The following is a 57,671-nucleotide window of genomic DNA, read 5'->3' on the forward strand; positions in this document are numbered from 1 at the left end:
GGACGCCGCCTGTGTGGGGGCGGTGAGAGGTGAACGCGCGGGTTCACATATGTGTGAAGGGGATGCATGCGTGAAAGGTCTGTTGGCTGGTGAACCTAAAGGTCTACACCAAAGCCGTCAAGGGGTGTGACCGGAGAAGTCCGCCGAGGCTGTGCTGAGTTGAGAAGTTGTAGGCGAAGCGGGAGAAGCGGCGACAGCCGGATCGGTCCGCACGACCAAGGGGTCCGCCGCCCGCGACTTTGGTCGACGACGCCGCTACCTCAGGACGACTGCGCGCACCGCCGGGCTGTCCCAGGGTGGAACCTCTTCCAGCAAGGAGGCACCATGGCGATCTTCCCTACCCGGACCGGGCGGGGCACGGCGGCGCGGGCGACGGTGGCGATCGGACTCACGGTGGCGGCGCTGACTTCACCGGCGGCGGCCTCACCTCCCACGGCGGCGGCCCCCACACAGTTGTACGTGGCCCCCTGGGGCAAGGACTCCTGGCCCGGCACCCTGGAGCGCCCCTTCGTCACACCGGCACGTGCGCAACAGGCCGTACGCGCCCGAGTGCCGCGCATGACGTCGGACCTGGTGGTGAACCTGCGCGCGGGCACGTACCACCTCAAGGCGCCGCTGCGTCTGTCGGAGGCCGCGGGGGACTCCGGCCGGGGCGGACACCGGGTGATCTACCAGGCGTACGGGTACGGGACACCCCGGCAGGAACAGGTGACCGTCAGCGGGGGCCGCCGGATCTCCGACTGGCGGCCGGACCGACGGCACAAGGGCTTGTGGCGCGCGGACGTGGGCCGGCTCGAGACCCGCCAGCTCTACGTCGAGGGCCGGCGTGCCGCGCGCCTCAGCCGCGAGGGCTCGGGCTTTGCGGGCACTCTGAAGGCGACCAGGACCGGTTACGTCACCACCAGCACTGCCCCCCGGACCTGGCAGCGTCCCGGCGACATCGAGTTCGTCTACCGGTCCGGCTACCTCGAAGGCCGCTGCGGAGTGGCGGGCGTCTCCGCGAGCGGCCGCCGGACCTCCGTCACCATGGACCAGCCGTGCTGGAACCTGGCCCGGACGCTGTACGGGGGCACGGAGTTGCTGGAAGCGCCGAACAGTGTGGAGAACTCTCCAAGTTTCGTACGCAAGCCCGGCAGCTGGTACCTCGACCGCTCCCGGCCCGGACACCACACCTTGCTCTACCTCCCGCGACCCGGGGAGGACATGCGCCGCGCCAAGGTGGTCGCCCCGGTCCTGGAGACCCTGCTCACCGGCACCGGCCGACCGGGCCGTCCCCTCCACGACATCGGCCTGCGCGGCCTCACCTTCGCGTACGCCACCTGGCTGGCGCCCAGTCGGCCCGCCGGGTTTCCCTCCGCATGGAGCATGTACCTGCGGCCCGGCAAGGGGGAGGACGCGAAGCTGCTCACGGTGCCGGGCACGGTGGCGTTCCGCACCGCCGAGCGGATCACCCTGGAGGGCAACCGGTTCACCCACCTGGGCGCCCAGGCGCTGGAGTTGTCCCGGAACAGCTCGCACAACGTCGTCGACGGCAACGTCATCACCGATGTCTCCGACGGCGGCATCCTGATGGGGGTGGTCCCGCCCGACGAGAAGGGAACCAACCGCGGAAACCGGATCACCAACAACTGGATCCACCACATCGGCGCGGAGTACCACGCGGCCTCCGGCATCTGGGACACCGCCACCCAGCAGACCACCATCGCGCACAACCAGGTCGATGACGTGCCCTACACCGGCATCCTCTCCGGGCCCGGCGACGACCTGCGCGGCATCATGCGCCGCAACCGCATCCTGGACAACCGCGTCCTCGCGACCAACCAGCTCCTGGAGGACGGCGGCGGCATCTACCTGCGCGGCGAACAGGGCACCTCCTTCGACGACGGGGCCCTCATCAGGGGCAACGCGGTCACCGACAGCAAGCACGGCGACTGGAACGTCGGCATCTACACGGACGACAGCACCAACTGGGCCACCGTGGACGGCAACACGGTCTACGACTACGTCGCCTCCATCGGCGGTTGCAGCGAGGAATGGGGCAACCGCCCCGTCCAGAACGTGCGCTACCGCGGCAACTTCTGGGACGACACCGTACCGGCGTGGGTCGCGCGACGGGACTACCCCGGCGCGTGGCCCCCGGCCGACGAGGAGAACCCGGAGGAGGGGTGCGGCAACCCCCACCGCCTCACCTTCGCCGACAACACCCTGCTCCCTCCCCGCGACCCGGGCCCGGCCTGCACCACCCACACGGCCTGCGCCGCCGTCCTGACGAAGGCCGGCCCGCTTCCGTCCTACCGGGAGCGCCTGGGCATGCCGTGACGGAACGGCACGGCGCAAAAGGCTCTTGGCCGTGCCGTTCCGTCACCGGTTGCGGAGCCCGCGCCGCTACGGCGCGATCCCGACTCCGTCGATCCGGCTCCAGGCCCTCTCCTGCTGGGTTGTCATGGCCGGCCACGTCAGTCCTCCCGGCCGGGGCGCGACGCGGGAGGCGTACGGGAGGGGGCGGAAGTCCGGGTCGTAGAGGCATCCCGTGCCGTAGGCGCGGTCGTAGAGGGCGCAGGAGGCCGCGACGGACCGGGGTGTGGGCTTCTTGCCCGTGCGTACCCAAGTGGCCAGCGCGGCGATGGAGTTGGCGTACTCGGCGTTGCTCAGTTCGCTGTGCTCGTGTTCCGTGGTGAAGGTCTGGACGAGGTTCTTCGCCCGGTGGGCGCCTTCCAGGGTGGCCCGGTAGGCGGCCTCGTGCTCGATGAAGGCGGTGGGATCGTCGGTGGCGTGCAGGGTGAGTACGGGGATGGAGACCCGGCCGGTGAGGTCGCTGTCGTAGGACAGGTCACGCTGGGCTGCGGGGTCCGCGGAGAAGCGTTCGACACCTGCGTTCAGGGCCTTGTCGTCATGTGAACCGGAGTACCGGACGCCCGCGTTGCTGAAGGGGTTCCGGTCGCCGAGCCGGTTGTGCACGATGTCGCGGAAGGTGAACACGGAGAACCGCAGGTGTGATTCGAGGGTCCGCTCCGGGATACGTGTGACCGCGAGGATGTCGTCGAGGTTGCGCTGCTGAAGAGCGGTGCGTTCCTGGGGCGCCGACGCGTAGCCCGTGCACTCCTGCAGGCGGGCCCGCAGGCCCGCGGTGGTCAGGGTGGAGGTGGGCCGCAGTCCCTGCCACAGCGGGTACTGCGGCTCGGTGGGACGGGGCAGGTTCTGGCAGTAGTACTGGTAGACCACGCGGAGGTCGACGCGGTAGTCGTACCCGCGTGAGCCGCCGCCCAGCACCCCGTTCGTGAGCAGGGCACCGTCGTAGGAGCCGTGTCGGCCGTACACCTCCACCACCTTGGCGGCGACGTTCCCGCCCCAGGACTGGCCGTGCACATAGGTGCGGCCGGGACGGCCGAACTCGCGCACGAAGAGTCTGCGCACGTTCTCCGTGTCGGCCGCAGCCATGCGGGTTCCGTAGCCCCCGCGACGGTAGGACGAGCCGGCCCAGGCGTATCCCTGATCCACCATCACCGACCAGCGTTCCAGATCGCCGAGGCTCCGCTCGGGGTCGGAACTGTCGCCGAGGTCGGGACCGCCGTGGGCGTGCACGACGAGCGAACCGTTCCACCGCTTGGGAACAGCGATCGCGTAGAAGGCACCGTTGGTGTCCTGGCCGGTGTAGCAGGTGGCCTTCTGTGCCAGGTCCGCCGGGCAGGAGACCGGCGCGGGAGCCGGTTGGGTGGCCGCGTGCGCCGGGCCGATGCCGCTGAGGGTTCCGGCGACGAGACCTGCGATGCTCGCGGTCAGCGTCACGGAGCGTCGTGCGCGGGACCGGAGGAGACGGGGGAGGAGGCGGGTCCGACCTGAGCGATTCACAGCAGTGCTCCCGAACATCAGTGGCGCACCGTCGCGCCGAGCGGTGCGATGTTAGGAACGCGGGCGTCGCCGCACTACGAGTCGCGCGATTGTGTTCATACTGTCCGCGCCCTGAAGGCACGACATCTGACGGCAAGCACCCCACCAGGGACATCCTTAATAAGGTTAGGCTAACCTTCGTTTGTGAGTTCTGGTGAAGAGACAACCGAGCTGAGCGCGCGGGGCATGACCGTGGCCTACGACGGGACGGACGTCGTCCACGACGCGGCCGTCACGCTCCGCCCAGGCGACGTGACCGCACTCGTCGGCCCCAACGGCAGCGGCAAGTCCACCCTGTTGCGCACACTCGCGCGCCTCCAGCGCGCCCGCACCGGCACGCTCACCCTGAACACCGATGCCGACGGCCCGGCCGACGGACTCGCCCTCAGCGCACGGGAGTTCGCGCGCCGCGTGGCACTGCTGACCCAGGGCAGGCCCACGCCCAGCGGGCTGACCGTGCGGGACATCGTGGAGTTCGGCCGCTACCCCTACCGCGGCCGCTGGGGCCGTGCGGACCCCGACGGCCCGGCGGCCGTGCGGCACGCGCTGGCCCTGACCGACGTCGAGGATCTCGCCGACCGGGGAGCCGAACACCTCTCGGGCGGCCAGCTCCAGCGCGTGTGGCTCGCGAGCTGCCTCGCCCAGGACACCGGCGTCCTCCTCCTCGACGAACCCACCACCTACCTCGACCTGCGCTACCAGGTCGAACTCCTCGACCTGATCCGCGACCTCGCCGACGACCACGGCATCGCCGTCGGCGTCGTCCTGCACGACCTCGACCAGGCGGCCGCAGTCGCCGACCGCGTCGCCCTGCTGCACGCCGGACGGATCGTCGCCGACGGCACACCCGCCGAGGTCCTGACCGCCGACCGCCTCAGCGACGTCTACGGCATCCGCGTCGACGTGGACACCGACCCCCTGACGGGCCGGCTGCGCACCCGCGCGGTCGGCCGCCACCACGCCCGCACCGAAAGGCTCAGTGCCACCTCATGAGACGCCCCCTGATCGCCCTCGCCGCGGCGTGCGCCGCCCTCGCCCTGGCCGGCTGCGGAACGACCGAACCCGCCGCGACGGACACCGAGCCCAGCACCCGGAGCATCACCCTCACCGACGCCACGGGCGCCAAGGTGACGCTCGACGGGCCCGCCGAGAAGGTCGTGGCCACCGAGTGGGACGTCGTCGAGCACCTCGTATCGCTCGGTGTCGCCCCCGTGGGCGTCGCCGACGTCAAGGGCTACACCGCCTGGGACGCCTCCGCCCCGCTGACCGGCACGCCCAAGGACATCGGCACCCGCGGCGAGCCCAGCACGGACACCATCGCCTCGCTCTCCCCGGACCTCATCGTCGCCACCACCGACCTGACGCCCGCCGTCGTCACACAGCTGCGGAAGATCGCCCCCGTCCTGGAGATCCAGTCCGCCGACGCCTCCGACCAGATCGGCCGGATGAAGCAGAACCTCGACCTCATCGCCGAGGCCACCGGCACCACCGACAAGGCCACGAAGGTGAAGCAGGGCTTCGACGCCAAGATCACCGAGGGGAGGAAGGCCCTCGCCGACGCCCGTCTCGCCGGACACGGGATCGCCTTCGCCGACGCCTACGTCGCCTCCAACCAGGTCTCGATACGGCCGTACACCAGCGGCTCGTTGATCGGCGACGTCAACGAGGCGGTCGGCCTGAAGAACGCCTGGACCGTCAAGGGCGACGCGAAGTACGGGCTCGCCACCACCGACGTCGAGGGCCTCAGCGGACTCGGCGACGTGACCTTCGCCTACATCGGCAACGACAGCGAGAGCGACCCGTTCACGACCGACCTCGCCAAGAACGCCGTGTGGAAGGGCCTGCCCTTCGTGAAGAAGGGTGACGTGCACCGACTGCCCGACGGCATCTGGATGTTCGGCGGCCCCACCTCCATGGAGGCGTACGTGGACGCCCTGGTCGCCGCCCTCACGAAGTAGCGCCATGACCGTCACCGCACCCGCCGCCCCCGCCGGCTCACCGACCACCGCGGCCAGGACCGGCGCGAGCGCGGTGACGGCCGCGCTCGTCGCCCTGGTCGCCGTGCTCGCGATCCTCGACATCACCCAGGGCACGGCGGCCGTCGGCACCTCCGAGGTGTTCAAGGCGCTCACCGGGCGCGCCGAGCCCGGCGACGCCTCGGTCGTGATCGCCTCACGGCTCCCGAGGGCGGCCGCCGGCCTCCTGGTGGGCGCCGCGCTCGGGATGGCCGGTGCGGCCCTGCAGGCCGTCAGCCGCAACGCGCTCGCCGCGCCCGACACCCTGGCCGTGAACGCCGGTTCGTACCTGGCGCTGGGGCTGCTCTCCGTCACCGGCGTGTCCCTGCCGCTGCTCGCGTCCTCCGGTGTGGCGTTCGCCGGCGGCCTGGCCGCCGCGGCCGTGGTCCTGTCCCTGTCCGGTCTGGGCGCGGGCACCGTCCGCCTCGTCCTCGCGGGCAGCGCCCTCACCCTCGGACTGACCTCGCTCACCGAGGGCCTCCTGCTGCTGTTCCCGCAGGAGACCGACGGCCTCTACCAGTGGAGCCAGGGCAGCATCAGCCAGAACGGCTTCGACGGCGTCGTCCAGATGACCCCCGTCGCCGCGCTCGCCCTGCTCGGCCTGCTGCTGGTGGCCCGGCGGGTCGACGCCCTGGCCCTCGGCGACCAGGCGGCGCACGGTCTCGGCGTCCCCGTCCGGGCCACCCGGATCACGGTCGTGGCCCTCGCCGCTCTGCTCTCCGCCGCGGCCGTCACCCTCGCCGGCCCGGTCGGATTCGTCGGCCTGTGCGCCCCCGCCCTCCTACGACCGCTCGCGCGACGTGTCCGCCCACTGGTCCGTGTCCGGCTGGGGCTGCCCGTGGCCGGACTGCTCGGCGCCGCCCTGGTGCTCGGTGCGGACGTGCTGCTGCGCGCGACGGTCTCCGCCGACGCAGCGGTCGCCGTGCCCACCGGCGTCGTCACCAGCCTCCTGGGCGCGCTCTTCCTCGTCGGCATGGCCCGACGGGTCCGCGACACGGCCACCGCGAGCGCGCCGGAACAGTTGCGGATCGTGGGCCGGGCCGCCTATCTGGCCACTCTCGCGGCCCTGCTCGCCGCCCTCCTCGCCGTGACGGTCGCGGGAGTGCTCCTCGGCGACACCAAGCTGCTGCTGGGGGACGTCGTCAACTGGGCACGCGGTACGGCCGTCCCGTCCGTCTCGTTCGTGCTGGACACCCGTGTGCCACGGGTCCTGGCGGCGCTGCTCGCCGGTGCCGCCCTCGCCCTGTCCGGCACCCTGGTCCAGGCCGTCACCCGCAACCCGCTCGCCGAACCGGGCATCCTCGGCGTCTCCGGGGGCGCGGCGCTCGGCGCCGTCCTGCTCGTCACCACCGCGTCCTCGCCCGGCTCCTGGGCCGTGGCCTGCGCGGCGTTCGCGGGAGCCGCGGTCACCGCCTCGGTCGTCTTCGGCCTGGCCGCGCGCGGCGGGTTCGGGCACTACCGGCTGGTCCTCGTCGGCGTAGGGGTGTCCGCCGCCACCAGCGCCCTCATCAGCCTGCTGATCGTACTGACGGACCCCTTCAACGCCACCAAGGCCCTGACCTGGCTGTCCGGTTCGACCTACGGCCGTACCCTGCCCGACGGCCTGCCCGTCGCCGGCGCCCTCGTGCTGGGCGTCGCCGTGGCCGCGGTCCGTCGCACCGAACTGGACCTGGTCTCCCTCGACGACACCACGCCCGCGCTCCTGGGCCTGCGCCCGGGCCCGGCCCGCCTCGGCTTCCTCGCCACCGCCGTACTGCTCAGCGCCACCGCGGTGGCCGCGGCGGGCACCATCTCCTTCGTCGGTCTGATCGCCCCCCACGCGGCCCGCGCCCTCGTCGGCCGCCGCCACGCCCGCGTCCTGCCGACGGCGACCCTCCTCGGCGCGACCCTCGTGTGCACGGCCGACCTCCTCGGCCGCACTGTCATCGCGCCGGCCCAGCTCGGCGCCGGCCTGATGACAGCGCTCATCGGTACGCCGTACTTCCTGTACCTGCTGGTGCGGACGCGGCGCTGACGACAAGTGGGGTGCAACGAGTCGGACCGCGCTACGGCTCGTGTCCGCTCACACCCGCGAGGCCGCGAAGTCGGACAGCGAGGGCGGAGACGCGTGAGATGCGGTGAGGAGGGCGCCGTGCACGGCGGAGGACGCCGCCCGGGTGGCATAGCGGGCGGTGTCCGGGGGCCACACGTCACGCTCCTGGTGGATCAGGAGACCGACCGCGCCGTGCACGGCGGAGCACAGCAGTCTGGCGGTCTCGGTGGGACTCTCCACCGGTACTCCGGCGTCGACGCAGGCCGCGACCTTGTCCCGGAAGTAACGGAAACACGCGTCCGCGTTCTGGCGGCTGGCCTCGGTGGCCTCGCCGTCCATCACCAGCCGGTACTGGGAGGGATGGCGAAGCCCGAACGTGATGTAGGCGACGCAGGTCTCGTGGAGCGCCGTCACCGGGTCCTGAACCTCCCGGGACACGGCTTCCAGCTCGACGAACAGGGAACTCCACACCCGCAGGCACGTGGCGTGGACGAGTTCCCGCTTCGATGCGAAGTGGAGGTAGACGGCCGGCGGGGTGACGCGCGCGCTCGTCGCCACCGAGCGGATCGTCAGGGCGTCGACGCCACCGGCCTCGAGCAGTTGGCCGGCGATGTCGAGCAACTGCTCGCGCAGCAGGCCGCCCTGGCCCTTGGCGGCACGAACACGGGAACCGGTCACAGGAAGAGGCCTTCGGGGAGGAACGACATCAGGGTGTCTTCGTTCTGACGGAGGTGACCACCTGCGTCACCCGGGCGCACAGTTCGCCTTCGGCGTCGCGCACGTCGACCTCGATGACGGTGTTGCGGCCCACCCGCAGGGGCCGGGCTGTGGCGATGACGTCTGTGCGGGCCGGCCGAAGGAAGTGCGTGGTCGACTCCACGGTGGCCGGTGCGGCGCCCGCCGGACCGTTCAGGGCGGCGCACACGGCACCGCTCACATCGGCGAGTCCCATCAACGCGCCCCCATGGAGGCCACCGCCCACCGTGGAGAGCGACAGATCGTGCGCCAGCGAGGCGCGAACGCCCTCTGCCGTCATCTCGTCGAACACGACTCCGAGGGTCTTGGCGTACGGCGCGAGCGCATAGACGTCTTCCGCTGCGAGTGTGGGCACGGGCGGCTCCCATCTGAGTCAGGGACGATAAGTTATCGACGTTAACTCACTTCGTCAACCGGGGAGTTGCCTGGTCGGAGGGTGTGGAGCCGACGCGGCCCAACGACCGGTCGGCCGTGCACAGAACCAGGAACACGGCGGCCACCCCGATGAGTGGCCAGGCCATGGCGTGCAGGCCGGCACTGGTGGCGCCGTCCCGGAAGAACACGGCGCTCGCCGCCGCCGAGAACAGGGCGCCGACATACATGAACGTGCGCAGCAGCCCCGCGGACGAGCCCATGCGGGCCGGGTCGGCCTGGGCGTACAGGGCATTCTGGTTGGCCAGCCCGATCAGCCCGTGCGGGACGCCGACGACCGCGCTGAGCGCGACGAGCACCCACACCGGACTGTCGTCGCGCAGGAGCAACAGCGCCGCACAGCCGAGGCATTGCAGGAGTGCTCCGACGACGAGTTTGCCCCGCACCCGGCCACGGCGCCCGGTGAGCGCGGTGACACCGATGGCCGTCGCCGACAGGGGCAGCAGAAGCAGCCCGGCCTGCGGCGCGCTGAGTCCTCGGCCCGCCTGGAGCCACTGGCTGTACCCGTAGAAGAAGGCGTACGACGTGGTGTACGCGAGGCACTGCCGGGTGAACGTGGCGAGCAGCGGTGCGTTCCCGCCGAGGACTCGAAGGTCTATGAACGGCTGGGCGACGGCGAGTTCGCGGCGGACGAACACGGCGCCCGCGGTCAGGCCGAGCACCGGCAGATACCACTGCGCGACCACTGGGGCCATCAGGAAGAGCATCAACGCGGTCAGTGAACCGGCGAACCACAGCATGCCCGGCACATCCACACGTGTCGTCGCGCCCGAGGGTGTGGAGCGCGGCAACCACAGTGCACCCAGGACGACGCATATGAGGGACAGCGGCACGTTGATGCCGAAGATGAGATGCCAGCCACCCGCGCCGATCAGCAGGCCACCGAGGGCCGGACCGACGACCGCGATGACCTGGTTGGAGACCGACAGCGCGGCGAGGACGCCACTCGGGTTCCTCCGGCCGGTGCGCTCGGACTCGGAGCGCAGCAGCGACATGGACGCGGGGAAGGCCGCCGAGGTGCCGAATCCGAGGAGGACGCGGGAGGCGACCAGTACCCACAGGTTCGGAGCGAGAGTGCCGAGCAGTCCGGCCAGACCGGCCAGCGCGGTGCCCAGCAGGTAGAGCCGACGCGGACCGAAGACGTCGACGAGCCGGCCGATCACCGGCTGGCCGACGGCGGTCGCGAGGTAGAGGCCGGAGACGAGCCATGCCGTCTGGGAGGGCGGCACGCCGAAGGCGCGGCCGATGGGCACCAACGCGACCGCGAGCATGGAGGAGTTGACCGGGTTGAGGACCGAACCCAGGACCATTGGTGCGATCAGGCGACGGTCGAAGCCGCCCCTCTCCGCCCGGCGTTGTCGGCGTGCGGCTGTACGCGTCACGCCTGCGCCACCCTGTCGAGCAGCGCCATGGCGGTGATGACCGCCCGGACCTCCTCCTCGGTGCCGTGCTCTTGCAGCGCCCGGGCGAGCCACTCCTGACGGGCGAGGCGCTCGCCCTTGCGCCGTTCGTGCCCCCGGGTGGTGAGTGCGACCAGTTGCCGGCGTCCGTCCCCGGGGTCCGGGCTGCGCGACACGAGCCCGGCCTCTTCAAGGGCGATGACCGTCTTGGCCATCGACTGGGGCCGGACGCCTTCGGCGGCGGCGAGATCACTGGCGGAGGCGGGGCCGTTCCTGGCGAGACGGCGCAGGACGGAACTCTGCGGCGGGGACGGTTCCTTCTCGGTGCTCCGGTCTCGGCCCGACGGTTCCTCGGCCGCTTCCAGGGCGCGCAGTTTGCGGCGGAGTCGGCCCACCACCACCCAGATGTCGCCGGCCGCCTGAACGGCGGCCTCGGTCAAGACGTCTTCGTCCGCTGGCATCATGCCCTCAGAGTAAATAGACAGCCCAGGCTGTACAACCTTGGCTGTACAAATGTGTCGCGTTCACCGCACCGGTCCGTCGGCGGTGCTGTCGAGGACATCGCGGGTCCGATCTGCGGGCGCTGCCATCAGTCGCGCGACCTGTGGACCTGCGTTTCGAGGAACCGCTGGACCACGGGGAGGACCGCGAAGTGGTTGTGGTCGGTGCCGGGCACGATGTCGAGACGGGCGTCGATGCCGTGATCGCGCCAGTTGGCGCGCAGCGCGTTGATGCGTTCGACCCGGTCGGTCCCCGTGGCCGCGGACAAAGGCCCGTCGTCCGGGGCGAGTTCGGCCGAGTCGGTGTCGTCCTCGCCGACGACGAGTTGCACGGGAAGGCCGCGCAGGGCTGCCGGATCGGCGTCCGTCCCGAACTGCTCCTTCATGTCGGCCGTGCCGTGCCACCACGTCGTGCTGGGGTCGAGGAGGGTGACGCGCCCGGGCGCGCCCACCGACAGGCTCGCCAGCCGGTCCGGGTGGAGGTAGGCGAAGCGATGGGCGAACTGGCCGCCGCCGGAGAAGCCGTGGAGGTGGAAGCGGTCGGTGCGCACATGCCAGCGGGCCGCGACCTCGTCGACCATGGCGAGGAGGACCTCGTCGGGGCGGAATCCGGCAGGGGACAGGAGCTTGTAGCTGTCCACGTCGTTCGGGCCGGTGATCCCGGCGGGGAAGAGCGGGACGAGGACGACGCAGTTGTGGCGTTCGGCGAAGTCGGCGAAGGCGTCGCGGAGTGTCTCGGCGCGGCGCCGCGTTCCGTGGACGGTGACCACCAGCGGGACGGGCGGGCCGTCGGGGGCGTGCCCGGTGGGGACGTAGAGGCAGTAGGAGAAGCGGGGGTCGTCGGTGAGGGCGAAGAAAGCCGTGGGGCCGGTGAGGAAAGTGATCCCGGGGTGTCCGGCGGGCAGGTCCCAGGGAGCCAGGGGGCGTTCGGCGGTCATGCGTGCTGCTCCTTGTCCGCGTCGCTCACGGCGAGGTCCATCAACGGGGCGTACTGCTGGCCCGCGTAGCAGTCGCTGTCGCGCAGGTCGCCCTGGACCGTCGGGCGGGGGAGGGAGACCTTCACGGCGAGAGCCAGCGGGTGGTTGACGAGCAGGATGTCGGCGGGGTCGGCGCCGTAGAGGTCGGCGAAGAGTTGCCTGTTGAGGAAGCCGCCGGCGACGAGGGCGTCATAGGCGGCCTGGTCGTGGCACATGAAGTCGAAGGTGAGGGTGAAGGGGCCGGCGTTCTTGGAACGCACGAGGGAGCAGTAGTCGAGCAGAGTGGTCATGGGTCACAGCTCCTCGGTGGTGGTGCGGAACAATTCCGTGGGACTGACGCCGGTGACGACGTGGTTGAGGGTGAACCGGTAGAGGGGGCCCCGGTCCGTCTCGGGCGGGGAGTACGGGTAGGCGAGAGTAGAGACCAGCCCGTCGTATTCCGGGATGGGCAGGTGGCTGCTGGCATGCGCGACGAAGGTGGCGACCGCGTGGGCGGTTGCCTGGTCGGGCGCCGTCACCGTGATGAGGACACCGAGTTCGCGGGGATGCAGCGGTTCCGGTTCCGCGGCGGCCAGTACCGCCCCGTCGCCGTAGAGGCGGAAGTCGATGTCGACGTCGTCGGGGTCCACGGTGCCGCCGAACACGTCGAGGATCTTGTCCGCGAAGTACTTCTGGGCGAAGGGGAGCAGGTCGGGCAGGCGCCGGATGACCACCTGGTCGCGCACTCCTCCGACGATGACGGTCTGGTAGCCGACGAGTTGGGCTCCTTCGAGCTTGTTGGTGTAGCCGTCCGCGGGGACGAAGCGTGCTCCGCGCGCCCGGACGGTGCGTTCGTCGACCGCCTCGTAGGTGGCTTCGCTGGTGTCGAGGACGCCCGAGGGTTCCGCGACGTGATACGGGTCGGCGTTCTCGTACAGCGTGTGGGCGGCCACGGAGCGCGGGGTGAGGCGGCTGCCTTCGGCGAGCGTGGTGACGTCGAAGTGGTCGTCCCGCAGGTGTACGAGCAGGCCGTTGGCGGAGGGGGGTATGGCGCAGGCCGCGCCGCATTCGATGGTCTTGGCCATGTGCCAGGTCAGACCGGGATCGGCGCCGAGCATGCGGGGGAGCGCGGCGAAGAGCGCGGTGTCGCTGGCGCGTCCGGCCAGGACGACGTCGCAGCCGGCTGCCAGGGCCTCCTGGATGGGCTCGACACCCATCATGGCCACGGTGTGACTGCGGGTGAACAGCTCCCGGTCGATCTCGGGGGCGTGCGGCAGCGGGCGGAGCCGTCCGGCGTCGTAGAGCTGCTGGAGCCGCTCGCCCGGCTGGTCGGAGTAGATCAGCGCCAGTTTGAAGTGCAAGTCCTCCGCCGCCGCGATGTCGCGCACGAGGGCGGCCACGCGGTCGACTCCCGTGTCACGGCCGCTGGTGCCGCAGGACCCGATGATCAGTGGCACGCCCAGCTCGTCGCGGGCCTTGAGCAACAGGCGCAGGTCGCGGGCGACGGCCTGGTCGGAGAGTTTGGGGTGTCCCGAGCCGAGCGCGGCCGGACCCGAGTCGGTCGATCCGGCGTCACACGCGATGACGTGCGGGCGGGCCTCGACGCCGCGTCGGAAGGCGGCGGCGTCGAAGCCGGCGCCGAGTGCACCGGTCGGTGCGAGGATGCGCAGTTCCATGGGGGTCCATGTCCTTAGTGAGGGGTGGTTGTTCAGTGCGTGGAAGGCGCGATGCGGCGGGCCAGGCGGGTGAAGACGGCGAAGGTGACGGTGGCGAACACCGCGCCGTTCAGGAGCATGAAGCGCCAGCCGGTCGCGTCGACAGTGAGGCCGAGCAGGGCGGGGCCGAGCGCCGCGCCGGTGGACGAGGCGACGGTGTACAGGCCGGTGTAGGTGCCCAGGACATGTCTGCTGGGGGCGAGGTTCCACAGCGCGACGAGGGCGTTGACGGCGAAGGACGCGTAGCCCACGGAGGCGATCGCCATGGAGACGACCGTGCCGGGAACCGTGGGGACGCAGAATCCGATGAGCAGACCGATGATGAAGACGCCGACGCCGTAGCGCATGGCGCGCACCTGGCCCAGACGGGACGAGGTGTAGGCGAGCGGGACGACACAGAGCAGGAAGGCGACGGCGCCGGGGAGGGCGAGTCCGCCGGCCGAGCCGCGGGACAGGCCGAGGGACTCGGTGCCGTACGGCGTCAGCAGCGCGCGCAGGGCCGACCACATGCCGGCGAAGCAGAAGATGCCGAGCATGAGCAGGGCCCGGGCGCGGGACGGGTCGCGCGCCATGTCCCTGATGACGGCCCAGGGTGAGGCGAAGTCGTCGGAGGGCGGTGTGACGCGGGGGCGCGGTTCGGCGGCGGAAGCCGGCTCGGTGGGCGACGGCTTGGCGGTGCGGTGCCGGCGGCCCAGGAAGAACCAGGACGTGGCGAGAAGGAGCAGCATGAGGACGGGCGGGATGGCGAACGCCAGGGTGATGCTGCGGTCTACGACGAGAAGGCTGATCAGGGACGAGACGACGATCGTGAGACTGACGCCCGCCTTGACGAATCCCTGTGCCTTGCCTCGCTGGGAAGGGGCGACGTAGTCGGAGACCAGGGTCTCCGTGATGCCCTTGAACGCGTTGGCCATGGCCGCGAAGCCGATGACGCACAGCAGGAGCAAGGGCAGACTGTGCGTCCAGGGGATCAGGGCGAAGGGCACCGAGGCCAGGGCGGCTCCGGTCAGGATGATCGCCCACCGGCCCTTTCCGTCGCGTGCGCGACGGTCGGACAGGAACCCCGTCCAGGGCTGGATCAGGACCCCGAGCAGGTTGTCCATACCCATGATCAACCCGACCAGGCCGGCCGAGGCGATGTAGTGCCGCAACTCGGAGGGGACCTGCGCGTCGTAGAAGTTCCAGACCGATTCCTGGGCGAAGACGGCCAGGGTCACCCACAGGACCGTCGTGGCGCTCATCCGCCGTGGGGTGGCTGGCCCTTTCTCGACCGGGGTGCTTGCGGGGGTGTCCTCCAGAGGCTCGGGCTGAGGTGCGATGTGGGGCATGGCGGCTCCTTTGCCATATGCCATAGCATATTCATTCTAAGTCACCCCGCCTGCCGGTCGGTCGCCGAGGCGGAAGTGCGCAGGTTTGCGTCCCCCGCCTAGCTATTTGCTATAGCTCAAGCGGTAGTGGGTGACCAATGCGGTGGCGGCTTCCTTCTCTCAGTGCGAGAAACGCGCCGTGAGCAGGGAGGAACTCGACGACCGGCTGTGCGCGGTCATCAGCTCTTCCGCCCGCCTGCCGTCTCCGGCGGCGATGGCGTCGTAGATGGCGCGGTGCTGGTGGTAGCGCGCATCCACGGCGCTGCGCCGTTCGTCGCTGACCTCGGACAGGACGCTGTCGCGTCGTTCGTCCGCGCCGAAGGCGTCGACCATGTGCAGCATCTGCAGGAGTGTGGCGTTCCCGCTGGCCTCGTCCACCAGGCCGTGGAACCGCCGCATGCAGTGCAGGATCTCCTCGATCAGCTTCCGCTCCTCCTCGCTGCCGGGAGCCAGTCCGGCCGCCCGGCCGCGCAGGCGGTCCGCCTCGTCCAGGGCGGCACGCATCCGCGCCCGCTGCTCCGCGGTCGACTTCTCCGCGGCCAGCCGGGCGGCCAGAGCGCGAAGCGAGTCCCCGATCATGGAGAACTCCCGCAACTCCTCGTCCGCGTACTTCGCGATGCGCACGGACCGCGGGCCGGTCCTCTCCACCAGCCGGTCCTGCTCCAGCCGGCGCAACGCCTCACGTACCGGTGTCGCGCTGATGTCGAGGGATTCGGCCAGCCCCCGCTCGGTCACCTTCTGGCCCCGTTCGAGGACGCCCGAGACGATCGCCTCACGGATCGCCGTGTACGCCTGATCGCCCAGGGTCGCGGAGATCGTGAGCTGCGGAAGCTGTGCCATGGGCAGTACGGTATTTGCTACAGCAGAATTGTCAACCGGTTGCGGGCATGTGAGTTCCGACCGAGTCCTGGCGGCAGGCGAAGGCCACCACCGGACAACCGTCAAGGAACGCTCAGCTTCACGGCGGGCCGACCGTCAAGTGCCGTCTGAATGATGGGCCGGGACATCCCGGAATCCGGTCAGGGCCTCAGCGCCCGGCCGGACGGGCGGTGACGGCAGGGCTGTCGGACCGAGAAGAAGGCCCCGTGAACAAGGTGATCGTCGCAGGCGGGCCGTCCCTGGTACGGACGGCGCTGACCAGGGTGATCGATGCGAGCGACACCCTGAGGGCGGTCGGCACCGCCGCCCACAGCGAGGAACTCGCAGACCTGCTCGACGCCGACGTCGACGCGGACGTCGTCCTCCTCGACCGCTCCCTCCACACCGGGCGACAGGGCGGCTTCACGGCCCTGGTGACCGAGATCTGCGCCGTGACCCGGACCGTCGTCTTCGGCGCTCCCAGCGCTCAGGAGGTCGATGCCCAGGTGCGTGCCGGCGCCACAGGTGTCCTCGGCGCGGATGTCAGCGCCGCCCAGCTCGTCGCCGCGCTGGAGACCGTGTGCCGGGGTGGGCTCGTCGTCGCCCTGGGCACGGCACCGGCCGTCAACAGGGCACAGGCTCGGGTCACGCCCGAACTCACCCGGGACCTCTCCGTCCGGGAACGCGAGATCCTCATCTTGCTGTCGAGCGGTCAGGACACTGCCTCCATCGCCCGCGACCTCGGTCTCAGCCCCCTCACCGTGAAGACCCACATCACCAACATGCTGAGCAAGCTGGGAATCCGCCGACGCGGACACCTGATCGCCTTCGCCTACGAGAGCGGGCTGATCGTGCCGGGCATCACACCCACCAGTTTCATCCCGCCCCCGCTGTGCGCACCTTCGTAGCCCGGTGTGAGACCCCGTCGGGCTCTGTCCACCGGCGCGTGCTGCTCCTACCCCTCGCGTGTGCCCTGGTACATCTCGTCGATGAGGTGCCGGTAGGCGTGCTCGACCACCGGCCGCTTCACTTTCAGGCTCGGAGTGATCTCGCCCCGGTCCACCTCCAGGTCGCGGGGCAGCAGGCGGAACTTCCTGATCGTCTGCCACCGCTGAAGACCGGCGTTGAGTTGCCGCACGTACCCGTCGATCAGCTCGACCGTGCCGGGCGCCGCAACGACCTCCTCGTACGACGTCCCCTCCAGGCCGTTCTCCCGGGCCCACTGGAGGATCGACGGCCCGTCGAGCGCGATCAGGGCGGTGCAGAAGTTCCGGTCGGCGCCGTGGACGAGGATGTTCGACACGTACGGGCACACCGCCTTGAACTGCCCCTCGACCTCGGCCGGGGCGATGTACTTGCCGCCGGACGTCTTGATGAGGTCCTTCTTGCGGTCCGTGATCCGCAGATAGCCGTCGTTCGAGAGTTCGCCTATGTCGCCGGTGTGGAACCAGCCGTCCGCCTCCAGGACCTCGGCGGTCTTCTCCGGCAGCCCGTGGTAGCCCTCCATGATCCCGGGGCCCCGCAGCAGGATCTCCCCGTCGTCCGCGATCCGGACCTCCGTGCCGGGCAGCGGCCTGCCGACCGTGCCGGTGCGGTAGCCGTCGGCGGGGTTGACGAAAGCGGCGGCCGAGGACTCGGTGAGGCCGTAGCCCTCCAGGATGCGGATGCCGGCCCCGGAGAAGAAGTAGCCGATCTCCGGGGCGAGGGACGCCGACCCGGAGACGCAGACGCGCAGACGCCCTCCGAGGGCCTGGCGGAGCTTGGCGTGGACGAGCCTGTCGGCGACCGCGTGCTTGACGCTCAGGCCCGCCGAGACGGAAGCGGAGCCGGAGTTGCGGAAGTTGTCCTGACTGACCTCGGCGTACTCGCGGGCCACCCCGGCGGCCCACCGGAAGATCCTGAACTTGGCGCCACCGGCCGCACGGGCCTTTGCCGCGACCCCGTTGTAGACCTTCTCGAAGATGCGTGGCACGGCAGCCATGTACGTGGGCCGGACCACCGGAAGGTTCTCGGTGATCCTGTCGGCGCGGCCGTCGACGGCGATGACATGACCGACCTCGATGTGGGTGGAGGTCAGCGCCTTGCCGAAGACGTGCGAGAGCGGCAGCCACAGGTACTCCACGTCGGTGGCGCGGAGCAGTCTCGTGGCGGCGGTCGCCTTGGCCATGTACGCCCAGTTGTCGTGCGGCAGCCGCACGCCCTTGGGGCGGCCGGTGGTGCCGGAGGTGTAGATGAGGGTGGCGAGCTGGTCCCTGGTGATCGCGCCGACCCGCTCCTTGATCAGGTCGGGGTCCTTCTCCAGGCGGGCGGCGCCACGGGCCTCCAGATCGGCGAGGGTGAGCACGAAGTCGCTCGACTCCACGCCCGCCGGGTCGATCAGCACGACATGGGTGAGCGCGGGCAGCTCACCGCGCTTCTCGACGGCCTTGGCGAGCTGGGCCGCGTCCTCCGCGATCAGCACCCGGCTGCCTGAGTCGGAGAGGATGTACGCCGATTCGTCGGCGTTGGTCTGCGGATAGACGGTGGTGGTCGCCGCGCCGGCGCACATGATGCCGAGGTCCGCGAGGATCCAGTCGATCCGGGTCGAGGAGGCCAACGCCACCCGTTCCTCGGGGCGCACCCCCAGCTCGATCAGACCGGCCGCGATGTCGTGGACCCGCTCGGCGGCCTGCGCCCACGTGAGCGACTTCCAGGCGTCCGGGCCCTCGCCGCCGGACGGCGGGGCCGGGTAACGATAGGCCTCGGCGTCCGGGGTGAGCGCGACGCGCTCCAGGAAGAGGCCCGCGACGGACGGTGGACGGTCCCCTGTGGGCGTCTGTGTGTTGTGCACTACTTCCTCCGGATATCGGTGGGGCTGCGGTCGGGGTGATCAGACCTGAGCGGTTGGGGAGCGGCGGCCCATGGGGCATGCGCCGGCCGTGAAAGGGCAGCGGGCCTGAGTGCCACGGACGTCGCAGGACGGCTGCGGGTCCGTCGTGGCCGGTCGCGCAGTTCCCCGCGTCCTTGGGTGCGCCATGTGGATGTGCTCGTGCAGCCGCGTACGGCGGGAAGGGGACGGCAGGTCGGGGTGCCCGGCGGCTGGTGAGGGTCAGCCGGCCGGGTGCCGTGGGCGGACCGTCAAGGGCGACGGCCGCGCGGGAGCCGGATGGTGACGGTGGTTCCGACCCCCACCTGCGAGTCCACGTCCACCTGTCCGTGGTGGGCGTGGACGATGGCTTCCACGATGGCCAGGCCGAGACCGGAACCGCCGTACGCGCGGCTGCGGCTGGCCTCCGCGCGCCAGAAACGCTCGAAGACGCGGGGCAGGTCCTCGGCCGCGATTCCCGGGCCGTCGTCGACGACACTCAGTTCCACGGTCTCCCGGCTCAGGGCGACCTCGACGCGCACGGCGGTCTGAGCCGGAGTGTGCTGGACCGCGTTGCCGACGAGGTTGCGCAGGACCTGTTGCAGACGGGCGGCGTCGCCGACGACGGCGGCAGGCGGTGCGGGTGCCATGGCGATGTCGCGCTGGGGGTAGATGATCTGGGCGTCCTCGACGACGCCGGCGGCCAGGACGGTGATGTCCACGTCGTCCTGCTCGACCGGGCGGCCGGCGTCCAGGCGGGCGAGCAGTGCGAGATCCTCCACGAGCAGGCGCATCCGCCCCACTTCGTTCTCGATGTGCTCGAGCGCGGTCTCCAGGCCCGGTCCGGAAAGGCCGCCCTGGCGGTGCAGGTCGAGCCAGCCGGAGATGGTGGACAGGGGAGTGCGCAGTTCATGGGAGGTGTCGGCGGCCAGCGAGCGGACGGTCGCCTCCGCTCGGGCCTGCGCGTCGAACGCCCGGTTGACCGCCTTGGCCAGCAGGTCGGCCTCGCTGCCGTTGCGATGGGTGGGCAGCCGTTCGGTCAGGGAGCCCGCGGCGATGGCGTCGGCGCTGCGGGCCATACGGGCGAGCGGGCGCATGCCCAGCCGCAGAACCACGACGGACAGCCCGAGCAGCACCAGTAACGCGCCGCCGATCAATGCCAGTTGGCGTCCGATGAGCGCGTCGGTGGTGGCGTCGTCGACGGATGTGTCGATGGTGAGGATGACGGCCGCCGGTGCCACGGTGCCTTCAGCGGGCCCGCGGTCGATGACCAGTCCGGGGCTCGGGATGCGTACGGCGCTGAGATCACCGCCCTCCACGGTGACCACACTTCCCGTCGGCGCCGTCGCGCTGAAGGCGGCCACCTCGGTGGCGGCCCGGGACGCTGAGCCGGTGCTCAGCAGGACCCTGTTGTCCTCGTCGACGGCCACCGTGCCCAGGGGCGAGCCGAGAAGTGCGCCGAGCTGGTCGGCGTCGGCGGTCTGCGGTCCCTGACGGATGACCCGCGCCAGGCGCGCCGCGTTGGCCTTGAGGGTGTCCTCGTTGCGTCGGTCCAGGAAGTCCTCCAGGAGAAAGGCGCTGATGACGGCGCTGGCGACAAGGCCGACGACGAGGAGGACCGCCAGGCCGGCGAGCAGGCGCAGACGGACGCTGGAGGAGGCCCAGGGAAGACGGCCGCTCAGTCTCATGTGTCGTCCTGCTCTCGGAGGGTGTAGCCGACGCCGCGCACGGTACGCAGCAGCGGCGTCCGGCCCTGGTCGATCTTGCGCCGCAGGTTGGAGACGAAACGCTCGACGACCACGGAGTCCCCGCCGAAGTCGTACTGCCACACGGCCTCCAGGATCTGGGCGCGGGAGAGGACCTGCCCCTGGTGACTGAGCAGGTAGTGCAACAGCCGGTACTCGGTGGGAGACAGTTCGACGAGCTGTCCGCCCCGGCGGACCTCGTGACGCAGGTCGTCGAGCGTGAGGTCGTCACAGGACAGGCGTGTCTCCTCGGCGGCGGCGGGCGCTCCGCCCCGGGCGCGGCGCAGCAGGGCCTGCAGGCGGGCGCCGACCTCGACGACGCTGAAGGGTTTGGTGACGTAGTCGTCGCCTCCCAGGCGCAGCCCTCGTACGCGGTCCTCGACGGCGTCGCGCGCGGTGAGGAAGAGGACGGGGACGTCGATGGCACGGGAGCGCAGGAGTTGGAGGATCTCGAAGCCGTCGGCGCCGGGGAGCATCACGTCGAGGACGATGACGTCCGGAGGGCGGCGGGCGACCTGGTCGAGGGCCTCGCTCAGGTCGCCGGCCGTTTCGACGTCGAATCCGGCGAACTCCAGTGCCGAGATCAGCAGGCGCCTGATACCGGGATCGTCGTCGACGACGAGGACGCGGTCGGCGGTGGCCGGCGTGTTGTCGGCGTTCATGTGTGCTCCTGGTGGCGGCAGCGGAAGACCGGGGTCTGCCGCTGCCGCCGGTGGGGCCGATCCGGGTGTCCCGGTAGCGGCGCTGCTGGTCATGGTGTGGTCACAGGTGTGCGGGGGTTGATTCCTTGGCGGGGGCGTGCGGGGCCGCCGGCCGGGGGGCGTGGAAGTTCTCGCCCTCGACGTCGAGACGGGGCAGCACCCGGTCGAGGCGTCGTGGCAGCCACCAGGCCCGGTCCCCGAGGAGCGCCAGCACCGCCGGCACCAGGGTCATGCGGACCAGGAAGGCGTCCACCATGACTCCGAAGGCCAGGGCGAAGGCGATCGGCATGATGTCGGCGTCGTGGGAGAACAGGAAGCTGACGAACACCGAGATCATGATGAGTGCCGCAGAAGCTACCACACGGGCGGAGTTGCGGGCCCCGTTGAGGATGGCCGCGCGGGCGTCACGGTGGCGGTTGTAGTCCTCCCGTACGGCGGAGACGAGGAACACCTCGTAGTCCATGGCCAGCCCGAAGAGCACGGACATCACGATGATGGGCACAAAGCTGGCCACCGGGCCCTCGCTGGGTACGCCCAGCACTCCGGCCAGCCAGCCCCACTGGAAGACCGCGACGGTGGCACCGAAGGCGGCGCCCACGGACAGCAGGAACCCGAGGGTCGCCTTGACCGGGATGGCGATCGACCGGAAGGCGATCATCAGCAGGAGCAGGGAGAGGCCGACGACGACGATCACGAACGGCACGAGCGCGCCGCTGAGCTTGTCGGAGACGTCGATGCTGACCGCGGTCATACCGGTGACGGCCACGTAGGAGCCGCTGGACTGTGCCAGTGGCTGCATCTGGGTGCGCAGCCGGGCCACGAGGCCGCTGGTCTCCTCGGACCGCGGTCCGCTCTCGGGGATGACCTGGATCCTGGCCGCCGTGGCGTCCTCGGCCAGGTCGACACCGCTGACGTCCGCGATGCCGTCGACCTTCCCGAGCTCGTCCTCGACGGCGGCGGCCGTGGAGTTGGCGGTGGCGGGGTCGTCGTTCTCGACGAGTACGACGAGGGGGCCGTTGGCGCCGGGACCGAAGGCGTCACCGATCACGTCGTAGGCCTGGCGGCTGGAACTGCTCGTGTCGCTGGAACCCTCGTCGGTGAGCGCCAGCTTCAGCTCCATGCCGGGAACGGCCAGGGCGATCAGCACGGCGGTTCCCAGGATGAGGTTGCGCACAGGGTGGCGCAGCACGCCCTCGGTCCAGCGCACGCCCATCGTGGCCGTCCGGCCGTCGTGTGCCGCCGACCTCATGGCGCGCCTACGGCCGATCAGGGGCAGGAACCGGCGGCGCCGGACCGCTGCCCGGGGTGCCCGGAGTGCTCGGGGGGTGAGCCGGTGGCCGGCCATCGCCATCAGGGCGGGCAGCAGGGTCAGGGCGGTGATCACGGCGACGGCGACCGCTCCCGCCGAGGCCAGTCCCATCGAGGTAAGCATCGGTACGCCGGCCACCGACAGACCGGCGAGCGCGATCAGGACGGTGGCTCCGGCGAACACGACGGCGCTGCCCGCGGTGGCGGTGGCCCTGGCGATGGACTCCTTGACCGGCATACCCGCACCCAGTTGGGCGCGATGGCGGGAGACGATGAACAGGGCGTAGTCGATACCGACGGCGAGCCCCAGCATGATCGCCAGGGTGGGCGCGTTGTCGGAGACGTCGAACACCGTGGCCAGGCCCATCATCGCGGCCACCGTTCCGACGATGCCGAGAATCGCGGTGAGCAGGGGCAGACCGGCGGCGAGGAGCGACCCGAACGTGATCACCAGGATGATCAGCGCCACGCCCAGACCGAGCAGTTCACCGGGCCCCACGGGCGGGTGCGAGGTCTCGTACGGCTCACCGCCGTAGATGGTCCGCAGGCCTGCCCGCTCCGCCGACGCCCCGGCGGCCCTCACCGCGTCCAGCGTGCCCTCCGGCACGTCGTCGGCCTCCTTGGTGGTGAACGTGACCTCGGCCACCGCGGTGCGCCCGTCCCCGGAGACGGTGTCGTCCCGCGCCGGGTCGCTGACCTCGCTCACCCCCGGCACGCGGCCCGTGGCGTCCAGGGTGGCCTTCAGGGAGTCCCGCAGATCCGGCTCGGTCACCTTGTGCCCAGCCGGCGCCTGGAACACGATCCGCGCCGACTGCGCATCGGGCTCGGGGAAGTGCCGTTCCATCTTCGTCAGCGCCGTCTGGGCCGGGGAGCCGGGAATGGAGCTGCTGTCGGCGAAGGAGCCGGCGAAGGAAACCCCGAGACCGACCACCGCGAGGAGGCCCAGGAGCCACCCGGTCAACATCGTGCGCCAACGGCGAGCGCCGAACGCGCCCAGCCGGTACAAGAGCGTAGCCATCAAAGATTCCCTCACTGTGCGGAAGACGACCCGTCACATCCTTCTGAGGGGACTTGACGACCGCCGCACGCGGAACTTGAGGGTTTTCTGACGGTTAGGCTCCGGTGCCGTCAGGCAGGCCGGGCACCGGACAGGGGCCGGCCGGTGCCCGGGGTGACCGCCGACTGATCCCCGGCGTGGTCCAGTCGCAGCGGGAGCCGCGCGGCGAGGTGGTCGATGAGGGCGCTGACGCGTCGCGGGACATGCCCGTCCTCCTCCAGGAGGGCGTAGATGTCGGCGGCCGGTGTCGACAGGTGCGGCAGGACCCGCACGAGCTCGCCGCGCTCCAGATGCGGCCTGACATGCCACTCCGAGCGCATGATCACACCACGGCCCTCCAGGGCCCAGCCGGTCACCACGTCACCGTCGTTGCTGGACAGGCTGCCGTGCACCCGCACATGCCGGGGGCGGTCCGCGTCCCCGAAGCGCCAGAGCGCGAAGTCGCTCTCGTTCTCCCGCAGCACGATGCAGTTGTGCCGGGCCAGGTCCTCGATGCTGTCCGGGGTGCCGTGCTCGGCGAGGTAGGACGGCGCCGCGCACGGCACGCGCCGGTTCCTGGCCAGCCGCCGCATGCGCAGCGAGGAGTCGGGCGGCATGCCCACATGCACGGCCACGTCGAACTCACGCCGGTGGGGCCGCAGCGGCAGCGCGGACGTCTGCAACCGGACGTGCAGTTCCGGGTGGGCCGCGGCGAACTCGCCGAGCAGTGGCGCGATGTGCGCGCGACCGAGACCGAGCGTGGCCTCGACGACCACGGACCCGCGCAAGCCCCCGGCCGTGTCGGTGATCGTGTCCTCCAGCTCGCGCACCTGGTCCAGGATCGCCTCGACGCGCGCCGCGTAGAGCTCGCCCTCCGACGTGAGCACGAGTCGGCGGGCACCGCGCTGCACGAGCCGGACGTCCAGGCGGCGCTCCAGCGCGCTGAGGCGCTTGCTGACGACGGGCAGCGAGCAGCCGAGTTCTCGCGACGCGGCGGTCAGCGTCTCGCTCGACGCGACCACGTGGAAGAACTGCAGGTCGTCCACGGCTGAACGGCTCTTGGAGGAGGGGCGACCAGAACGCCGGGGGCTTTCCATGGGGGAAAACGTACCTTGCCATTAACGCCCTTGTAACGACTGTCACCGCTGGCCAAGGTAGGACCCAGCCGCGCCGTGACCGGAATGCCTCTGGACGGAGTGCCCGTCACCGGCCTTGCGCATCAATCCGTGGACTGGGAGTGAACTCGTGCCGCACAGCTATCGCATCGCAGCGATTCCGGGCGACGGGATCGGACGCGAGGTCGTCCCGGAGGGGCTGCGGTGCCTGCGGGCCGCAGCCGAGACGCACGGGTTCGCACTCGACGTCACCGAGTTCGACTTCGCCAGCGCCGACTACTGGTTGAAACACGGCACGATGCTGCCGGAGAACTGGCGAGACGTACTCGGAGAGTTCGACGCGATCTTCTTCGGCGCGGTCGGATGGCCGGAGGTGGTCCCGGACCATGTCTCGTTGTGGGGCAGCCTGCTCCAGTTGCGCCGGGGCTTCGACCAGTACGTCAATCTGCGTCCCGTCCGGCTGCTGCGCGGTGTGCGCAGTCCGCTGCGTGACCACCAGCCGGGCGACATCGACTTCTACGTGGTGCGGGAGAACACCGAGGGGGAGTACTCCAGCATCGGCGGCCGGATCTTCGAGGGCACCGACCGCGAGACGGTGGTGCAGGAGACGGTCATGACGCGCACCGGCGTCGACCGTGTCCTGCGCTACGCCTTCGAACTCGCCTCGTCCCGGCCGGGCAAGCACCTGACGTGGGCGACGAAGAGCAACGGGATCTCGATCTCCATGCCCTACTGGGACGAGCGCGCGACCGAGATGGCCGCCCGGTACCCCGAGGTGACCGCGGACAAGGACCACATCGACATCCTGACCGCGAAGTTCGTCCTCCAGCCCGACCGGTACGACGTGGTGGTCGCCAGCAACCTGTTCGGCGACATCCTCTCCGACCTCGGCCCGGCCTGCACCGGGACGATCGGCATCGCGCCCAGCGCGAACATCAACCCCGACCGCTCCTTCCCCAGTCTCTTCGAGCCGGTGCACGGTTCGGCTCCGGACATCGCCGGTCTCGGTGTCGCCAACCCTGTCGGGCAGATCTGGAGCGGCGCCATGATGCTCAGCCACCTCGGCGAGCACGAGGCGGCCGCGCACGTCGTGGCCGCGATCGAGAGCGTTCTGGACGAGCGGCCCGAGGTGGTCACCCCCGACCTCGGGGGCACGGGGACCACCGTCGGGCTCGGCAAGGCCATCGCGGCGCGGATCACCGCGGGCTCCCCCGCCGGCCCCGGCGGGGGAGCGACGACCGGTGACGCCGCCGGCCACGCGGTCGAAGAGGGGGTCGCGGCGTCATGACCAGACCTGTCTCCGATCCGGTCGGCCTCGAAGTGCGCTGGGACCGGCTCGCCGCCGCCACCGACGAGGCGGCCTCCACGATGCTGCGCACGGCGTTCTCCACGATCATCCGTGAGTCCAACGACTACACCGTCGTCCTGATGGACCGCACGGGCCGCACCATGGCCGAGTCACGGGCCGGCATCCCCGCCTTCGCCGCCCTGATGAGCTCGCTGACCGCACTGGTCCTCGAACGGTTCCCCGCGGACCAGTGGCAGGACGGCGACAGCGTCATCACGAACGACCCGTGGATCGCCACCGGGCACCTGCCCGACATCGCCATGATCTCGCCGGTCTTCCACCGGGGCCGGCTCGTCGCGTTCGCGGGCACCGTGGCGCACTCACCGGACATCGGCGGCACCCCCTCGATGAGCGCGACCGAGCTCCTGTCCGAGGGGATCCTGATTCCGCCGCTGCGGCTGTTCCGGGCCGGACGCGTCGAGCAGGGTGTCAAGGACCTGCTGTTGGCGAACGTACGGCTGGCGGACCAGGTGTGGGGCGACCTGGAGGCGCAGGCCGCGGCCCACGCCGTGTGCCGCCGGCGTGCCCAGGAGTTCCTCGACGACTTCCGCGAGCCGCACTTCGAGGCGTTCGCGGCCCAGGTCCACGCGGTGACCGACGAGGCGATGCGGGCGGGCGTCCGCGACCTGCCCGACGGTGTCTACCGCGCCGCCCTGGACGCGGACGGCGTCGAGGGCCACCCCACGCACATCGAGTGCGCGGTGACCGTGCGCGGCGAGGAGGTGGAGATCGACTACACCGGCAGCTCCCCCCAGGTGCCCTTCGCGACGAACTCGACGCTGAACTACACCCGCGCCTACTCCATGTATCCGCTGAAGATCCTGCTGGACCCGTCCACGCGCACCAACTGGGGCTCCTACCGGTCCATCCAGGTCACCGCTCCGGAGGGCACGATCGTCAACCCGAGATTTCCCGCGCCCGTCGTGGCACGGCACCTCACCGGGCACCTCCTGTCCTGTGCGGTGTACCAGGCACTGGCCCCGGTGCTGCCCGACCGTGTCATCGCGGACAGCGGCGGTGCCCCCGCCCTGCGGGTGCGCTTCGCCGGGGTCGACGACTCCGGGCGGCCGTTCAGCCTGATGCTGTTCGCCAACGCGGGCATGGGCGCGTCCAAGGAGTCGGACGGGCTGTCCGCCACCGCCTTCCCGACCAACTCGGGAGGCGGCAGCATCGAGGCCCTGGAGGCCGCGTCGCCGCTGCACTTCCTCCGCAAGGAGCTGCGTACCGGATCGGGCGGGCGGGGCCGGCGCCGTGGAGGCCTGGGCCAGACCGTCGAGGTCCGCAACCCCACGAGCCGACCGGTGCAGATGGTGCTGCTCGGAGACCGCGAACGGCACCCGGCGCTCGGACTGGCCGGCGGGGAACCCGGCGCCACCGCCCAGGTCGTGCTGGACTCCGGCGAGCGTGTCCCCCTGAAGTCGATCTCACGGCTGGCCCCCGGCTCGTCGGTGGTCATCTCCTTCGCCGGCGGCGGCGGCTTCGGCCGGCCCGAGGAGCGCGAGCCCGAACTCCTGGTCGCCGACGAGATCGCCGGCTACACCCTCCCGGCCGGCCGGCAGAACCCGTACACGGCGCCGACGGCGGTCGGCAGCGCACATGAGGAGGCGGGCCGATGAGCCGCACGGTCAGGATCGGCGTCGACGTCGGCGGAACGTTCACCGATCTGCTGCTGCACGACCCGCACCGGCAATTGATCAGGCCGGGAAAGCTGCCCACCACACCCCATGCCCCCAACGAAGCCATCACCGCGGGGATCGCCCGCCTGCTGGAGGAGACGTCCACGGCCCCCGCAGCCGTCGCCGGCATCGTGCACGGCACCACGCTGGTGACGAACACCCTGCTGGAACGCACGGGAGCGGTCGTCGGCCTGCTCACCACCAGCGGGTTCAGCGACTCCCTCGAAATGGGACGGGAGACGAGGTTCGACACCACCGACCTGCACGCCCGGCCCGCCCAGCCGCTGGTGCCGCGCCATCTGCGCCGCGGGGTGCCCGGAAGGCTCGCCGCCAACGGTGAGGAACTCGAACCGCTCGACGAGCATGCCGTCCTCGCGGCGGTGCGGGAACTGGTGGACCAGGGCATCGAGGCACTGGCCGTGGCCTTCATGCACTCCTACCGCGACGCCGGGCACGAACACCGGGTGCGGGACCTGGTCGCGCGTGCCCACCCCGACCTGCCCGTCACGCTCTCCAGCGCCGTCGCCCCGGTCATCGGCGAGTACGAGCGGGCCGGCACCGCCTGCCTGAACGCGTATGTGCAGCCCTTGATGTCGCGCTACCTCGACGATCTGCGCGACGACCTGACCGCTTTGGGGATCGACGCGCCCCTGCGCATCATGCTCTCCGGCGGTGGTGTCACGACTCTTGAGGACGCCAAGCGGTTCCCCGTACGGCTGCTGGAGTCGGGCCCCGCGGCCGGTGCCATCGCCGCCGCCGCGGTCGCCCGGACGCTGGGGGAGCAGGACGTCGTCTCCTTCGACATGGGCGGGACCACCGCGAAGATCGCGGTGGTCCAGGGGGGCAGGCCTAGGCTCAAGCACGACTTCGAGGCGGGGCGCGTCGACAAGTTCAAGCCCGGCTCGGGGCTTCCGGTGCGGCTGACCGTCGTCGACATGATCGAGATCGGTTCGGGAGGCGGCTCGATCGCGGCACCCGACCCGCTCGGACTGCTCAAGGTGGGACCGCGCAGCGCCGGTTCGGTGCCCGGCCCCGTCGCCTACGGGCGGGGAGGCGAGCGGCCCACCGTGACGGACGCCGACCTGATCCTCGGCTGTCTCGACGCGGACAACTTCCTCGGCGGTGAGATGAGGCTGCGTACCCGCGAGGCCCACAAGGCGCTGACGCGTGAGGTGGCGGGTCCGCTGGGACTCGACACGGTCGACGCCGCCGCCGGGATCGTCGAGGTGGTCACCGAAAGCATGGCCGCCGCCGCCCGCATGCACCTGTCCGAACAGGGCAAGGACCCCGCCGACTTCGCCCTGCTGGCCTTCGGCGGAGCGGGACCCGCCCATGCCTACGGGCTGGCGAAGTCGCTGAAGATCCCCAAGGTGATCGTGCCGATGCGGGCCGGAGTGATGTCCGCCTGCGGACTCCTGGCCGCGGCTCCCACGGTCGACGAGGTCCGCAGCCTGCCCTCGCCCCTCGCCGACGTCGACTGGGACCGGGTGGCCGCGCTGTACGACGAGATGGCGACCAGGGCCACCGAAACGCTCCAGCCGGGCGACCCGGAACTGGTCCGGGTCCACCGCTCGGCCGACATGCGCTACCTCGGCCAGGGCTTCGAGATCGAGGTCGACGTGGCCGAACAGGACTTCGGTCCGCACGGTCTCGGACGCATCCGGAGCGCCTTCGAGTCGACGTACCGGGCCGTGTTCGGTCGCTCCCTCGAAGGTGCCTTGGAGGTCGTGAACTGGCGGCTCTCCATGCGGCTGCCCGGTCATGAACTGTCGACGGAGGGCGGCCCCGCGGGAGGGGGTGAGGCGCGCCGCGGTGTCCGTTCGGTCTGGTTTCCGGGACACGGGCCGCTCGAGACCACTGTGTGGAACCGCTACGAGCTCACGCCGGGCACCGAGCTGGCAGGTCCGGCGATCTTCGAGGAGCGTGAATCGTCCTGCTCCTTCGGGCCGGACTGCCGCATCCGGGTCACCGACGACCTGACCCTCGTGGTCGAGCTCGACCGGGCCTGAACCGTCCGGCGACCGGTCCGGGGAACGGCCTCCCCCCACGCCAACACCGACAAACCATCCAGTAGCTGCCCGATATGGTGGCGGCGTGAAGGGACGACCCTTATGACGACGGTGTCAGTAGGGCAGCGCACACGAACCCGGCGCATCACGTTCCTGGTCGCTCTCGCGGTCTTCGCACAGGAGTCGACCTGGAACTTCTACGAATCCCAGGTTCCGCCGCTCCTGCGGGAGCATCTCACCAGCACGGCCGTGGTGGGTCTGCTGATGGGCATGGACAACCTGCTCGGCATCTTCATCCAGCCGTGGATCGGCAACCGGTCCGATCGGACGCGGACCTCCTGGGGCCGGCGGATGCCCTACCTGGTGGTGGGGATGCCGATCGCCGCCACGCTCTTCATCCTCATCCCGCACAGTGCGGGATCGTTGCCGCTGCTGATCGTGGTGCTGTTCTCGTACGCGCTCGTCGCCAACACCTTCAAGCCGATCGCCGAGGCGCTCGTACCGGACTTCATCGCACCCGAGCGGCGAAGCCGGGCCAACGCGGTGGTCAAGATCGCCTCCAGCATCACGGCCATCGTTGCCGCGCTCATCAGCATCTTCCTGGTCGACAACCATCTGAGCCTGGCGTTCGCGATCCCCGCGATCATCATGCTGATCTCGATCGGGGTGCTCGCGGCCACCGTGCGCGACAACCGGTCTCCGGCCTACCAGGCCGCGGTGGCGGAGAGCGATGAGGAGCACGGTGCCGAGCGCACCGAGCCACGGGTCCGGGACACCTTCGTCGAGATCCTCAAGGACACCGATCGCAGCCGGCTGCTGCTGCTCCTCGCGATCCTCCTCTTCGGCAGCGCGTGGGCCGCGTCCCGGTCGCTGATCACGCCGTACGGGATGGAAGCCCTGGACATGTCACGGGGAGCCGCCGGCGGTCTCACCCTGCCCAGCGGCATCGCCTTCATCCTGGCGGCGTATCCGGCAGCCGTGCTCGCAGAGCGGTACGGACGGCTCCGGGTCATGGCTGTGGGCATGTCGGTCTTCGCCGGCTCCATGGTGCTGGGGACGATCGTCCAGACCTCCATGGGAACCACCGTGGCCCTGTGTCTCGCGGCGGCCGGCGCGACCTGCTTCCTGGTCAACGCGGTGGTCGTCCTGTGGAACCTCGCACCCTCGGCACGGGTCTTCGGGACGTACGCCGGCATGTACACCGTCGGCTGGGCCGGCGGCGGCTTCCTGGGCCCGGCGGTGGTCGGCGGCATGGTCGACATCACCGGCTGGCCCCTGATGCTCATCGACATCGCCCTCGTCGCCGCGCTGTCGATCGTCGTCGTAGCCAGGATCGGTGTGCTCCAGCGGCGCACCGGCCTGACCCTCGCCAAGTAACCGCCCATCCCCGCAGCGCGGCGCGCGCCCAGCGCCAGACGCGGCCAGAGACGAGGAACCGTGCCCCGCATCCTGATCACCACCGACTACCTGTGGCCCGACGACGAAGTCGATCACTATCTCCGGGCACACGGCCACACGACGGTGCACGCCCCGCTGGTCGGCCGAGAAGGTCCCGAGCGGCTCATCGCCGCCCTCGACGGGATCGACGCGGCGCTCGTCGGCCACGATCCGCTGACCGCCCAGGTCCTCTCCGCAGCTCCCCGCCTGCGCGTCGTCGTGCGCACCGGCGTCGGCTACGACTCGATCGACGTCGCCGCCGCGGGCAGGCTCGGCATCACGGTGAGCAACCTGCCGGGCATCAACGCCAACGCCGTGGCCGAGTACACCCTCGGTCTGCTGCTGGCGGCCGCGCGGCGCCTGGTGCAGAGCGCGGCGGGCGTCGCAGCCGGCCGGTGGCCGAGGGAGGACGGTCACGAGCTGCGCGGGTCGACGCTCGGCCTGATCGGATACGGGGCGGCAGCGCGCGCCGTGGTGCCGCTGGCGCGGGCCTTCGGCATGGACGTGCTTTGCACCACCGGTGTGCCCGAGGACCAACGCTCGGACCCGTCGGTGCGGTTCGTCGCGCTCCCCGAGCTGCTGGCGGCATCCGACTACGTATCGGTGCACACCGCGCTGACGAACCGCACACGCGGTCTCCTGGACGCCTCCGCCTTCCGGCGGATGAAACCGACGGCGGTGCTGGTGAACACCGCGCGGGGGGCCGTCGTCGACGAACAGGCCCTCGCCGATGCCGTGCGCACCGGCGAGATCGCCGCGGCGGCGCTCGACGTGGTGAGCGAGGAGCCGCTCCCGGCCGACAGCCCGCTGCGGGACGTCGACGGAATCGTCGTCTTCTCCCACCTCGCGGGCCAGACCGCCGAAGCCCGTGCCGCAGCCGGCCTCGAAGGCGCGGCCGAGGTCGTGGCCGCCCTCGCGGGCCGCCCCCGGTTCGCGGTGAACGCCCACCTGCTGCCGCACGCCCCCACCGTCCGGGCCGACGGGTGACACCCGCCCGCCACGTGCCCGGTACCGACAAGAAAGAGGAACATGGACAACGAACGGGTCGACCAGGTCAAGGTCCTGGCACCGACCGGCATGCTTGGAGCCGGCTTTCCCGAGGCCACGATCGAACGCGGTCTGGCGCTCGGAGCCGACGTCATCTCCGTCGACGCGGGCAGCACCGACTCCGGCCCCTACTACCTCGGCGCGTCGCAGCCCAAGACCACCCGCGCGGCGGTCGCCCGGGACCTGCGGGTCCTGCTCAAGGCGGCGGCGGGCGCCGGTATCCCACTGATCGTCGGCTCGTGCGGCACCAGCGGCACCGACTCCGGTGTCGACTGGGTCGCCGGCATCGTCGCCGACATCCTGGCGGCAGAGGGACTCCGGCTGCGGGTCGCGCGCATCTACAGCGAGCAGTCGGCCGGCGAGCTCCTCGAGCGGCTGGACGAGGGCCGGATCCATGCGCTGCCCCCGCTCGGCGAACTGGAGCCGGAGACGTTGCAGAGCTGCGCTCACATCGTGGGCGCGATGGGACACGAGCCGATCGTCGCCGCGCTGGAGGCCGGTGCGCAGGTCGTGCTCGCCGGCCGGGCCACGGACACCGCCATCGCCGCCGCCTATCCGCTGATGAAGGGAATGCCGGCCGGACCGGCCTGGCACGCCGCCAAGATCATCGAGTGTGGCGGTCAGTGCACCAGCAATCCCCGCTCTGGTGGGGTCCTGGCCACCGTCGACGCCGACGGCTTCACCATCGAGCCGCTCGACCCGACGGCGGCCTGCACACCGATCCTGGTCGCCGCCCACATGCTCTACGAGACCGTGGACCCGTTCCAGATGCGCGAGCCGGACGGCACCCTGGACGTGCGTGAGGCCGTCTACACCGCCCTGGACGACCGCACGGTACGGGTCGAGGGCTCGCGGTTCCATGTCGCCGACCAGCACACCATCAAGCTCGAAGGCGCCCGGATCACCGGCTACGAGACCATGTCGTTCAGCGCGATCCGCGACCCGCACATCCTCGCGAACATCGACGACTGGGCCGATCTCATGCGGACGATGATCCGGCAGCGGGTGGAGCAGACGATCGGCCTCGGCGAGGACAAGTACGCCTTCGACCTGCGCCTCTACGGGCACAACGCCATCCTCGGCGATCTCGAACCGGCAGCGGGCCCACCTCGCGAGGTGGGAGTCATGCTCCTCGTCAACGCGCCGGACCAGAGCACCGCCACCGCCGTCGCGAAGATCGCCAACCCGTTGATGCTCCATCTGCCGACGGCCGACATGGACTACCTGCCGAGCCTGGCGTTCGCCACCTCACCGGCCGAGGTCGAGCGCGGTCCGGCGTACGAGTTCGTGCTCAACCACGTCGTCGACACCCTCGCCCCCACCGACATGTTCCGCACCGAGATCGAGGAGCCCGCCCACCATGGCTGAGACCGCCCCCACCACCCTGGGCGACCTGGCGCACGAGGTCCGGTCCAAGAACGCCGGGCCGTTCTGGGTCACCATGGAGCTGTTCTTGCGGGACGCGGACGGCTATCGCATCGCCGCCGACGAGACTTACCTCAACGAGGGCACGGTCGCCCGGCTCTACGGACTCGACGAGGCCGACGTACTGATGTTCCGCATCCCGTCGCTCAACGTCGTCAAGATCTCCTTCCCGCGTCCCGTCAGCCAGGCGTCGCTGCGCGACCGTGACGTCCACTCCGGTCAGCACCACGTGCCGCTGGCGGTTCTCCCCTTGCCCACCACCTGACACCCGGGCGCCATGACGGTCACGGCCGGTGCCGGCTCACACCCGGCCCCGCGGCGACCCTCGAACTCACCTGCGGGACACGGTCCTTCACATGTCCCCCAAGCACCTGAAGGAGCAGTTCCTTGACCACACCTGCCGTGCCCGAACCCGGTCCGCGTCCTCGGCACCGCGGCCGCCGTCCGGCCGTGCTGGCGGCACTGCTCGCCGCCGCTGTCGTGGGCACGCTCGGCAGCGCGCCCGCCGCCCCGGCCGACACCGCGCGCCCCACTCCCGCCGCCTGCCCGGGGCGCCTGGCGCACAAGGCGGACTGCTACACCGGCCGGGACGCCAACGGCGCCTACTACACGATGGCCGTGCCCAAGCACTGGAACGGCTCCCTCGTCGTCCACGCCCACGGCGGCCCCGACTTCTCCTACGACGAGTCCACCACCACCGAGGACCTGGAACGCTGGGCGGTGATGGTCGACGAGGGCTACGCCTGGGCGGGCTCCTCGTACCGGCGCGGCGGTTACGGGGTCCGGATGGCCGCCGCCGACACGGACAACGTACGCCGTCTGTTCGTCGGCCGGTTCGGCCGCCCCGACCACACGTATCTGCACGGCCAGTCCTGGGGCGGCAACGTGGCCGCCAAGGTCACCGAGACCTACGGCGGACAGCGTGGCGCCTACGACGGAGTCCTGCTGACCAACGGTTTCCTGGCTGGCGGCTCGCGCGGCTACGACACACGTGTGGACCTGCGCACGGTGTACCAGTACTACTGCCGCAACCTGCCCCGCCCCACCGAGCCGCAGTACCCGCTCTGGCAAGGACTGCCCGCGGACTCCCCGATGACTCCCGAGGAGGTCCACGGCCGACTCCAGGAGTGCACCGGCATCGACTCCCACCCGGCCGATCGGACCGCGAAGCAGCAGCGCAACCTCGACGACATCCTGGCCGTCACCCGCATCCCGGAACGGTCCCTGGCCACGAACATGCAGTATGCGGCCTTCCTCGTCCGGGACATCGTGTCCAGCCGGCTCGACGGCCGCAACCCGTTCGGCAACCGCGGGGTGCGCTACGACGGTTCGCACGACGACAAGGCGCTCAACGCCGGTGTGGAGCGCTTCTCGTCCGACCCCGGCGCGCGCCGCGACCTCTCCTACGACAGCGACCTCACCGGACGGATCACACTCCCGGTCCTCACGCTGCACGCGATCGACGACCCACAGGTCTTCGTCGAGCACGAGGCCGCCTACCGCGCCACGGTCCAGGCCGCCGGCCGCGGTGAGAACCTCGTCCAGACCTTCACCAGGGAGAGCGACCACAGCGAGCTCAGCGACGCCGAGTACGCCAACTCCCTTGCGGCCCTCGCCACATGGGCCCGCACCGGCCGGAAACCCACGCCCAGTTCGATCGCGCGTTCCTGCGCCGCGTTCGACACCACCTACGGCGGCGGCTGCTTCTACGATCCGGCATTCCGCCCCGCCCCGTTCGCCACCCAGGTCCGCCCCCGGCCCGGTGGTCTCCACTGGCCCGCCATGTCCGCCGCACAGGAAAAGGCGTGGAGCCGGATCGAGGGTGTCGGCATCGCACCCTGAAGCCGCTCGGCGGCCACGGGCCGGGTCCGTCCCCGGCCCGTGGTCGAACGCGGAGAAGTCCCGTCACGGTCCGGTCGGGATGGCCGGGGAAGCCGGGTCGGGTGCCTCCCCGCTGGTGGTCCCCGGAGGAGGCGGAACCGACTTGGCGGGGGAAGCCGGTGCCGGGGACGTGGAAGGGCTCACTGAATGCGGGGGCGTGACGCCCGGTCGGACCGGGCGGTCCGAAGAACCGTTCGTGACGGCGAACAAGGCGCACGCGGCAGCCGCGGCCACGCCCAGCAACACGATGGCGGTCCGTCGCAGGGGAAGACGCCACCGCGGGGGAGTGGCCGGAAGGCGGGCGGGCCGCAGGTGTCCCAGTTCGACGGTGTCGGCCCGGGCGGCCAGAGCCTCGCGCAGCCGGTCCTCGATCGAGTCGTGGTCGATCTGGTTGCCGCTCATCGCCGGTTCTCGGCAAGGTGCCGGCGGTGGGAAGGACGCGAGCGCGGCTGACAGGGACGGTCGTTCATCGCGGTATCTCCTCCAGGTGTCTGCCGAGGGCGTCCAGGGCCCGGCTGGCGGTCGACTTGACCGTCCCGCGCGAGACGCCGAGGGTATCGGCGATCTGCGCTTCGGTGAGGTCGGCCCAGTAGCGCAGCACCAGCACCTCGCGTTGCCGACGGGTCAGGCGCTGCAACGCGTCGATCACTTCCTGATGTGTCTCGGCGAGGAGCACGCTGTGGTCGGCTGACGGGAGTTGGCGTTCACGCTCGGGTATGTAGGCGCGTGCCGTACGGCGTCGACGCAGCACGGAGCGGGCCCCATTGACCACGCTGGTGCGCAGGTACGCCTCAGGGTCCTCCAAGGTCGCGAGCCGACGGCCGTGGCGGCGCAGGAGCGCGGTGAAGGCGTCCTGCACCACGTCCTCCGCCGTGGGCAGATCGTCCACCAGGAGCAGTGCCAGTCGCACCAGCGGCAGCCGACGGTGGTGGTAGAGCTCGCTGAAGCCGTGCTCGTCCCCGGCTGCGGCCGTGCGGGAGGACAGGGCCGCGAACACCCTGTTCCCGCCGTCCTTCTGATGAGTCACCGACCGCGGGACGAGTCCGCCCCGCATCAGTCCGCGGATGTTCTGCCACCAGGTGACCGACGGTGCGGCGGTGGGGATCGTCGCTGTTCTCACGTGTCTCCTGGACGTCGCGGTACCGGTCTGTCCACCCGCACGGCGGGTGGACAGACCGTGCTGCCGACCTGAGCCGGGCAGCGTGCCTTCACGTGGTGCCGCCGACCGGACGAGGGCCGGTCAGCGAGCAGAAGCGCCGGAGGACCTCAGTGGGCCGGAGTCGCGGGCCGCTGCGCCGGCTGGGCGGGCTTGGCGTCCTTCGGGACGTCCGTCTCCGACCCGGGCACGTAAGGCTGGGCCGGCTTGGCGTCCTTCGGGACGTCCGTCTCGGACCCGGGCACGTAAGGCTGGGCGGGCTTGGCGTCCTTCGGGACGTCCGTCTCCGACCCGGGCACGTAAGGCTGGGCCGGCTTGGCGTCCTTCGGGACGTCCGTCTCGGACCCGGGCACGTAAGGCTGGGCCGGCTTGGCGCTCTTCGGGACGTCCGTCTCCGAGGTGAGGGCGGGCGTCTCCGAACCGGACACGTAAGGCTTGGCGTGCTTCCCGGCGGAGGTGGACGCCGCGGGCGAGCCGGAGTGCGCCTTCTCGGCCTCGGGGGCATCCGGCGCGTTGGTGTCGGCGTGGGCCGTGAAGGCTCCACCGAGGGCCAGCGCGGCGCCCACGACGGAGACGCCCAGCGCGGCGCGAAGCCGACCCGGACGCAGACTGCGGACAGCGGCGTGACGTACAGACATTCTCGGTCCTCGAATCATCGGTCTCAATGGGACTGACCGTCCGTCATGGATGGCTTGCCATGCGGCGGCCCTCTGCTGGAGGCGCATCCACTCCGACAGACGTCCGAAGGACTTGGGGGTTGCGGGTCGGACGGGACCTATACAGGGGAACTTCAGTGATCTGGGTCACTGGCTCAGGGTCCGGTTGTCCAGCCCGCAGAGGTCACCGCTCGCAGTCGGGGCCGTCACGCCACAGCTCGTCGGCCGTGCCGGCCGCGAGGTGGCGGGCGTAGGTCTCGACCTTCACGTGGATGATGTCGAGGGCTTCCTGCAGTTCCGCCACCTGCTGCTGCACCTTCGCCTCGTGCCGCCGCAGGATCTCGAAACGCTGTGACACGGTTCCGTCCCCTTCCTGCGCGAGCTGGGCGTAGCGGCGGATCTCCGGCAGGGGCATGCCGGAGGCGCGCAGCTTCATGCACACCTTGAGCCAGGCCACGTCCTCATCGGTGAAGACACGTTGCCCGGCCGCGTTGCGCCGTACGGCGGTGAGCAGTTCTTCCTGCTCGTAGAAGCGCAGGGTGTGTGCGGGCAGGCCGGTGAGTGCGCTGACCTCGCCGATAGTCAGGAGGGATTTCTCGGCATTCGTCATGCTCCCCACCTTACGAGCTTGCCCTCAAGTCGACTTGAACTCCTAGCGTGGAGGTCATCGATGAAAGGAGCGTCATGTCCACCACATGGTTCATCACTGGTACTTCTTCTGGTTTCGGGCGTCTTCTCACCGAGGAGCTGCTGGCCCGCGGTGACAGGGTCGCCGCGACCGTGCGCCGCCCGGAGACACTGGACGACCTGCGTGCCCGGTACGGTGACCGGCTCTGGCCGGCCCGGCTCGACGTCACCGACGGCGAACAGGTGCGCCGGGTCGTGGCCGACGCCTTCAAGGAGCTCGGCACGATCGACGTGGTCGTCAACAACGCGGGATACGGCGTCTTCGCCGCGGTGGAAGAGGCCACCGACGAACAGATCCGACGCGTGATCGACACCAACCTCCTCGGGTCGATCCACGTCATCCGCGCAGCGCTGCCGCATCTGCGCGCCCAGGGGCACGGACGCATCGTGCAGGTGTCCACCGCCGGCGGCCAGACCACCTACCCGAACTTCAGCTACTACCACGCCTCGAAGTGGGGCATCGAAGGCTTCTGCGAGACGGTGGCTCGCGAGATCGCGCCGTTCGGCATCGGCCTGACCATCGTCGAACCCGGCGCGACACCCACCGGATTCGCCGGGGCCCTCGACACCGCGCCCGTGATGCCGGAGTACGAGAACACCCCGGCGGGTGAGGTGCGGCGGGCCATCGCATCGGGCGACTTCCCGCTGCCGAACGACCCGCACAAGATCACGCGGGCCATGATCGACCTCGTCGACTCGGGCGCCACGCCGCTGCGCCTTCCCCTAGGGTCCGACACCTACGAAGACGTACGGGCATCGCTCGTCGCCCGCCTCGCCGAACACGACGCCCATCGCGACACCGCACTCGGCGTGGTGAACGGGGATCCCCGGTGACGGTCGGGCACGACATGAGTGCCGTGGAAGGCAGCGGTCCTGCGGTGCTGTTCACCCACCCCTGACGCCGGCCCGGCTCCCACTGTCAGGGGAACGCCAGCCGGACCGCGAGTCCCCCGGTGGGCCGGGGTTCGGCGGTCAGGGTCGCGTGATGGGACGACGCGATGGAAGCGGCGATGGACAGGCCGAGACCGTGGCCGGTTCCGGCGGTGCGGTCGGGGGCGAGGCGGCGGAAGGGCTCGAAGAGGTCCGGCACCCGGCGGGCGGGGACGTGCGGGCCGGTGTTGGCCACGGTCACGGCGCGCTCCTCGACGTGTACGAGTACGTGGCCACCCGGATGGTTGTACTGCACGGCGTTGCGGATGACGTTGGCGAGCAGGTGGCGCAGGAGGACGGGGTCACCGCGGACGGTCCGGGGGGTGTCGGCCGTGACGCGGATGTCCACCTGCCGGCGTTCGGCCTGTGGAGCGAGTTGAGCGGTGACCAGCCGGGCGGCGAGGGCCAGGTCGACGCTCTCGGTCACGGCCGGTCCGCGGTCGCTGCGGGCCAGGAGCAGCAGCGCGTCGATGAGTTGCTCGGCTTCACGGTTGGTGGACAGCAGGTCGTCGCGGACTTCGACGAGGTGGTCGGGGAGCGGGTCGGCGAGACCGACCTGCAGGGTGGTCCGCTGGGCGGCGAGGGGCGTCTTGAGTTCATGGGAGGCGTTGGCGACGAAACGGCGTTGACTGTCGAACGACTTCTCCAGCCGGTCGAGCACGGCGTCGAAGGTGTCGGCGAGGCGGTGCAGCTCGTCGTCGGGGCCGGTGAGGGCCAGGCGCTGGTGCAGGTTCTCCTCGCTGATGCGGCGCGCGGTCTCGGTCATCGAGGCGACCGGGCGCAGAGCCCTCCCGGCCAGCCACCAGCCGGCCAGCGCGGCGAGGAGGGCCAGGAAGAGGAGGCCGACGGCGGACCAGAGGACCATCTGGCGCAGGGCGGTGTCCTGCACGGCCTGGATGGTCTGGTCGATCTTCTGGATCTGAGCCGTGGCCCACGGTGCTCCGGGCCGTGTAGGTCCGGGCCCCACGGGACGGGCGGACGGATGGAGGGCGACGTCACCGGCGGGCGTGTCCGCGTATGTGACGGCGAGGCCCTGCACCTGCTGGGCCGTCCCGTGGCGCGCGAGCAGGACGACGAACGCGAGCAGGGCCACGCCGGTGAGCAGGAACAGGGTGAAGATGGCTGCGGCGAGGCGGGCACGGAAGGGGAGTCGGCCCAGGAACGCGCGCGGGTTCAGTCGCACAGCCGGTACCCCTGCCCCGTGTCGACGGTGATGAGGCCGGGGTCCCCGAGTTTGCCGCGCAGCCGGCTGACGGTGGCACGGACCGCGCTGGTCTGCGGGGTGAGGTGCTCGTCCCAGAGGGTGCGGACGATCTCGTGGTGCGCGACGGGGGCTCCTTGGGCCTCGACCAACAGGTGGAGGACCGCGAACTCCTTGGGTGTCAGGGCCAGCGGGCGGCCCTCGATGGACGCCTCGCGCCTCGACGGGTCCGTCGTGACGCCGCCGTGCCGCATCACGGACGACCGCGGAGTGGGCGCCCGACGGCTCAACGCCCGTACACGAGCGACGAGTTCGCTGAAGTCGAAGGGCTTGGTCAGGTAGTCGTCGGCGCCGAGAGTGGTCAGTCCGTAGACGCGGTCGGTGATGTCGCCCGCCGCGGTGAGCATGAGGATCCGCGGGGGATCGTCGAGTTCCCGCAGGCGTCGGCACACCTCGTCCCCGCTCATGACCGGCAGGTCGCGGTCGAGGATCAGGACGTCGTACGCCGTCAGCAGACACATCCGCTCGGCGGCGTCGCCGGTGTGGGTGACGTCGACCGCCATCGCCTCGCGGCGCAGACCGACCGCGACGGCACGGGCGAGCACGCGGTGGTCCTCGGCTACCAGAACTCTCATGGCCCCATGAAACCAAGGCGGCGTTTGCGGTCGTGTAAGGACGACGGCGTCCCACCCGGCGCAGTCACAGCCTGCCCTTATGCCGCTGTAACGCGTTTATCCCCCTGCAAAGGACCGGCTGCTCCACTGGCCGCATGAATTTCGTCAAGCGGGCCGGGATGAGCCTGCGTGCCAGGAAATCCCGCACCGCCGCCCTGCTCGGCATCTTCGTCGTGATCTGTTGCCTGCTCCTGGGCGGGTTCCTGCTTGAGGCGGCCGCCGCACGCCTGGAGGCCGAGGCGCAGCGCACGATCGGTGTCGATGTGACGATCGCAGGCAAGCGGCTGACCCCGGCTTTGGCGGACCGTCTCGGCTCCGAGCCACCCGTGACGCGCTACAACCCGCTGCTCCCGCTGACCGCGGGTGCGCACGGTTTCGACCCGCTCGTCTCGCCACAGCCGAAACCGCGCCCAGACCGCGGCGGTGACGGTGAAGGGGGGCCGCTGGCGCTGCGAGGTGTGCGGGACCTGGGCATGCTGCTGCCCTTCTCGTTCGGATCGACGAAGATCACCTCCGGGCGTGGCATCGTCCTGCAGGACGCCGACCGCGCGGTCGCGGTGATCGAGGAACGCCTCGCCGCGAAGAACGGTCTCAAGGTCGGCGACACGATCCAGGTGGGGTCGGCAGACGGCAAGCGCAACGTCTCCATGCAAGTTCTCGGCGTGTTCCGGGACCCCAGGCAGGACCCGTCGCAGTGGACACCCTCGGACGAGCTGCCCGGCAACACCCTCTACGTGCCGACGGCCGTCGTGGAGAGGCTCGGCGGCGGTGCGGCCGGTCTCGACGAAGTGGTCTTCAGGATCGGTTCACCGGAGCAGGCCGAGCGTCTGCACGCCGAGACGAAGAGGCTGCTCGGCACCGGAGACTTCGACTTCCGCGTCAACGACAAGGCGTACCGGGACCAGGTCCGTCCCGTGCAACGGGTGGGTGCCTTCGCCGGTCTGATCGTCTGGGTCATCGCCCTTGCCGGTGCCCTGACCCTCGGCCTGGTGGTGATGCTCCAGATCCGGGAGCGGCGCCACGAGCTCGGAGTGCTGCTGTCGATGGGCGAGAAGAAGTGGAAGCTCGTCTTTCAGCACGTCGTCGAGGCCGCGGTGGTGTGCCTGCCCGCCATCGCTGTCGCCGCACTGGCCGGGCATGCCGCCGGACCGTCCCTCGGCGGCGCCCTGCTCGACCGCCCGCCACGGAACACCGTGGCGGCGGGGGTGCCGGACGCGGAAGTCGCCCCTCCCACGGTCCGCGTCGATCCCGCCGACGTAGGAAAAGTCGCCGGCCTCGGCCTCGGCATCTGTCTGGTCTCCACTGCCGTCCCGGGCCTCGGGATCCTCCGCCTGCACCCCCGCTCGATCCTGGCCGACAGCGAATAGGCCGCCGGCCCGAACCCAGAAAGCCGTACTCATGAACTTCGTCAAACGCGCAGGTCTCAGCCTGTGGGCCCGCAAAGGCCGAACGCTGATCACCTTCGCCACCTTCCTGGTCATCTCCCTCATGGTGCTGGCCGGCGTACTGATCAACGCGGCGACCGCCCGGGCCGAGCTGGACGCCGAAAGATCGGTGGGCGCAGAAGTCACGCTCGCCATGGACCCGCAGGCTCAGGGAAACATGGGCCAAGCGCCGACGATCGACTCCGCGGTGGTCGAAAGGATCGGCGAGCTGCCCCAAGTCGAGAAGTACACCTACTCCATGTGGGACCGGGTGCTCCTCGAAGGAGACGTCGGACTCGTCACCGACGGCGTGGAGGGTTTCATGGGCCCCGGCGGCACCGCGGGCATCGGCCTCCTCGACTCCTCACTGCTCAGCGACTTCCGCAGCGGCACGTTCAAGCTTGTCTCCGGAAAACACCTGACCGCCGCCGACCAGGACAAGAAGCAGATCCTGATCGAGGAGCGCCTGGCCCGGAAGAACCGCCTCAGGACCGGCGACAAGGTGACCCTGACGGGCAACGACGAGAAGACGACGGGGCGGTTCACCGTGGCCGGCATCTTCCGCGACCCGCGCCCTGCCACCGAACCGGAGCCCGAGTACGGCGTCAACCCGGCCAACATGATCTACGGCACCGTCGGTGGCTTCGCCACCCTCAACCCCTCCGGTGGCGGCGCCCGGCAGATCACCAGGGCCGGCTTCCTCCTCAGGGACCCCGACGACCAGGAGGCGTTCAGGGACGAGGCCGAAAGGCTGGCCGGCGCCGCGCTGGAGGGCTTCGAGCTCGACGTCAACGACAAGGCCGTGCAGCAGATGACCGGACCGCTCAAGAGCATCAGCTCCACCGCCACCCTCGCCATGTGGCTGATCGGCCTCGCGGGCGCCGCCGTCCTCGCCCTCCTCGTCAACCTCGCCGTCAAGCAGCGCCGCAGAGAGTACGGCGTGCTGTTGTCCATGGGGGAGAGGAAGTGGAAGCTCATCACCCAGCAGGCCTTGGAGATCACCGCGGTGGCCGCTCTGGCCATCGCGCTCGGTTCCGCGTTCGCTCCCCGCCTGACGCAAAGCGCGGGACAGTCACTGCTCGGCAGGGAAGCCGCCTCGGCCCGGCAGAAGATCGACGCCTGGCAGCCGCCCCCGCCGGGCAGCACCGGCCTCGACGAGGGCATCGACCCCGACGACCAGCCGGTCGAGAACGCCGATCCCGTCGACAGGATCACCGTGGTGCTCAAGCCCGCGAACCTCGCCACCGTCGGCGGCGTCGGACTCGGGATCGGCCTGCTCGCCGCCGCGATCCCGGCAGCCTCCGTGCTGCGCCTCAGCCCCCGCTCCATCCTCACGAACGGCAAGTGATCCGCCATGACCAATGCCACCGAGACCCCGCCCGTCCTCCGTCTCGACCGGGTCGGTTACACGTACTCGGATCAGCGTCGCCGCACCACGGTGCTCCGGGACATCGACCACTCCTTCGAACGCGGCACGTTCTACACGATCCTGGGCCCCTCAGGCAGCGGCAAGACCACCCTGCTCAGCCTCGCCAGCGGCCTCGACACCCCGACGAGCGGCACCATCAGCTTCGAAGGCCGGGACCTCAAGGAGCTGGGCCTGGGGCGCTACCGCAACAAGCACGCCGCCACGGTCTTCCAGCAGTACAACCTCCTCACCTACATGACGGCCCTGCAGAACGTCGTCTGCGCCATGGAGATCACCGACGTCAGGCCCGCCCAGGGCAGCCGCAGGGCCCGCGCCCTTCGCCTGCTGGACGACCTCGGACTGGACAGGTCGATGGCCACCCGCAGCGTCATGAGGTTGTCCGGCGGGCAGCAGCAGCGCGTCGCCATCGCCCGCGCACTGGCCTGCGACGTCGACATCCTCTTCGCCGACGAACCCACCGGGAATCTCGACGAGGACACCGCCCAGGGCATCATCGACACCTTCCGAGACCTCGCACACGAACAGAACAAGTGCGTGGTCGTCGTCACCCACTCCCAGCACCTGGCCGCCCAGTCCGACCGCGTACTCACCCTCCGCAAGGGCAGGTTGACCGAGCAGGTGAACAGGCGATGACCGGCGGGCGGCACCCGCGGATCTCGCGGGTGCCGCCGGCCATCAGGAGCGTGCTGTGAACCGGTCGGCTACGCCGGGATGTTCCACTTCTGGGTGTTGAGGCCGTTGCAGTCGTAGATCTGCAGTTGGGTGCCGTTGGCCGTGGCGCCTGCCGGGATGTCCAGGCAGCGGCCGGACTGCGGATTGCGCAGGGACCCGTCCGTCTGGCGCTGCCACTGCTGACCGCCGACGCCGTTGCAGTCCCACAGGTGCACCTTGGTGGCGTTGGCCGTGCCGTTGCCGATGATGTCCAGGCACTTGCCGAAGGCCCGCAGAGTGCCGTCGGGCGCGACCGACCAGCGCTGACCGGTCGCGGTACCGCAGTCCCAGAGCTGCACCGCGTTGCCGTTGGCGCTGGTGTTGGTGTTCACGTCGAGGCACTTGCCGGCGACGTGCGAAGTGGTGACCTGCCCGACCGGGCCGCCGAGGCTGCCGGTGTTGAAGCGGACCTGGCACTGGTTGCCGGTACCCAGCCAGGTCGCGGTCAGGTACAGGAAGGTGGTGCCGTCCGCTCGGGGTGTGATCGGTGAGCTGTATCCCGGGCAGGAGGGCTCACCGGGGTTGTAGCCGCCGGTCGGGTCGGTCCTGACGGGGGCCTCGATCTCGGTCCAGTTGCCCGAGCCGAGGTTGGTGTTGGCCAGGATGACGTTCCCGGACTCACCCATGACGGCCTTGTTGCCGGTGGGGCCGGTGACGACGCGCTGTCCGGACATCAGCAGGGTGCCGTTGGGGCCGCCTCCCGACTGCCAGGCCAGGTACGGCGTGTGCAGCAACTGCCGGCCGTCGCTGGTCTGCACCAGTGTGCCCGGTGAGTTGGTAGGCGCCCAGTTCAGGCCGTCCGCGCTGGTCTTGGTGTACACCTCGCAGGCGTGGTCGGCGTCGGTGGCGTCCCGGCACAGCTCGTAGGCCATCATGAACGTGCCGTTGGGCAGCGGGACGACGATCGACATGCCGGGACGGGCCAGGTTGTCCGCGGGGAAGGCGACGTCCTGGGTGAGGGTGGAGCTCCAGGTCTGTCCACCGTTGGTCGAGGTGTAGTGGCCGATGACCTGGTTGTTGGTCGCGGTGTTGGCGGGCCGTTCGTCGGAGATGAAGCAGGCCAGCGTGTTGTTCGGGGCGAGCAGGAACCACGGTTCCCAGATGCCGTGGCCGATGGTGTTGGGCTGGCCGCTGCTCTGGGTGCAGTTGGACAGGTACTGCCAGCTCTGGCCGTGGTTCGTGCTCTTGAAGACCTCGATCTTCTGCGCACTGTAGTTGCCCGCGCTCCAGGCGGTGCCGGCGGCGAGCAGGTCGCCGGCGTTGAGCCCGTTGGCGGTGCGGGGCACCTCGTACAGGACGGGTGCCTCCAGGGCCCAGCCGGAGGTGTTCGAGGTGATCGTGGAGATGGGGTTGGCACTCCAGGTCTGGCCGCCGTTGGTGCTGCGGTAGACCGGCAGGGAGCTGGGGGCGCCCTGGTTGCGCCGGGCGAACGTGGCCAGCATGGTCTGGCCCGAGGAGCCGTCGTGGTTCAGGCGGATGGCTCTCGGATAGCTGTTGTCGCCCTGGGGGTGAGCGGCCAGGTCCGGGGAGGAGAGGACCTGGCCTGCCGGGGCGGCGGAGACGGGTGATGCCCACAGCGACAGCAGCGCGGCCAGCAGGGTGAGGATGCCGAGGGCGGCCAGGGATCTCGGAGGTGCGGTGATACGCACGGAGCGACTCCTTTGCGGGTGGGTGTCGGGTGGTGCACAGGCTGGTGGGCGCCGCGGACGCACATGACGACCGCGGCGAGGCTCGGTGGGCGGGCGGGATCCCTCAACTGCTCGGGCGGGCCAGGGGATCGTCCCCGACGTGCAGTGCGGTTCGGGTGTCCACATCGAGTGCGGTGCGAGCCACGACCGTGCTGTCCGCCACGAGGGCCAGGTGCAGCCGCCCACTGGTCCAGCCTTCGGGCAGCGTGGCGGCGACGGTGACCGGCTCTCCGAGGACGTACGGCTTGGCTTCGGCGCGGCAGCCGGGCACCGGGTCGCCGGGGGAGGGGGGAGTGGGGGCGTACACGGGTGTCCACGCGGCGTGCAGGAGGCCTTCGACGGGGGCGGAGCCATGGTGGGAGACGCGGACGTCGACGGTGAACCGTCGTGTGCCGGTGAGCAGGTCGCGCCCGGGGGCGACGGGGGTGATGTCCAGGACGAGCGTGGTGGGTGCGTTCACATGGGCGGGCTCGACACCGGCCAGGTCCTTGGGCCGACGGTGGAAGTCGAGCAGGCCGGCGCTTTCGTGCTCGATGTCGTACAGCTCGGTGTAGACGTATCCGGCGAGCCGGTCGTGGCGGCGCAGTTCCTGGGTCTGCCAGCGCAGGTGCCAGGCGCGCTCCAGACCGGTGAAGCCGCCGCCGTATTCGCCGTTGAGGTTGGGCAGGCCGCGCAGGGGCTGTCCGGGGACGGCGAGCTTCTTGTGCACGACGAAGTCGGGGCTGAGTCGGACGGGGAAGTCGTCCCGGCGCCCTGACAGGAGGTCGTCGACCGTGGTCGCCCAGGAGGCGGCGCTCTCGTCGTAGTAGTGCCAGTCGAGCAGATCGGTCCTGACATGGGTCCAGCCGGAGTTGTCGACGACCGGCCGGGTCGGGTCGAGGGCTTTGAGCCGGTCGTAGGCGTCGGCGACCGCCTGCTGCTTGGCCGGGTCGCCGGGGAGGTCCCAGTCGAGGCCCCATTCCTCGTTGTACAGGCCCCAGATGACGATGGCGGGGGAGTTGCCGTCGCGGTCCACCATCGGCTCGATCTGCTGGGCGAACCGAGCTGTCGAGGCCGGCGAGAAGCGTCCGGGGGAGGCGGGTTCGGCCCACAGGAGCATGCCGAGGGTGTCGGCGTGGTGGATGTAGCGGGGGTCCTCCAGCTTCAGGTGTTTGCGTACGAGGTTGTAGCCGGCGTCCGCGGCGATCTCCAGGTCCTTGCGCAGGGCCGCGTCATCGGGAGCGGTGATACCGGTGTCGGGCCAGTAGCCCTGGTCCAGCACACCGCGCACGAACAGGCGGCGCCCGTTGAGGCGCAGCGTCTCGCCGTCGACGCTGATCGAGCGCAGCCCGGTGTAGCCGGAGACGCGGTCACTGCCGTGGGCGCTGCTGAGCTCGGCGTCGACGTGGTACAGGTGGGGGTCTTCGGGAGACCACAACCGGGGTGCTTCCAGGGGAAGTTCGCCAATGACGCGCCCGTCAGGGCCGACGTCCAGGGTGAAGGTCCGGCCCTCCTCGCGCACGCGCAGGTTCAGGCGGGCGGTGTCCAGGCCCGGGCCCCGTACGTCGGCTTCGACGCTGATGCCGGCCAGGTCCGGTGCGGGGCGCAGCCGCAGGGCGGTGAGATGGGTGAGAGGGCGGGGGGTGAGCCACACGCTCTGCCAGATACCGGACGACGGGGTGAAGCAGACGCCGTCGTAGTCGTCGCGGGGCATGCTGCGCTGTTTGCCGTGGACGATGTCCAGCTTGTCGGCGGGTGCGTGCACCCGGACGACGAGTTCCTGCTCGCCTTCGCGGAGAGCGTCCGTGACATCCGTGGAGAAGGGGGTGTAGCCGCCTTCGTGACGCGCCACCTCGACGCGGTTGACCCAGACGGTGGCCTGGTGGTGGACGGCGCCGAAATGCAGGATGACGCGCTGCCCCTGCCAGTCGGCGGGCACGGTGAACGTACGGCGGTACCAGGCCCTTTGCAGCCAGTGCGCGGCGATCCCCGAGGCGGGTGTCTCCCACGCGAAGGGCACGGTGATGTGCTGGTCGTAGCCGTCGGCGTGGTCCGGGGTGTGCCGGCCCGAGGGGTCGGCCCTGAAGTCCCAGGTGCCGTTGAGACTGACCCAGGCGTGTGAGCGGTCGAAGTGGGGGTGCGGATACTCGGGTCGGGGCGTGGGCATGGGCGGGTGTGCTCCGATCGTGAGCCGAGGAGGGGCCGGGGTGACACGGCCGGGCGTCAGCCCTTGACGCTGCCGGCGAGGATTCCGTTGATGAAGTGGCGTTGCAGCAGGACGAACAGCAGCAGGACGGGCAGCATCGCGATGCTTCCGGCGGCCAGCAGTTCGCCCCAGACGGTGCTGAAGTCGGCGCCGATGCGGTTGCCGGTGACGTTCTGGGCGAGCGTGGCCAGGACGACCTGGAGGGTCTGGTGGCTCTCGTCGTTGACGGCGACCACGGGCCACACGAAGTCGTTGTAGACGTTCATCGCGGTGAGCACACCGAGTGCGGCCAGACCCGGCCTGATGACCGGCACCACGATGCTGGTGAAGATCCGCAGCTCGCTCGCGCCGTCGATGCGTCCGGCGGCGAGGAGTTCGTCGGGGACCGCCGCGATGGTCTGCCGCATCCAGAAGATGCTGAAGGCGTCGATGCTGCCGGGCAGGATGAGTGCCTGGTAGGTGTTGACCCAGCCGAGCTGGCTCATCTCCAGCAGCAGCGGGATGATCAGCACCAGGGTGGGCAGCATCAGCGTGAGCATGAGGACGCCGAAGAGCAGGTTCTTGCCGACGAAGCGGTACTTGGCGAAGGCGTAGCCGGCCAGTGGACAGAAACACATGGTCATCGCGCCTTTGACGGCGACGACGAGCACGGTGTTGAGGAAGCCGGTGCCGACCGGGACGTCGTGGAACATCGCCCGGTAGTTGTCGAGGGTGGCCGAACCGGGGGAGAACGACAGGGGTGCGCGGACGATGTCGTTCGGCGGCTTGAAGGAAGAACTGATCGCCCACCAGATGGGATAGACGAACATCAGGGCCAGGCCGGCGAGAACGGCGTACTGCAAAGGCCCGGGGCGCGGCTGGGACAGGCTCTTGTCCTTCATGAGTCACTCGTCTCGGGAGCGCAGCAGGCGTACGGACAGCAGGGACAGGGCGAAGACCAGCAGGACGAGCAGGAAGGAGTTCGCTGCTCCGGTGCCGAGGTCGGACGACGTGATGTGGTTGTAGAGGTAGAGGCCGCCGGTCGTGGTGGACCCGTAGGGGCCGCCCTGGGTGACCACGAAGGGCTCGGCGAACATCTGGAACACCGCGAGGGTCTGGACGACGATCAGGAAGGCGATGCTGCGCCGCACCAGCGGCAGTGTCAGCGACCAGAACTGCCGTCTGCGCGAGGCCCCGTCGAGCGCTGCGGCCTCGTACACGTCGGCGGGCACGGCCTGAAGTCCCGCGAGCAGGATGATGATCGCGAAGCCGGTGGTCTTCCACAGGAACAGCAGCGCAAGGGTGGGTTTGGCCCAGGCGGTCGAGGTCAGCCAGGCGACCTCGGGCAGACCCACCGTCTGGAACAGGTGGTTGACCAGCCCGTAGTCGGTGTCGAAGACCACGATCCAGACCTGGGCCATGGCCACCAGCGGTGTGACGAAGGGAGCGATGAAGGCCACCCGGAACATGCCCCGCAGCCTCAGTCGCGCGTTGGCGAGCAGGACCGCTGCGGCGAGCCCGCCGATGATCTGCACGGGAACGATCAGCAGCCACATCACGGTGCTGTTGCCCAGCGACGACCAGAACTCCGGACTGGTCAGCAGATAGCTGTAGTTGTCGAGCCCGATGAAGCGCGCCTCGCCCGCGCCCTTCCAGTCGGTGAAGCTCAACTGGAGGGCGAAGACCAGTGGGTAGAGGCCGAACGCGGCGAACACGAGGTAGAAGGGAGCGACGAACAGGTAGGGCGCCAGGAGAGGCCGGCGACGGGTGCGCGGTGGCGGCGGTGCCGTTCGTTCCTCGCGGTGCACGGGGGTCAGCGTGGCCGGTGTCATGCGCGGTCCACGAGGTTGCGCTGGATCTTGCGGGTGGAGTCGTCGATGACGTCGTCGGGGGTCATCTTCCCTTCCATCAGCCGCTGGAGGTTGTTGCCCAGATAGTCGACCGACTTGTTCCACCAGGCCGGGATCGGGGCGGCGGCCGGGATGCCGTCGGCCGCCTCCACGGCGACTTTCCACAGGTCCTGGCCGCCGAGCGCCTCCACCGGCTGGAACAGTGGCTCGGCGGCTCTGCGTGCGGGCGTGTAGCTGGGCACCGAGGTGTTGAGTCCGCCGGGGTAGATGCTGGACGGCCCGTAGACCGCGCTGTATCCGGGCTGCTTGAAGCACAGGAACTCGTAGAGCAGCCAGGCCAGTTCGGGGTTCTTCGCCTTCGCCGGGATGATGAAGCTGCTGCCGCCCATCGCCCCGCTGCGGGCTCCGCCGGCGGTCCAGGCGGGCAACTGGGTGGCCCGCCACTTCCCCTTGGTCTTCTTCAGCAACTGCTGGGGGGCGAACGACCACCACACGGCCCAGGGCACCAGTGCCTGCCGGCCGTCCTCCAGGGCGGCGAGGTCGGCCTGCTTGAGGTACTCGGCGTGCGTCGCCAGGTCGTCCTGTACGGCCGATCGGACCCAGGAGAGGATGGTGCGGTACTCCTTGGAGTCCAGTCGCACCTTGCCTTCGGCGTCGGCGAGGCTGGTGCCCTGCTGGTTGGCGAGCATCTCCAGCCACAGCTGTCCCAGGAAGGGGTCCTTCTCCAGGTGGATGGGGCGTGCCTTGGGGTTTCTCTCCTTCAGGGCCCGTGCCGCGTCCAGGAGATCGTCGTACGTCGTGAGGCGCGCCGGGTCGACTCCGGCGTCCTCCAGCAGATCCTCGCGGTACCAGAGCAGACCCGGGTCCAGGTCCCATGGGACACCGTAGATCCGCCCGCCGACGGTGTTGACCGACAGCTTGTAGGGCGAGGTCTGCTTGCGGTACGGGGCGATCAGTTCCGTCAGGTCGTACAGGTGCTCCGCCTGGCTGCCGATCTTCGCGTCGTCCCAGAAGCTGCCGTCCGGCAGGTCCGCCCCGGTGATGAGGGTGTTGGCGAGCTTGGCGTCGATGTCGACGGCCTGATGGTTCACCTTCACGTTCGGATGAGCTTTGCGGAACTCGTCAATGGCGGCGTCGAAGACCTTGAACAGGTCGCCCGAGCGGTTCCAGATGGTGATCTCACCCTTGGCCGAGGCGCTGGGCGTCCCGGTGAGCCTGCGCGGCCCGCTGCCGGAGGAACCAGGAGCGCACGCGGCGAGCGGGCTGGCGCCGACGGCGAGGGCGCCGGCTCCCAGAGCGCCGCGCAGGACGCTGCGGCGCGGAACGGACGGTGTGGACATCAGCGCGGCTCCTCGGAGGGGAAGCGGTCACCGGGACGTGCGGTGCCTGTACGGAACTGTCGTCGCGGCGACGTGAAGGCGGCGCCGGATTGCAACGATGCAGAGATGATGCGCGCCCTTTTGCAACGATGCAATACCCGAGTAACATTCTCTTGCCGATGCAGACACGTCCGGTCGGACGGAGTCGGCGGACCGAGGGGCAGCGAAGAGGAGACATGGATGGCCGGCGCAACGCTCCGTGACGTCGCCAAGCGGGCGGGCGTCTCGATCCGCACCGTGTCCAACGTGGTCAACGCGTCGGTGCCCGTCTCCGAGGAGCTGAGAACCCGGGTGGAGGCGGCACTGGAGGAGCTCGACTACCGGCCCAACCTGGTCGCGCGCAACCTCCGCCGAGGCCGCACCGGCATGCTGGCCCTCGTCGTGCCGGAACTCGACGTCCCCTACTTCGCGGAGCTGGCCCGCGAGGTCATCACCGCGGCCCGAGCGCACGGTTACGTCGTCATGCTCGACCAGACCGACGGCGACGGCGATCGGGAACGCGAACTGCTCGGCCGTGACTCCCGGGCCACCATGTTCGACGGGCTGCTGCTGAGCCCGCTGAGCATCTCGGCGGACGAACTGCGCGAGCGCGCCAACCGTGTGCCCGTGGTCCTCCTGGGCGAACACATCTTCAACGGCGACTTCCACCATGTGGCCATCGACAACGTCGCTGCCGCCCGCGAGGCCACCAACCACCTTGTCGCGCTGGGGCGTCGGCGCATCGCCGCCATCGGTGACCAGCCCTACAGCACCGGCGAAACCGCGCAACTGCGTACGATCGGCTACCGCCAAGCCCTGGAGAGGGCGGGACTGCCCGTCGACGAGAGCCTCGTCGTGCCCACCCCGCGCTTCCACCGCCACCTGGGCGCGCGGGCCATGGAGCAGCTCCTGGCCCTGCCCGAGCCGCCCGACGCCGTCTTCTGCTACAACGACCTTCTTGCCATCGGCGCGATGCACGCCGTCGCCCGCGCGGGACTCCGGGTGCCCGAGGACGTCGCCGTGATCGGCGTCGACGGCATCCAGGAAGGCGAGTACAGCTCGCCGACGCTCACCACCATCGCGCCTGACAAGGCGCACATCGCTGGGCTGGCCGTCCGTACCCTGGCCGGCATCATCGAGGGCACGGCACCCTCGCCGAGCGAGGCGCGGGCGCCGTACCGGCTGCTGATCAGGGGGAGCACCGTGGCGGAGTGAGTCCTACCGGTTGGGACCCGTTGCGGCGGACCGCTCAGCCGCCGGGGAGGCCGTGCTCGCGGTGCGGCGGAACTCGCTCGGGTTGAGGCCCCGGACCCGTTTGAACGCCGCACTGAATCCGAACGGGTCGGCGTACCCCACCGCGCGGGCGATGTCCGCGACGGTCGCGGACCGCCGCTCGACCAGCAGATCTGCCGCGAGCGTCATACGCCAGCGGGTGAGGTAGGTCAGCGGCGGCTCGCCGACCAGCTCGGCGAACCGCTTGGCCAACGTCGAACGCGACACCCCGACGCGTTCGGCCAGCGCGGCGACCGTCCAGGGTGCCGCCGGCTCGGCGTGCAGCAGGCGCAGCGCGTCACCGACCACCGGGTCCCGCTGGGCGGCCCACCAGGCAGGGGGCTCACCGCCGGGGCGGTCGAACCACTCGCGCAGCGTGCAGACCAGCATCCAGTCCAGCAGGCGGTCGAGCACCGCCTGCTGGCCCGGCGCGTCGACGGCGACCTCGGCGGCGAGGTGCTCCAGTACGGCGTCACCGGTCCCCCCGGCGCCCACGCGGAGCACGACGGGCAGCGCGTCGAGCAGTTGGCGGCTGATCTCACCGTGCAGAGGGTAGGCGCCGACGATCAGGGTCGCCGTTCCGTGGCCGCAAGTGGCGTCCGCGCAGTGGTCGTTCCAGCCGCGCCGGTGCCGGGTCCCACCCCGTTCGGGGGCCGCGCAGTGTTCGCCGCATGCGATCGGTTCGGCCTGCGTACTGAGCTCGTCGACGAAGGAGAACGGCGCCGGGCCGCGTACGACGATCGTCTCGCGGGCGCGCAGCGGCTCGGGTGGGTGGTGCTCCGGCACGATCCAGCCCGCCCCGGTGAGGACGGTGCACAAGGTCAGCGGCGCGCCGTCCACGAAACGAAGTGCCCAGGGCGGGGACAGGGTCGAACTGCCGAACAACGAGCCGTGGGCTCGTACTCCACGGATCAGATCGCTGAACACGTCCACCTCAGCGAGGTTAGACGAACACACAGGCATTTCGGCTTTTCACCCATGGGTTCGTCCAGGTCGTCCGTGTTCAATCGGCGTCATGAGCAACAGGACTGGGATGAGCACCGACACCCTGACCCCCGAGGACCTCGCCTTCCTCCGACGCCCCCTGCACGGGTTCCTGACCGTGGCCGGCGGACCGCTCCCGCCACAGCCCCGACCGGTGTGGTTCGAGGCCACCGCCGACGGCACGATCCAACTGGCCACGGCCCCGGACTCGCTCAAAGTGCGGCGCCTGAGCCGTGACCCGCGCGCCTCCATTGTCGTCGCCACCCCGGTGGGCGAACGCGAGCGCTGGCTGTCGGTCGCCGGCCGCACCACGGTGGAACCCGAGGGCGCCCACGACCTCTGCGCCCGCCTGGCCGCCCGCTACTGGGACCTCGACGACCCGGCCCGCGCCGAAGCGCTCGCCGCGATGCTGGCCACCGAACAGGTCCGTGTCGTCATCCATCCGGAGACGGTGAGTCGGTACGTGAACTGAGCCCCGCAACCGCTTCGTCGGCGCCTCACCGAACGCCCCCTCAGAACTCCTACCGATCGAAGGCCTGTGTGCCGAGCACGGCGAGCAGTTCCAGTTTGGCGACGGAGTCCGTCCCGAGGGCGGGGGTGAACCAGAGCAGCCGTTGGCGTCCGTCCTCGCTGAACAGGTTCAGGCAGTTGACGTCGAGCAGTCCGAGTTCCGGATGCATCAGACGCTTTCTGTCGTGCCGTCGGAACGACACATCGTGCTGGGCCCAGTGTGCGCAGAACTCGGGGCTGCGCGCGCTCAACGCCGCGATCATCGCCCGGACATCGGGGTCGGCGCCGCGCCGGGCCGAGGCCGCCCGCAGGTCGGCCACGAAGGAGCGGGTGTGCTCGGCGTGGTCCTCGGGCGGGTAGAGCGCCCGTGCCTCAGGGTCGGTGAACCACCGGTACAGGAAACTTGCGGTCCATCCGGTCGTGGACGGCGGTGGACCGAGCAGCGCACGAGCCGCAGGGTTCTGTACGAGCATGACGCGCAGGTCGGTGACCACCTGGGCCGGCGTGCCGCCCAGACGATGCATCAGGTCCAGCATCCCCGGATGGACGTGGTCGGCCGGACTGCCGGACGGCGGCAGCGGACGGCCCGCCAGGGAGAACAGGTAGTCGCGCTCGTCCCGGCTCAGTCGGAGTGCCCGGGCGAGCGCGGCGAGCATGTGCTCCGAGGGCTGGACGCCCGCCCCGCGCTCCAGCTCGATGTAGTAGTCGACCGAGACACCGGCCAACTGGGCGACTTCTTCACGGCGAAGACCCGTTACACGGCGGCGCGGCCCGGTCGGCAGGCCGACGTCCCCGGGGCGGATGCGATCACGGCGTGACCTCAGAAAGTCGCCCAGTTCTGGAAGATTCACACCACCACCCTGACCCGAAGACACGCGGCTTTCCAGGGGTTGCCGACCCCTGGGTGGGCGGACCCGGTGGCTCGACGGCCCGTGGACCCGTTTCCCGTGCCTCTCTGGTGAGTTACGGCGCCGTCGCGTAATCGGGCAGAGGATGTGCGGGAGGGTGAATGCGGCCCGTGCCGTGGGACAGGGGCAGGCCCGTACCGTGGTTGGTGTGGGCGATGATCTCCGCTGTGATGGAGACGGCGGTCTCCTCGGGAGTGCGGGCACCGAGGTCCAGGCCGATCGGTGAGTGCAGACGGGCGAGTTGCTCCTCGGACACGCCGGCTTCCCGCAGCAAACCGACACGTTGGCCGTGGGTGCGTCGGGAGCCCATGGCGCCGACATAGCCGACGGGGAGGGCGAGCGCCAGCCTCAGCAGGGGGATGTCGAACTTGGCGTCGTGGGTCAGGACGCAGACGGCGGTGCGGGCGTCGGTCTCGGTGTCCGCGAGGTAGCGGTGCGGCCAGGCGGTGACGATCTCGTCGGCGTGCGGAAAGCGCGCCGGCGTGGCGAACACGGGGCGGGCGTCGCAGACGGTGACCTGGTAGCCGAGGAAGCGGCCGGCCTGGCTGAGGGCGGCGGCGAAGTCGACGGCGCCGAAGATCAGCATGCGGGGACGGTGGGCGTGGGTGTGGACGAGGAGCGTCAACCTGGTGGGGCACGTGTCGGCTTCGCCGCCGACCTCGATGCGCGCGGTGCGTCCCGCACGCAGGAGGGCTCGGGCATGCGCCACGACCGTCTTGTCCTCGTCCGCACCGCCGAGGGTGCCGTCGTGGGGTTCGTCGGCGGGGACGTGGAGGGTGCGGCCGAGGAGGTGGTCGGGGCCGTCGACGACGTGGGCCACGGCGCAGGAGCGGTCCGCGAGCACGGCCTCCAGGGTGGCGGCGAGGTGTGTCTCGGCAGCGGGCTCCACGCGTTGGACCAGGACCTCGATCTCGCCACCGCAGGTCAGGCCGACGGCGAAGGCGTCGTCGTCGGAGTAGCCGAAGCGGGTGCGGGCTGGTGGCCCGCCCTGTGCGAGGACGTGCCGGCACAGTTCGTAGACCGCCGCTTCGACACAGCCGCCGGAGACGTTCCCGACCGCGGTGCCCTCGATGTCGACGGCGAGGGCGGTGCCTACGGGCAGGGGTGCGCTGCCGCTGACCTGGGTGACGGTGGCGAGGGCGAAGGGGCGGGCCCTGCCGTACCACTGGTGCAGTGTGTCCGCGATGTTCAGCATGGGCGGCTTTCCGTGAGATAGGTGTGCCATCAGGGGCCACCGCCGCGCCTCGGGGAAGCGGCTGCGGCGGTGGCCCTGGTGTCCGGCGGTGTGGCGTCGCGCAGCGCCGGAGCCCGGGAGCCCGGAAGCCCGGGGTGGTCCGGTGAATGCACCGGCCACCCGGAGGCTCAGAGCAGTGCTTCGGCGGTGATGGGCAGGTGGCGGATGCGGCGGCCGGTGGCGTTGAACACCGCGTTGGCGATGGCGGGGGCCACTCCGACGATGACGATCTCGCCCAGGCCCTTGACTCCGATCGGGTCGGCCTCGAAGTCCTCCCCCTCGATGTAGATCGCCTTCAACTCGGGCATGTCGGCGTGGGTCGGCACCAGGTAGTCGGCCAGGTTGGCGTTGACGATCCTGCCGTCGCGGTGGTCGGTGACCGTGTGTTCGAGGAGCGCCTGGCCGATACCGCCGGTCATGGCTCCGATGGCCTGGCTGTCGGCGAGTCTCGGGTTGATGATCCGGGCGGCGTCGTACACACCGAGCATGCGCCGGACCCGTACCAGGCCGAGTCGGGCGTCGACGGCCACTTCCGCGAACGTGGCGGCGTAGGCGTAGTAGGAGAACTTCTCCGATTCCGGCGCCCCGGCGTACGAGCCGAGCGCTTCGAGGTGGGTGAGGTCGTGGCGGGCGAGGAGCACCCGGTAGGTCTCCCCGCGAGTGGGCTCGTCCTTCACGTACAGCCGGCCGCCGCGCACCACGACGTCGGCGGGGGAGACACCGTACAGCGGTGAGTCCTCGTCCTTGACCGCGAGTGTGACCGCCTGCCCGCGCAGCTTGTCGCAGCCGTCCTGGACGGCGGATCCGATGCTGGCCATGGTCCGCGAGCCGTGGTGGCCGGGAGCCGGCGGCAGGACGGAGTCACCGAGCCGGAAGGTGACCTGGCGCATGGTCAGGCCCAGCGCGTCGGCGGCGACCTGCGTCATCGACGTGGCCGTGCCCGGGCCCATGTCGCTGGTCGCGGACTGGACCAGGGCGGTGCCGTCGGCGTCGAGTCGGACCGAGGCCTGGGCCGCGCTGCGCGCGGTGTCGTAGACACCGGCGGCCATCCCCATGCCGATGAGCCAGTCACCGTCGCGCGTCGAGCGGGGCTCTGGGTTGCGCCGGTGCCAGCCGAACTCCCGGGCACCCGTGCGGTAGCAGTCGCGCAGGCGGCGGGTGGAGAACGGCAGTTGGGTGGACTGGTCGGCCGAGGGTTCGTTGCGCAGCCGCAACTCGATCGGGTCCAGGCCCAGTTCGTGGGCGAGTTCGTCCATCGCCGTCTCGACGCAGAACGCCCCGCTGGAGTAGCCGGGGCCACGCATCCAGGTGGGCGTGTTCACGTCCAGCGGCACATGCGCGTA

At 70.5% G+C, this 57,671-nt stretch carries 49 protein-coding genes (1 of these 49 running past the window's edge); 19 read left to right on the top strand and 30 right to left on the bottom strand.

All coding sequences use genetic code 11. From position 1 onward, the window contains the following. Positions 1–324: 324 nt before the first annotated feature. Complete coding sequence (locus AOJ26_RS02555) at positions 325–2,319, top strand: right-handed parallel beta-helix repeat-containing protein (protein WP_078959715.1); 1,995 nt, start codon at positions 325–327, stop codon at positions 2,317–2,319. 66 nt (positions 2,320–2,385) lie between these two features. On the opposite strand, the gene AOJ26_RS02560 is transcribed toward AOJ26_RS02555, so the two are convergent. After that, entirely contained in the window at positions 2,386–3,867 is a 1,482-nt protein-coding gene (locus tag AOJ26_RS02560; RefSeq protein ID WP_373413169.1) for a hypothetical protein, read from the bottom strand. Between the two features lie 207 nt (positions 3,868–4,074). Here AOJ26_RS02560 and AOJ26_RS02565 point away from each other — a divergent pair, with 207 nt between their 5' ends. The 3 genes from AOJ26_RS02565 to AOJ26_RS02575 are packed head-to-tail and all read left to right on the top strand — an operon-like array spanning position 4,075 to position 7,917. Next, positions 4,075–4,881: an ABC transporter ATP-binding protein gene (locus AOJ26_RS02565; protein WP_078959717.1), complete on the top strand. Its 807-nt coding sequence runs from the start codon at positions 4,075–4,077 to the stop codon at positions 4,879–4,881. Then, the gene (locus AOJ26_RS02570; RefSeq protein ID WP_053846496.1) at positions 4,878–5,846 is read left to right on the top strand and encodes an iron-siderophore ABC transporter substrate-binding protein; all 969 of its coding nucleotides are present in this window, start codon (positions 4,878–4,880) and stop codon (positions 5,844–5,846) included. Before AOJ26_RS02565 ends, AOJ26_RS02570 begins: the two co-directional genes overlap by 4 nt. Positions 5,847–5,850: 4 nt before the next feature. Next, positions 5,851–7,917: an iron ABC transporter permease gene (locus tag AOJ26_RS02575; protein ID WP_053846497.1), complete on the top strand. Its 2,067-nt coding sequence runs from the start codon at positions 5,851–5,853 to the stop codon at positions 7,915–7,917. Positions 7,918–7,965: 48 nt separating this feature from the next. Here AOJ26_RS02575 and AOJ26_RS02580 read toward each other — a convergent pair whose 3' ends face one another. The 9 genes from AOJ26_RS02580 to AOJ26_RS02620 all read right to left on the bottom strand — a co-directional run bounded on the left by AOJ26_RS02580 (position 7,966) and on the right by AOJ26_RS02620 (position 15,901). Then, positions 7,966–8,613 (bottom strand): TetR/AcrR family transcriptional regulator, encoded by a 648-nt coding sequence (locus AOJ26_RS02580; RefSeq protein WP_053846498.1) that lies wholly within the window; start codon positions 8,611–8,613, stop codon positions 7,966–7,968. Positions 8,614–8,641: 28 nt separating this feature from the next. Further along, on the bottom strand, positions 8,642–9,046 hold the full coding sequence (locus AOJ26_RS02585) for a PaaI family thioesterase (RefSeq protein ID WP_053846499.1): 405 nt from the start codon (positions 9,044–9,046) through the stop codon (positions 8,642–8,644). A 46-nt stretch (positions 9,047–9,092) separates the two neighbouring features. Next, entirely contained in the window at positions 9,093–10,433 is a 1,341-nt protein-coding gene (locus tag AOJ26_RS02590) for an MFS transporter (protein WP_078959718.1), read from the bottom strand. Positions 10,434–10,501: 68 nt separating this feature from the next. Beyond that, positions 10,502–10,987 carry a MarR family winged helix-turn-helix transcriptional regulator gene (locus tag AOJ26_RS02595; protein WP_306300070.1) on the bottom strand — a complete coding sequence of 162 codons (486 nt, stop codon included), beginning with the start codon at positions 10,985–10,987 and terminating at the stop codon, positions 10,502–10,504. Between the two features lie 125 nt (positions 10,988–11,112). After that, entirely contained in the window at positions 11,113–11,961 is an 849-nt protein-coding gene (locus tag AOJ26_RS02600; protein ID WP_053846501.1) for a PHB depolymerase family esterase, read from the bottom strand. After that, positions 11,958–12,290: a DUF4387 domain-containing protein gene (locus tag AOJ26_RS02605; protein WP_053846502.1), complete on the bottom strand. Its 333-nt coding sequence runs from the start codon at positions 12,288–12,290 to the stop codon at positions 11,958–11,960. The genes AOJ26_RS02600 and AOJ26_RS02605 overlap by 4 nt, the downstream gene beginning before the upstream one ends. A 3-nt stretch (positions 12,291–12,293) precedes the next feature. After that, on the bottom strand, positions 12,294–13,655 hold the full coding sequence (locus tag AOJ26_RS02610) for an acyclic terpene utilization AtuA family protein (protein ID WP_053846503.1): 1,362 nt from the start codon (positions 13,653–13,655) through the stop codon (positions 12,294–12,296). Between the two features lie 32 nt (positions 13,656–13,687). Further along, complete coding sequence (locus tag AOJ26_RS02615; protein ID WP_324613950.1) at positions 13,688–14,935, bottom strand: MFS transporter; 1,248 nt, start codon at positions 14,933–14,935, stop codon at positions 13,688–13,690. A 246-nt stretch (positions 14,936–15,181) separates the two neighbouring features. Beyond that, positions 15,182–15,901: a GntR family transcriptional regulator gene (locus AOJ26_RS02620; RefSeq protein ID WP_053846505.1), complete on the bottom strand. Its 720-nt coding sequence runs from the start codon at positions 15,899–15,901 to the stop codon at positions 15,182–15,184. Between the two features lie 245 nt (positions 15,902–16,146). Here AOJ26_RS02620 and AOJ26_RS02625 point away from each other — a divergent pair, with 245 nt between their 5' ends. Next, positions 16,147–16,827, top strand: a complete 681-nt coding sequence (locus AOJ26_RS02625; protein WP_053846506.1) for a helix-turn-helix transcriptional regulator — start codon at positions 16,147–16,149, stop codon at positions 16,825–16,827. A 47-nt stretch (positions 16,828–16,874) separates the two neighbouring features. Here AOJ26_RS02625 and AOJ26_RS02630 read toward each other — a convergent pair whose 3' ends face one another. The 5 genes from AOJ26_RS02630 to AOJ26_RS02650 all read right to left on the bottom strand — a co-directional run bounded on the left by AOJ26_RS02630 (position 16,875) and on the right by AOJ26_RS02650 (position 24,600). After that, positions 16,875–18,749: an AMP-dependent synthetase/ligase gene (locus tag AOJ26_RS02630; RefSeq protein WP_053846507.1), complete on the bottom strand. Its 1,875-nt coding sequence runs from the start codon at positions 18,747–18,749 to the stop codon at positions 16,875–16,877. A 287-nt stretch (positions 18,750–19,036) separates the two neighbouring features. Further along, a complete protein-coding gene (locus AOJ26_RS02635; protein WP_053846508.1) occupies positions 19,037–20,452 on the bottom strand; it encodes a sensor histidine kinase in 1,416 nt (471 codons plus the stop codon). Then, positions 20,449–21,171: a response regulator transcription factor gene (locus AOJ26_RS02640; RefSeq protein WP_053846509.1), complete on the bottom strand. Its 723-nt coding sequence runs from the start codon at positions 21,169–21,171 to the stop codon at positions 20,449–20,451. The genes AOJ26_RS02635 and AOJ26_RS02640 overlap by 4 nt, the downstream gene beginning before the upstream one ends. 100 nt (positions 21,172–21,271) lie before the next feature. Further along, positions 21,272–23,536: an MMPL family transporter gene (locus AOJ26_RS02645; RefSeq protein ID WP_063790217.1), complete on the bottom strand. Its 2,265-nt coding sequence runs from the start codon at positions 23,534–23,536 to the stop codon at positions 21,272–21,274. 110 nt (positions 23,537–23,646) lie between these two features. Continuing rightward, positions 23,647–24,600 (bottom strand): LysR family transcriptional regulator, encoded by a 954-nt coding sequence (locus AOJ26_RS02650; RefSeq protein WP_234358414.1) that lies wholly within the window; start codon positions 24,598–24,600, stop codon positions 23,647–23,649. A 199-nt stretch (positions 24,601–24,799) separates the two neighbouring features. On the opposite strand from AOJ26_RS02650, the gene AOJ26_RS02655 reads away from it, so the two are divergent. The 8 genes from AOJ26_RS02655 (at position 24,800) to AOJ26_RS02690 (ending at position 35,453) form a co-directional block, all read left to right on the top strand. Then, positions 24,800–25,957 (top strand): tartrate dehydrogenase, encoded by a 1,158-nt coding sequence (locus AOJ26_RS02655; protein WP_078959720.1) that lies wholly within the window; start codon positions 24,800–24,802, stop codon positions 25,955–25,957. Then, complete coding sequence (locus tag AOJ26_RS02660; RefSeq protein WP_078959721.1) at positions 25,954–27,633, top strand: hydantoinase B/oxoprolinase family protein; 1,680 nt, start codon at positions 25,954–25,956, stop codon at positions 27,631–27,633. The genes AOJ26_RS02655 and AOJ26_RS02660 overlap by 4 nt, the downstream gene beginning before the upstream one ends. Next, positions 27,630–29,702 (top strand): hydantoinase/oxoprolinase family protein, encoded by a 2,073-nt coding sequence (locus AOJ26_RS02665; protein ID WP_053846511.1) that lies wholly within the window; start codon positions 27,630–27,632, stop codon positions 29,700–29,702. Before AOJ26_RS02660 ends, AOJ26_RS02665 begins: the two co-directional genes overlap by 4 nt. A 102-nt stretch (positions 29,703–29,804) precedes the next feature. Further along, on the top strand, positions 29,805–31,079 hold the full coding sequence (locus tag AOJ26_RS02670) for an MFS transporter (protein ID WP_053846512.1): 1,275 nt from the start codon (positions 29,805–29,807) through the stop codon (positions 31,077–31,079). Between the two features lie 60 nt (positions 31,080–31,139). Beyond that, positions 31,140–32,126, top strand: a complete 987-nt coding sequence (locus AOJ26_RS02675; RefSeq protein ID WP_053846513.1) for a phosphoglycerate dehydrogenase — start codon at positions 31,140–31,142, stop codon at positions 32,124–32,126. A 42-nt stretch (positions 32,127–32,168) separates the two neighbouring features. Beyond that, entirely contained in the window at positions 32,169–33,554 is a 1,386-nt protein-coding gene (locus tag AOJ26_RS02680) for an acyclic terpene utilization AtuA family protein (RefSeq protein ID WP_053846514.1), read from the top strand. Then, entirely contained in the window at positions 33,547–33,876 is a 330-nt protein-coding gene (locus AOJ26_RS02685) for a DUF4387 domain-containing protein (RefSeq protein WP_053846515.1), read from the top strand. Before AOJ26_RS02680 ends, AOJ26_RS02685 begins: the two co-directional genes overlap by 8 nt. Positions 33,877–33,998: 122 nt before the next feature. Then, positions 33,999–35,453, top strand: coding sequence for a DUF6351 family protein (locus AOJ26_RS02690; protein WP_053846516.1), 1,455 nt, complete (start codon positions 33,999–34,001; stop codon positions 35,451–35,453). Between the two features lie 63 nt (positions 35,454–35,516). Here the strand turns inward: AOJ26_RS02690 and AOJ26_RS02695 are convergent, their stop codons facing one another. From AOJ26_RS02695 to AOJ26_RS02710, 4 genes are all read right to left on the bottom strand, one after another. Continuing rightward, the gene (locus AOJ26_RS02695; protein ID WP_053846517.1) at positions 35,517–35,894 is read right to left on the bottom strand and encodes a hypothetical protein; all 378 of its coding nucleotides are present in this window, start codon (positions 35,892–35,894) and stop codon (positions 35,517–35,519) included. A gap of 64 nt (positions 35,895–35,958) precedes the next feature. Beyond that, positions 35,959–36,612, bottom strand: a complete 654-nt coding sequence (locus AOJ26_RS02700) for an RNA polymerase sigma factor (protein WP_234358415.1) — start codon at positions 36,610–36,612, stop codon at positions 35,959–35,961. Between the two features lie 146 nt (positions 36,613–36,758). After that, positions 36,759–37,286, bottom strand: a complete 528-nt coding sequence (locus AOJ26_RS02705) for a hypothetical protein (RefSeq protein WP_053846518.1) — start codon at positions 37,284–37,286, stop codon at positions 36,759–36,761. Between the two features lie 202 nt (positions 37,287–37,488). Further along, positions 37,489–37,914, bottom strand: coding sequence for a MerR family transcriptional regulator (locus AOJ26_RS02710; protein ID WP_053846519.1), 426 nt, complete (start codon positions 37,912–37,914; stop codon positions 37,489–37,491). Between the two features lie 74 nt (positions 37,915–37,988). Here AOJ26_RS02710 and AOJ26_RS02715 point away from each other — a divergent pair, with 74 nt between their 5' ends. Beyond that, positions 37,989–38,825, top strand: coding sequence for an SDR family oxidoreductase (locus tag AOJ26_RS02715; protein ID WP_053846520.1), 837 nt, complete (start codon positions 37,989–37,991; stop codon positions 38,823–38,825). An 85-nt stretch (positions 38,826–38,910) separates the two neighbouring features. Here AOJ26_RS02715 and AOJ26_RS02720 read toward each other — a convergent pair whose 3' ends face one another. Together AOJ26_RS02720 and AOJ26_RS02725 are read right to left on the bottom strand one after the other, a co-directional pair. After that, positions 38,911–40,104, bottom strand: coding sequence for a sensor histidine kinase (locus tag AOJ26_RS02720; protein WP_053846521.1), 1,194 nt, complete (start codon positions 40,102–40,104; stop codon positions 38,911–38,913). Beyond that, complete coding sequence (locus AOJ26_RS02725; protein ID WP_053846522.1) at positions 40,095–40,757, bottom strand: response regulator transcription factor; 663 nt, start codon at positions 40,755–40,757, stop codon at positions 40,095–40,097. Before AOJ26_RS02725 ends, AOJ26_RS02720 begins: the two co-directional genes overlap by 10 nt. 134 nt (positions 40,758–40,891) lie before the next feature. Between AOJ26_RS02725 and AOJ26_RS02730 the strand changes: the two genes are divergently transcribed. The 3 genes from AOJ26_RS02730 to AOJ26_RS02740 are packed head-to-tail and all read left to right on the top strand — an operon-like array spanning position 40,892 to position 44,282. Continuing rightward, positions 40,892–42,163, top strand: coding sequence for an ABC transporter permease (locus tag AOJ26_RS02730; RefSeq protein WP_053846523.1), 1,272 nt, complete (start codon positions 40,892–40,894; stop codon positions 42,161–42,163). A gap of 31 nt (positions 42,164–42,194) precedes the next feature. Next, on the top strand, positions 42,195–43,568 hold the full coding sequence (locus tag AOJ26_RS02735; RefSeq protein ID WP_053846524.1) for an ABC transporter permease: 1,374 nt from the start codon (positions 42,195–42,197) through the stop codon (positions 43,566–43,568). 6 nt (positions 43,569–43,574) lie between these two features. Beyond that, positions 43,575–44,282 (top strand): ABC transporter ATP-binding protein, encoded by a 708-nt coding sequence (locus tag AOJ26_RS02740; RefSeq protein ID WP_053846525.1) that lies wholly within the window; start codon positions 43,575–43,577, stop codon positions 44,280–44,282. A gap of 68 nt (positions 44,283–44,350) precedes the next feature. Here AOJ26_RS02740 and AOJ26_RS02745 read toward each other — a convergent pair whose 3' ends face one another. The 5 genes from AOJ26_RS02745 to AOJ26_RS02765 all read right to left on the bottom strand — a co-directional run bounded on the left by AOJ26_RS02745 (position 44,351) and on the right by AOJ26_RS02765 (position 51,402). Then, complete coding sequence (locus tag AOJ26_RS02745) at positions 44,351–46,009, bottom strand: sialidase family protein (protein WP_053846526.1); 1,659 nt, start codon at positions 46,007–46,009, stop codon at positions 44,351–44,353. A 103-nt stretch (positions 46,010–46,112) separates the two neighbouring features. Continuing rightward, positions 46,113–48,194, bottom strand: a complete 2,082-nt coding sequence (locus tag AOJ26_RS02750) for a glycoside hydrolase family 2 protein (RefSeq protein WP_053846527.1) — start codon at positions 48,192–48,194, stop codon at positions 46,113–46,115. A gap of 56 nt (positions 48,195–48,250) precedes the next feature. Then, positions 48,251–49,114, bottom strand: a complete 864-nt coding sequence (locus AOJ26_RS02755) for a carbohydrate ABC transporter permease (RefSeq protein WP_053846528.1) — start codon at positions 49,112–49,114, stop codon at positions 48,251–48,253. 3 nt (positions 49,115–49,117) lie between these two features. After that, positions 49,118–50,044 carry a carbohydrate ABC transporter permease gene (locus AOJ26_RS02760; RefSeq protein WP_053846529.1) on the bottom strand — a complete coding sequence of 309 codons (927 nt, stop codon included), beginning with the start codon at positions 50,042–50,044 and terminating at the stop codon, positions 49,118–49,120. Next, on the bottom strand, positions 50,041–51,402 hold the full coding sequence (locus tag AOJ26_RS02765; protein WP_053846530.1) for an ABC transporter substrate-binding protein: 1,362 nt from the start codon (positions 51,400–51,402) through the stop codon (positions 50,041–50,043). Before AOJ26_RS02765 ends, AOJ26_RS02760 begins: the two co-directional genes overlap by 4 nt. Before the next feature lie 219 nt (positions 51,403–51,621). On the opposite strand from AOJ26_RS02765, the gene AOJ26_RS02770 reads away from it, so the two are divergent. Next, a complete protein-coding gene (locus AOJ26_RS02770) occupies positions 51,622–52,635 on the top strand; it encodes a LacI family DNA-binding transcriptional regulator (protein WP_053846531.1) in 1,014 nt (337 codons plus the stop codon). 3 nt (positions 52,636–52,638) lie between these two features. On the opposite strand, the gene AOJ26_RS02775 is transcribed toward AOJ26_RS02770, so the two are convergent. Then, the gene (locus AOJ26_RS02775; RefSeq protein ID WP_053846532.1) at positions 52,639–53,625 is read right to left on the bottom strand and encodes an AraC family transcriptional regulator; all 987 of its coding nucleotides are present in this window, start codon (positions 53,623–53,625) and stop codon (positions 52,639–52,641) included. An 82-nt stretch (positions 53,626–53,707) separates the two neighbouring features. On the opposite strand from AOJ26_RS02775, the gene AOJ26_RS02780 reads away from it, so the two are divergent. Next, positions 53,708–54,148: a pyridoxamine 5'-phosphate oxidase family protein gene (locus tag AOJ26_RS02780; protein WP_234358416.1), complete on the top strand. Its 441-nt coding sequence runs from the start codon at positions 53,708–53,710 to the stop codon at positions 54,146–54,148. Between the two features lie 49 nt (positions 54,149–54,197). Here the strand turns inward: AOJ26_RS02780 and AOJ26_RS02785 are convergent, their stop codons facing one another. The 3 genes from AOJ26_RS02785 to AOJ26_RS02795 form a co-directional block, all read right to left on the bottom strand. Beyond that, positions 54,198–55,037, bottom strand: coding sequence for a helix-turn-helix transcriptional regulator (locus AOJ26_RS02785; protein WP_053846534.1), 840 nt, complete (start codon positions 55,035–55,037; stop codon positions 54,198–54,200). A 112-nt stretch (positions 55,038–55,149) separates the two neighbouring features. Then, positions 55,150–56,289 (bottom strand): XdhC family protein, encoded by a 1,140-nt coding sequence (locus AOJ26_RS02790; protein ID WP_053846535.1) that lies wholly within the window; start codon positions 56,287–56,289, stop codon positions 55,150–55,152. A gap of 167 nt (positions 56,290–56,456) precedes the next feature. Continuing rightward, a protein-coding gene (locus AOJ26_RS02795; RefSeq protein WP_053846536.1) for a xanthine dehydrogenase family protein molybdopterin-binding subunit crosses the window boundary here: on the bottom strand, positions 56,457–57,671 show its 3' portion. The gene runs 972 nt beyond the window's last position; the window shows 1,215 of its 2,187 coding nt (coding positions 973–2,187); the start codon falls outside the window, past its right edge — the gene reads right to left on this strand; its stop codon occupies positions 56,457–56,459.

Origin of the sequence: Streptomyces sp. NRRL B-24085, from assembly GCF_001282115.1 — a bacterium.
GTDB lineage: Bacteria > Actinomycetota > Actinomycetes > Streptomycetales > Streptomycetaceae > Streptomyces.

Coding starts and splice junctions, on each gene's coding strand:
- AOJ26_RS02555 (WP_078959715.1), top strand. CDS start 325: ATGGCGATCTTCCCTACCCGGACCGGGCGGGGCACGGCGGCGCGGGCG.
- AOJ26_RS02560 (WP_373413169.1), bottom strand. CDS start 3,867: ATGTTCGGGAGCACTGCTGTGAATCGCTCAGGTCGGACCCGCCTCCTC.
- AOJ26_RS02565 (WP_078959717.1), top strand. CDS start 4,075: ATGACCGTGGCCTACGACGGGACGGACGTCGTCCACGACGCGGCCGTC.
- AOJ26_RS02570 (WP_053846496.1), top strand. CDS start 4,878: ATGAGACGCCCCCTGATCGCCCTCGCCGCGGCGTGCGCCGCCCTCGCC.
- AOJ26_RS02575 (WP_053846497.1), top strand. CDS start 5,851: ATGACCGTCACCGCACCCGCCGCCCCCGCCGGCTCACCGACCACCGCG.
- AOJ26_RS02590 (WP_078959718.1), bottom strand. CDS start 10,433: ATGGTCCTGGGTTCGGTCCTCAACCCGGTCAACTCCTCCATGCTCGCG.
- AOJ26_RS02595 (WP_306300070.1), bottom strand. CDS start 10,987: ATGATGCCAGCGGACGAAGACGTCTTGACCGAGGCCGCCGTTCAGGCG.
- AOJ26_RS02600 (WP_053846501.1), bottom strand. CDS start 11,961: ATGACCGCCGAACGCCCCCTGGCTCCCTGGGACCTGCCCGCCGGACAC.
- AOJ26_RS02605 (WP_053846502.1), bottom strand. CDS start 12,290: ATGACCACTCTGCTCGACTACTGCTCCCTCGTGCGTTCCAAGAACGCC.
- AOJ26_RS02610 (WP_053846503.1), bottom strand. CDS start 13,655: ATGGAACTGCGCATCCTCGCACCGACCGGTGCACTCGGCGCCGGCTTC.
- AOJ26_RS02615 (WP_324613950.1), bottom strand. CDS start 14,935: ATGAGCGCCACGACGGTCCTGTGGGTGACCCTGGCCGTCTTCGCCCAG.
- AOJ26_RS02620 (WP_053846505.1), bottom strand. CDS start 15,901: ATGGCACAGCTTCCGCAGCTCACGATCTCCGCGACCCTGGGCGATCAG.
- AOJ26_RS02635 (WP_053846508.1), bottom strand. CDS start 20,452: ATGAGACTGAGCGGCCGTCTTCCCTGGGCCTCCTCCAGCGTCCGTCTG.
- AOJ26_RS02640 (WP_053846509.1), bottom strand. CDS start 21,171: ATGAACGCCGACAACACGCCGGCCACCGCCGACCGCGTCCTCGTCGTC.
- AOJ26_RS02645 (WP_063790217.1), bottom strand. CDS start 23,536: ATGGCTACGCTCTTGTACCGGCTGGGCGCGTTCGGCGCTCGCCGTTGG.
- AOJ26_RS02660 (WP_078959721.1), top strand. CDS start 25,954: ATGACCAGACCTGTCTCCGATCCGGTCGGCCTCGAAGTGCGCTGGGAC.
- AOJ26_RS02665 (WP_053846511.1), top strand. CDS start 27,630: ATGAGCCGCACGGTCAGGATCGGCGTCGACGTCGGCGGAACGTTCACC.
- AOJ26_RS02670 (WP_053846512.1), top strand. CDS start 29,805: ATGACGACGGTGTCAGTAGGGCAGCGCACACGAACCCGGCGCATCACG.
- AOJ26_RS02680 (WP_053846514.1), top strand. CDS start 32,169: ATGGACAACGAACGGGTCGACCAGGTCAAGGTCCTGGCACCGACCGGC.
- AOJ26_RS02685 (WP_053846515.1), top strand. CDS start 33,547: ATGGCTGAGACCGCCCCCACCACCCTGGGCGACCTGGCGCACGAGGTC.
- AOJ26_RS02695 (WP_053846517.1), bottom strand. CDS start 35,894: ATGAGCGGCAACCAGATCGACCACGACTCGATCGAGGACCGGCTGCGC.
- AOJ26_RS02705 (WP_053846518.1), bottom strand. CDS start 37,286: ATGTCTGTACGTCACGCCGCTGTCCGCAGTCTGCGTCCGGGTCGGCTT.
- AOJ26_RS02710 (WP_053846519.1), bottom strand. CDS start 37,914: ATGACGAATGCCGAGAAATCCCTCCTGACTATCGGCGAGGTCAGCGCA.
- AOJ26_RS02715 (WP_053846520.1), top strand. CDS start 37,989: ATGTCCACCACATGGTTCATCACTGGTACTTCTTCTGGTTTCGGGCGT.
- AOJ26_RS02725 (WP_053846522.1), bottom strand. CDS start 40,757: ATGAGAGTTCTGGTAGCCGAGGACCACCGCGTGCTCGCCCGTGCCGTC.
- AOJ26_RS02730 (WP_053846523.1), top strand. CDS start 40,892: ATGAATTTCGTCAAGCGGGCCGGGATGAGCCTGCGTGCCAGGAAATCC.
- AOJ26_RS02735 (WP_053846524.1), top strand. CDS start 42,195: ATGAACTTCGTCAAACGCGCAGGTCTCAGCCTGTGGGCCCGCAAAGGC.
- AOJ26_RS02740 (WP_053846525.1), top strand. CDS start 43,575: ATGACCAATGCCACCGAGACCCCGCCCGTCCTCCGTCTCGACCGGGTC.
- AOJ26_RS02750 (WP_053846527.1), bottom strand. CDS start 48,194: ATGCCCACGCCCCGACCCGAGTATCCGCACCCCCACTTCGACCGCTCA.
- AOJ26_RS02755 (WP_053846528.1), bottom strand. CDS start 49,114: ATGAAGGACAAGAGCCTGTCCCAGCCGCGCCCCGGGCCTTTGCAGTAC.
- AOJ26_RS02760 (WP_053846529.1), bottom strand. CDS start 50,044: ATGACACCGGCCACGCTGACCCCCGTGCACCGCGAGGAACGAACGGCA.
- AOJ26_RS02765 (WP_053846530.1), bottom strand. CDS start 51,402: ATGTCCACACCGTCCGTTCCGCGCCGCAGCGTCCTGCGCGGCGCTCTG.
- AOJ26_RS02770 (WP_053846531.1), top strand. CDS start 51,622: ATGGCCGGCGCAACGCTCCGTGACGTCGCCAAGCGGGCGGGCGTCTCG.
- AOJ26_RS02780 (WP_234358416.1), top strand. CDS start 53,708: ATGAGCAACAGGACTGGGATGAGCACCGACACCCTGACCCCCGAGGAC.
- AOJ26_RS02790 (WP_053846535.1), bottom strand. CDS start 56,289: ATGCTGAACATCGCGGACACACTGCACCAGTGGTACGGCAGGGCCCGC.